The sequence below is a fragment of the Falsihalocynthiibacter sp. CO-5D18 genome, assembly GCF_041205445.1.
GTDB lineage: Bacteria > Pseudomonadota > Alphaproteobacteria > Rhodobacterales > Rhodobacteraceae > Falsihalocynthiibacter > Falsihalocynthiibacter arcticus.
The window spans coordinates 1-54,566 of sequence record NZ_JBGFCF010000002.1 but is presented as its reverse complement, the minus strand read 5'-3'; the positions used below and the strand labels follow the sequence as shown (position 1 = coordinate 54,566).

Genomic DNA, 54,566 nt, shown 5'->3' with positions numbered 1-54,566 from the left:
TAACTTGTTTGGCCGCGCGTCCCTGTGGGCATCACCACCTAGAGCCAGTTGGAAATGGCAATGGGTACCCAACAGGCAACGCGATCAAGGCTGTTTTTTACTAAGGATTGCAACGTCGAGTACGGGTGAAAGCGAAAGTACGTGTGAAACCAAACCTACAAGGAAAGCGGTGCTAATCCCAAACGTGAGCAAGCCCGTAACTGCCGCAAACGCTGCAAAAACGCGATGCTCCGGCCCTAAGGTGATATCCCCATAGCCAAGGGTTGTAAAAGTCACGAGGGAAAAATAGACCGAGGTTGGCCAGTCGGAAAAGGCACCGATATAGATAAAGCTGATCGCCCAAATCCACACCTGAAGCGTGAGGGAAAAGACCACCATTACAAAGGTTACGCCAACAAAAATTGGTAACCGCCAAGAGTAACTCAAGTTCTCAATGCGTTTGGAAAAATGCGGGATTGCATCAACACTTTTTGACACAAGGACAACATGTAGAATTGCACAGAGGCTCAGTAGCCCAGTGCCCGAAAGTATTTGTCCCGTAAGTTCCATTGTAGTCCCACATTATTGAAGCCAAACATTATGGCGTAATTCTCTGGGTCGCAATCCTGTTCCCGCTACTGCCTAGCACGTTAAAACCGCCCTTTGCACATCAAAAAGGCCTGTGGCCGATTAAAAGCAGTTGGGTATTTGCCATGTGGTCAATGCCCCTTTACGCCTCAGACGACTTCGCCTTTACGCACTGCGGCTTCGACAGATGCGATATCTTCAGCGCATAAGTTATAATCTTTGGTTGCGGTTTCATTCGAGATGTACCCAAGGGCGAGGTCGCGCATCACTTGGGCTTTTGACCGCTCGTCGGGGTTTCCGTACCCCGCGCCACCGGGGAAGGCCATCATCACTTTGCGCCCATGCGGTACAAACTGCTTGCCTTTGCCTTTCATCTTGCTCCCATCATCTTGGCCAATGGTTGTCGCAGCCCCCGAGCCGCCACCGCGGCGGCCGCGCGCCGGATGATCGACCCGATCCAGCATGGCTTGGAAATCAAACTCATAGCCTTCCTGCGCGCCCACGACCATGTATTGCCCCAATCCGCCCCGTTGTTTCCCTGCGCCACCGGAGTCCGGACGCAATTCTTTGCGCCAAATAATCACCGGCCCCGCGTGTTCAGTAGCCTCTACAGGCATCGTCATCACGCCCGACGGAAAAGCTGTGGCATTGAGGCCATCATGTCCGGGCCGCGCGCCAGACCCACCAGAGTTGAAGGTAAGCACTTCGGAACGGACCGCGCCAGCCGGAGCAGGCGCGTCCATGCGTGGACGCAGCGAAACTTGGAAATTGCACAAACAGCCCGCCCCCTCCGCGGGGACAACGTTGGGCAAAATTTTGTCCAACGCGTTGTAAACCGTATCTGGTACAAAATGCCCAACGATATGCCGCAAGGCCACTGGCGCAGGATGTAGCGCGTTGACGATGCAGTTCTCCGGCGCTTTGATTTCGAACGGGGCAAGAGAAGCCGCGTTGTTCGGAATTTCTGGTGCAATCGCACATTTCAGCGCGTAGCACGCATAGGCCTTGGCATAGACCAACGGACAGTTGATGCCTTTGCGGTCCAACCCAGAGGTGCCCTCAAAGTCAGAAATAATGCGGTCCGCTTCAATCGTGAGTTTGACCTTGAGAGTGATCGGATCGCTAAACCCGTCCACGGTCATTTCGCCCGTAGCCGACTGTCGCGGCAGGGCTGAAATCCGTTCAATCGTTGCGCGACGTGAATTCTCAAGGATAAAGGTTGCAATACCGTCAAGGTCGCTCAGTTCGAATTCCGTCATCATGTCGATCAGGCGGCGGTGGCCAATTTCATTGCAAGCGGCCAAAGCATAGACGTCGCCAATAATCTGATCGGGTTCGCGCACATTGCCGCGAATAATCGACACAAGCGTTTTGTCCACTTCACCCGCAGCCGCGAATTTCATGATCGGAATATAGAGACCTTCCTCATAGACAGATGCAGCATCTGCGCCGAGCCCGCGTCCGCCGATATCAACGACGTGCGCTGTACAAGCAAAGAAACCGACCAACAGCCCGTTGCAAAAGGAGGGCGTGACCATCGTGATGTCATGCAGGTGGCCCGTGCCTTGCCAAGGGTCGTTGGTAAGGTAGATATCGCCTTCGAAAATGTTCTGGCGTCCGATTTTGCGGATGAAATGTGCAACGGCGTCGGCCATTGCATTTACGTGACCGGGTGTGCCGGTAACCGCCTGCGCAAGCATCTGTCCATGTGTGTCATAAACGCCCGCTGACAGGTCGCCCGCTTCTCGCACCGAAGTTGAGAACGCCGTCCGAACCAATGCTTGCGCCTGCTCTTCCACGATGGAAATCATGCGGTTCCACATGACTTGGTAGGCGACGTTGGAGTGTTGTTTTGCCATGGGTTTAGCCTTTCACGATAACGTCGATACAGCCATCAGGCTGGCGAATTGCGCGGCGGGACGCCGGAACAATAATGGTGGTTTCATCCTCGGTAATGGCTGCGGGGCCTTGGGCCTCCTGCCCCTCTCCCATATCACTCCGCATAACGACGGCGCTGTCGATAAATGCAGCTTGTGCGGGATCAAATATGCGCCGTCGGCCAGCGATGGGCGCGTCCCCTTTACGCGAGGCCGTGGCCACACGCGCGACCTGTTCAGGGGGAGTCGTCGCGTTGACCGACCACACCGTGATTTCGACATCCAAACCTTCGACTGTGCGGCCAAACAGTTTAGTATAATCTTCCTCAAACAAACGTTCAAACGTGGCCATATCTGGATTGGCTGCTTGTTCCGCCGTCAACATGATTGGGATTTCCCAGCCCTGCCCTGTATAGCGCATATAGGCTTTGAACTCGGGCAAGATCGTCGCGTCGGCATCGCAGTTGCGCACAAAACCTGTAGCTTCAGATTGCAACTCCTCAAGCAGGGATTTGATCCGCCCTCCATCGAAATTCGACAATTTCATATAGACGGAGCGGTTCGCTTCAAAACTAAAGGGTGCGCGCAGAAATCCAATGGCAGATCCAACACCCGCACCAGGTGGCACCAAAAGGCGCTCAACGCCCAGCTTTTCACACAGGCGCCCCGCGTGAAGTGGCGCGGCGCCGCCAAAAGCAATCATCGTATATTCGCTCGGGTCTTCGCCATTTTCAACCGCATGTACCCGCGCGGCATTGGCCATGTTTTCATCGACAACTTCGGCAAGGCCAAAAGCGGCGGTGGCGGCATCCATATCGAGCACAGAACCCAATACTTCCATCAAGGCGCCCTCGGAGCCATTGACGTCGAGCTTAAACGATCCGCCGGCAAAGTTGTTTGGGTCCAGCTTGCCCAACACAAGGTCGGCATCCGTTACCGCAGGCTTGGCTCCCCCGCGACCATAGCAAGCAGGTCCGGGTTCTGATCCAGCGCTTTCAGGCCCCACGCGGATTTGGCGCATGCTGTCCACATGAGCGAGCGACCCCCCCCCCGCGCCAATTTCGACCATATCAATCACTGGAATCGAAATCGGCATACCCGATCCCTTTTTGAACCGATAAGTTCGCGCAACTTCAAAAACGCGCGAGGTCTTGGGCGTTTGATTTTTGATGAGACAGATTTTGGCCGTTGTGCCGCCCATATCGAACGACAACACCTTATCCAGACCGTATCCCGCCGCAATATGCGCGGCAAAAACGGCCCCACCCGCAGGGCCAGATTCGACCAATCGCACAGGGAAGTCAGCCGCATTTTCAATGGAAATAATCCCACCGCCCGAGTGCATCAGGAAGATGTTGCAATCCACCCCTTCGCTGCGCAAACGCCCCTCGAGGCGCCCCAAATAGGACTTCATGAGCGGCTTAATATAGGCGTTCGCCACAACGGTATTGAACCGCTCATATTCACGCATTTGCGGGGACACTTCGGACGAGATCGACACCATGACATGCGGCATCTTCTCAACCAACACATCGCGCACCATCTTCTCGTGAGCGTCATTTAAATACGAATGCATCAAGCCAACCGCAACGCTTTCGTACCCTGCCTCAATAATCTGGTCGACAAGGGCTTCAACTTCGGATCGATCAAGCGGGATCAACACCTCGCCACGGGCGTCCACGCGCTCCTCAACCGTATAGCGCATTTGGCGCGGCAGGAGAGGCTCGGGTAGGCACAGATTCAGATCATATTGTTCAAACCGAGACTCGGTGCGCATTTCGATGACGTCGCGAAAGCCCTGTGTCGTAATCAGCGCAGTCTTGGCACCCCGTCGTTCAATCAGCGCATTGGTGGCCAGCGTGGTGCCGTGAATGATTTGCCCAATATCAGCGGGGGCAATGCCCGCCTTTTTGCACACTTGATGCAACCCGTCGATAATCGCGTTTTCGGGGGCAGTATAGGTTGTCAAAACCTTGGCCGAAAACTGTTGCCCAGCCTTCTCAAGAACGACATCCGTGAACGTACCGCCAATATCGACGCCCATCCGGTTTGATGATTTTAGCATACTATGACCCCATATATTTTATGGGAGGATATGACCCAACAATAGATAGTTGCAAATTATTTAATTCTATACAGGTGATAGATTTTATTTATCCTAGGCCGCCTTTTGGCGACCATGTCATCCCCTCTGGAATTTCGCAGCACATTCTGCCGCTATTTCGGCGGCATGCCGCACAAACCGCGTGGCTTTCTCGGCATGGAATCGCGCTGCAAACTTCAACGGGCTAGGACGCCAAGAATAGTGGATTTCCACCAGCGTTTCCTCCGCTAACTGTGCTGCCACCACAGACCTCGGCAAAACTGCAATCCCCATACCGTCCAATGCCATGTGCACCGCCGCCGCCATACTGTTTGATGGCGCGAGCCGCATCGCATCGCCCGCGGATTTACCGAATCTTTCCGTCAACTCAAGATAGGCTTGCGTTTGGCGTGTATGTGTCAAAATCGGGTGCTTCATTAAGGCTTTTCGAGAAATATCACCCGCTCCGATTTGGCGCGCGACATCGACATTTGCAACCCAGACGTACTCATAACTTCCCAATTCAATAGTCCCACTCACCGGCGCCGCGAAGGGTTCCGACTGAATGGCAAGATCAAGCGATCCAGCGGACAATTCCTTGTCCAATTGCCACGATAGATCGACCGTAAGCTCAACCGAGACATTGGGATAGGCTTCCTTCATACGCACCATATAGGGGCGCAACCACGTCGCTGCGATAAGCTCCGTCACCCCAAGCCGCAACCGGTTGTTAACCAAATCGGGACGCGATGCGATATCGACTAACTTTTCCGATTCACGCAAAATTTCACGTGCCTGCTTTAGGAAAACCGCCCCCTTTGCAGTCATTCGAACTGAGCCGGCATCCCGCAACATCAAACTGATTCCAAAAGACTGCTCAAGACCGGCAATACGAGAAGAAATATTCGGTTGCGTGGTATTCAAATGATGTGCTGCCTTTCGAAAACTACCCAGATCGGCAACCCAAACCAAGGCTTCGAGTTGTTTGAGATTAAGAATATTTCCGATCATGTTCATCGCCGCAAATTATGTGAATTTTTATGTGTATCAGTGTGCGGAGACCAGCCAATGAAGTCAAAGCGCAAAAACAATCGCCTGAATGGATGGTTGATAAAATTGTATCTAAGAACCGGTCCCACACCAGAAACGTTATCTTTTTTTTTAAATTTTGCCGTCAAGGTGACCCAAATTCACATGCAACTTTAAACTACGAGGCAAAAAATGCAGTTCTTTGGGAATATTCCTTTTTCAATTAAGCTCCCTCTAGTTTTCTCGACTTTGGCTCTGATCGGCCTCGCAACCACTGGCATTACAGCCTACTCAGGCGCGCGCGATATTTTGAGTGAACAGGCCCAAGTCCGCCTTTCAGCCACGCTGCAAACACGTGGAAACGGGTTGTTGGACTGGTACGAAGGGGTCGAAAAGGAACTGCTCTCGCAAACGAGTGGGCCAACGACGCAAACGGCAACAAAGGACCTTGTTTTAGCCTTTTCACAGATAGAAGGCAGCCCACAATCTTTCCTTCAGAAAATTTATGTGACGAACAATCCAAAGCCCGCGGATGAACGACATTTATTTGACAAGTCATTTGATGGTTCGTTCTATGCTTTTGCCCATGGGCAATATCATCAGTTTTTTCGCGACTTGATGACCTTAGGTGGGCATCAGGACGTCTATTTGTTGGATACCAACGGAAATGTGATTTATTCAGTCCGCAAGGGTAACGATTTTGCTGAGACATTATCAGGGCCCGTTCTCGCCGACAGTGGTCTCGCTGAAGTTTACACTTCCGCTCTTGGCTTAACGAACATGGCCGATGTAGCTTTTAGCGATATCGGTCCATATGGCGCACGCGAAAACTTGGCTTCGAGCTTTGTTGCCGCGCCGATTATTGACCCAAACGGGTTAAAACTTGGCGTACTCGCTTTTCAACTCTCCACCGAAAGCATCGACACTTTAATGAAGCAGCCCATAGGTCTTGGCGAAACCGGAGAAGTTTTCATCGCTGGTGGCGATGGTTTGCTGCGTAGTAATACCCGTTTTTCCGAAACCCCAGACATTCTAAGTGAAGCGCCCCAAACAGACGCGGTTTCAATGGCTCTTGCGGGAGAGACCGGGCGCATCAACGGTGTTCGTGCAAACGGCTTACCCGTGCACACGGCATTCATGGGATTCACTTACAAAAACATTCAATGGGCACTTGTTGCTGATCAGACGGACTCTGAACTCTTTGCTCCCGCGGCAAGTCTACGCAAGAAGATGATAAGAGATATCTCACTCATTATGACTGGGATCGTCTTGATTTCCATTTTAGTTGCTCGAGGTATTTCGAGGCCGATCATTGCAATTGGGCACTCGATGAAACAAGTAGCAAACCATGACTTATTGAGTGCGATTCCTTTCGCAAATAGGCGCGATGAGATCGGAACAATTGCCCAGAGCCTTGAAAATTTGCGCGAAGACCTCGCGGAGGCAGCGGAAATGCAAGTGGATACGGAATTCAAGGGAGCCGCGTTCTCGGGGTCATCCGTACCAATGATGATGGTTGATCGCGACCTCATCATCACCCACGTGAACCCCGCCATGTACGGCATGATCAACACTCACTTTTCACACCTAGCCAATATTCAAGATCGCGAAGTTTCGAAAAATACTGTTGGCAAAAGCCTGAGCCAGTTTTACCCCGAAGATATAGACATCCTTACTCAAACGGAGGATCCTTCTAGCCTCCCATATGCCATTGAATTCGACATGTTGGATCGGCGAATTGGGATAAAAATGGGTGGCGTTTTTGGAACGGATAACCATTACAATGGCAACGTAGTTGAATGGCAGGATGTCACCGAAATTCGTGGGAATGAGAGCCTGCTGAACGCTATCGATTCCAATCAAATAACAGCAGAGTTTAGTGTCGAAGGAGCCATCATTTCAACAAACGAAAACTTTATGTCGGCGTTTGGAGAAGCGAGTTATCGCGGGCAATCCTTTAAAACGATAATCGAATTCGACGCTAAAACCGCTGCTGAAACCGAGGATTTCTGGAAAACTCTGGCAGAAGGTAAGTCTGTAATTGGATTGTTTAAAGGAAGAACTGCAATCGATAGAGCGCTTTGGTTAGAGGGGTCGTTCAATCCGGTTCTAAATTCCGACGGAATACCTTTTAAAATCAACCTTATCGCCAGCGATGTTTCCGTTGCTCACACCAACTTGCAGAATTCTCTGGTGCAACGTGCAAGGACTCAAAAGGAGCAGGAAGCTGTTGTTCTGGCGCTCAGCGTGGCGCTAGATAGGCTTTCGGAGGGCGACCTCACCACCAAAATTAGTGATGCGTTTTCGGAAGATCACGAAAAACTCCGCAAGAATTTCAACGCTGCCGTAGAAAACCTTTGCGCGGCAATGACCGCCGTTGCGAGCAATACTGCTTCGATCCGCCACGAGGCCCATGACATCAGTTGTGCAGCAGATGATTTGGCCAAACGAACCGAACAGCAAGCCGCAACCCTTGAGGAAACGGCTTCCTCGCTGGACGCCATGACTCAGAGCGTCCAGTCCACTGCCAAAGGTGCGCTCCAAGCGAATATTGTTGTGGATGCTGCAAAAGGCAAGGCGGAAAACAGCGGATTAGTTGTGGAAAAGACGATCTCAGCCATGAGCGCAATTGCCGAATCGTCAGACAGAATTTCAAGAATATCCAGTGTAATTGACGAAATTGCTTTTCAAACAAATCTGTTAGCACTCAATGCTGGTGTTGAAGCCGCAAGGGCTGGCGAGGCGGGGCGGGGCTTTGCTGTCGTCGCATCGGAAGTTCGTGATCTTTCTCTGCGCTCATCAGACGCTGCAAAACAAATCAACGAAATAATTCTGGAAAGCGCAAACCATGTAAAGCTTGGAGAACAACTCGTTGGCGAAACCGGATCGGCTCTTCGTGAAATTGTTTTGTCTGTTAAAGATATTTCCGCGCATATGGTGGAAATTACAAATTCTTCATCGGAGCAATCATCTGGGCTTGCCGAAATAAACAATTCTATCAACCAGTTAGACCAAGTAACCCAAATGAACGCAGCTATGTTCGAAGAAACCACAGCCGCGAGCCACTCTCTGACATCGGAAGCGGAAAAACTTAATCACTTGGTCTCAAAGTTCTCAATCTCCCACACTATAGGGGAAGCACAATCAAAGGCACTGGCTCGGAAGACTGCCGCCTAGACGAATAAAATTCGTCCTGTAGCGTTGATTCTGTGTCAAATTGCGTAGGAACTAGGGCTCAAATGCGCAACTTGGTCTTGTCGCAGTTTAGTTCCGGTCTCTTTCGGGCAATGTTTGCCATCAATAACAGAACAATGCCTGAACGAGATCACAAGTAAGGCCAAGATGACGCCATCAAGCGCAACGGTCCAAGGAACACAACCGACAAAAGCCATTAGGCGGCCGACCAATCCGACGGCGCCTTTATGGCGCTGTGACACTCGAATGCCTGAACGCACGTATTATCAAAACAGACTTGGCAGCTTTCGAGCGCCACTCCCGAAACAACCGTCTAAAAGTTTGGTATTCACTTCGTGCCTTTTGTGATGAAAAGGGCATGATCGAAATTCGCGTGGCACGGTAAGTTTCCCAAAGAAAAGCAGACCAATCAGACGGTTTCACCCCTTGGACCCGAGACAACTTCGCGGCGTTTCGCGAATACTCGTCCACTGGCACTAAACAGCGAATGGCCTTTGAATTTATGTACAGAAAATGCGCCGCCTTTGGTGACGCTTGCAACATGGCCAGTGGACAGGCCAAAAATCAAAAATTGACGCCATCTGCCCCCTTTATGTGGATGGCCCCGATTGGATTGAAGCACCGGACGAACTTACCGCATGTCTGGCAGTAGACTCTCAAACTCTTAACAACAGAGCACGGAAAGTCGCATTCATTAAATGCGGCATTTGTGTGGCTCGCCAAGAATTTCTGCTGTCCGTGACAAAGATGATTGCAGTAGAGTAATTTTGGTAAGAACGGCTATTCACCCCATATATAAAGATCCTTACTATGCTGGTGACCTGCGCCCCAAATTCTCTCCTGTTGACACGGCATCCTTGGGGTTAAATCTGTGACCTTACACGGCCATTTTATCCATCACCTTTCGCTGCAAGAATTCCATTGGTGTCATGTTTCTCATTGCTGAATGTGGCCTGTGCCAGTTGCAACCCTCCTGCCACTTTTCCAACGTTTCACGAGCTTCGGCTACCGTGCCAAACAATGTCTCATTGAGGCATTCGTCCCTCAGCTTGCCGTTGAAGCTTTCGGTAAATCCATTCTGTTGCGGCTTTCCAGGGGCGATGTGGTGCCGATCGATTCCAGTATCCTGGACCAATTTGAGGATCGCCATACTGGTAAACTCGGTTCTGTTATCTGAAACAATTGTTTTCGGCATTCCGCGTTCAGCAATTACCCGATCCAACTCTCGCGTCACTCGCTGGCTCGACAAAGATCTGTCGGCGACAAGCACCAAATTCTCTCGGCTGAAGTCATCAAAAAGCGTCAGGATGCGAAACCTGTGACCCTCCGTCAGTCCATCCGATACGAAATCTAAACTCCAGCGTTGGTTCGGACCATCCGGCTGCACCATTGGCTATCGAGTACCTAAGGCGCGCTTTCTACCGCCTCTGCGGCGCACCAGTAGATTCTCCTCAGTATAAAGGCGCCTCAGCTACTTGTGGTTTATCTCAAAAACCTCCCGCGCGACCATCACGTGGATACGCCCCCTCTCATCGCTGCAAGCAGCGACTGCCGGGCAATGGACGTTTGCTCACCTGATGGACCTCCATCAATTGAGCCACGGCTTTCCGCCTTACTGCGGGTCTCACCATTTTATTGAATTGATATCGCGGAGCATCGAGTTATCCAGCATTGGCTCGGCAAGTAGCTTCTTCAACCTACCGTTCTCATATTCAAGCGCGCGCAGTTGCTTCGCGTCCGAAGGCTCCATACCGCCATACTTTGATTTGTATTTATAGAACGTCACCGAACTGCTTCTCAGTCAATGTTAAGCATTAACCTGCCAGCCAATGGATCCCGTGCCGCCGACATACGTCAATGGTCTTCTCACCAGCTTCCTGTTCCTTTCTCGTCGCAATGATCTGTTCGTCCGTAAATCGTGCCTTCATTTTTCCGTCCTTTTGTTGGGCGGACTCTACACAAATTTGGAGGAAATTCAGGGGCTCAGGTCAATTGGAAATGGCTTTAGCCGCGTGGGTCTGTTGATAGCCATTTATCCTAGTACAAATATTCAAAGCAACGGCAAAGTTGGCCAACAGCGTCTAGGGAGTCTGGCATTACATCCGTAACCTTAACATTGCCCAACATCGCGAGCGCCCCTTGGAATTGAGAAATGTGAGGGGGGACTAATCTCTCTCGCCTAACATTTGGGACCAGCGGGGATAGCCAAATTTACACACGGGCCGTTGAAAGGTAAAAAGTCAGACGCCATTTCCGCCGTGCTGCCGTGAATCCTCTAAAGTAGAGGTATTCAAACATCTTGTTCGTAGAATTCGCGCCAAAACGAAGGATGTTTCCCCAAAACACTTGTTCAAAAATGGCGTCGAAGGCCGCGACCCCGATAGGTGCGCCTATCAAAAGTGTTTAGTAGGGCTAAACAGGGGCTGAAATGCTTCTGCTAGCCCAAGCAATTGAATAATAACTATAGCGAGTTTAAGTGGTGCACCCGAGAGGATTCGAACCTCTGACCCCCTGATTCGTAGTCAGGTACTCTATCCAGCTGAGCTACGGGTGCATTAGGGGTGATTTAGCTGTGCCCGCTAAAGTTTGCAAGGGCTAAACATCAAAAACTTGAGCAAATACTGTAAGTGCATAAAAGCTCCTTCTTTCCTCATCCGAATAAGGCATCCGCTGCACCTCCGACCTTGGGAAGACAAATTAAAAAGCATGTACCCGAAGAATCACTTTGCGCCAATTCAAGCCGACCACCATGGCCGCGGATAAGTTCAGCCGAGATCACAAGCCCAAGCCCAGTCCCACCCTTGCGAATCCCTCCTTGAAAGGCCGTAAATAAATGTTCACGCGCTTTGGGTGGCAGTCCTGGCCCAGTGTCACGAACCTCAATAAGCCAATTTTCTTCGTTCTGGGTAGCCGAGATGGTGACGTTCCCCGCCAGGCCTGTTCCGGCGATGGCCTGTCGGCCGTTCCTTGTTAGGTTCGACAGCACACGATACAACTGTTCCGGATCTGCTCTGACAACAAGGGTTTCTGGCATGTCCGCAGAAATGGAAACCAACGTATCCCCCGAAGCCAACCGCTCGTTTTCGACAACGTCAGTTGCGAGTTGAAATAAGTTCACATCCCGCAAACCCGGAGGCGCTTCTTCGGCCTTCCCGAAGGCAAGTGTTGTTTCACAAAGGTTCACGGCACGCCGAATCGAGTTCAGCAATTTGGGAGCCGCTCGTTTAACTGCAGGATCGTCGGAATCCTCCATACGGTCAGCAAACAGTTGGGCCGTGGTTAAAATATTGCGTAAATCGTGGCTAATCTTGGCCACAGCACTTCCAAGCTGGGCAAGACGCTCTTTTTGTTTCAAGGCCCCCGTAAGCTGGTTTTGCATCGACATCAGAGCCTCTTCGGCTTCACGCAATTCGGTCACGCCTGCGTTGGGTTGGATAATGTGCCGCGGGTCTTCAGGCGCTGCGGCATAGGCCTGCATGTGGCGCACCACACGTTTGATTGGCACCACAAGAAATCCCCGAACCGCGACAAACAAAAGAATTGCGGTGAATACTGAGATTACAGCGGAAAGTAGCAGGATGTTAACGCCATAGGCCAGCATTGCTGCGCGCAAATCTTGTGTATCGGTTGTCAATTCGATCAACAAACCCGCGCCGCGCACGGGTTCACCCATCACACGTATCACCCGATTTTCGCTATCCCAAAGACGTACCATTGCGTCACGGATTAGAGTTACTGGCGATGCATCCCTAAGATCATAGGTTTCGTAAATCGGCGCGGGAATTGGGGAGGACAACATAAGTTGGCGCACCTCGTCCCGCCGTAAAACCACGTTAAAAACTCCAGCATTCGCAAGAAGTTCGCTTTCTAGTTCAGGATCAATCATGTCATCAGCCAACAATGCCAATGACGCAATTTGTGCCTTCTCCAACTTAAGTAAAAGAAAATCTTCTCGGAAGCGCGCGACAGACGGCACAAAGATCATGACTTCTGCCAGCATCACAAAAAGAGCCGTCAAAATCAGAAATCGCCCCGAAAGCGAGTTAAGAACGCTGTTTTTTCTCATTCTTTTTCCCGTTTACCCTAGGGTATAAATCGCTGAATTAGCCGCACAACGCGTTTCACCTTTGAGCTTTCAAAGATCATAGGGCTAAAATAGGCACCCGCCACACGTTTGTTAACCTCCCCCAATGTCGGATAGGGGAGAACTGTGGCCGCAATCGCACCCATTTTGAGGTTATTTGCAATCGCCATCGCCCATGTGCCGATCAACACGCCCGCCTGCGCGCCAACGATCGAGGCCCCAACAGGTCTCGATTTCACAACCATTACTTTAACCAGCCCCTCAGTTTTCGCTTCAGTTATGGCGCGATCATTTTCGCTATAGGGGAATCGAATTACGGTGACACGATCGCCATATTTTTCCCGCGCTTGCGCTTCGGACAGCCCCACTTGCGCCAATTCAGGATCAATATAGGTCGCCCAAGGGAGGTGGTTGTTTTTTGCTTTCGAGGGCAGGCCAAAGAGGGCCGATTTGATCACGACTCCTGCGTGATATCCGGCAACATGGGTAAACTGAAGGCCGCCAGAAACATCGCCAATGGCATAGATTTTTCGGTTGCTGCTTTTTAGTTGCGCGTCGACCGTCACCCCCGATCGCGTGGTTTCAACACCAGCCTTCTCAAGGTTCAAACGCTCAATATTCACCTTGCGACCAACCGCCATTAGCAGGTGGCTGCCCTTAAACACGCGCCCGTCTTTTGCCGTTACTTCAAGCGCGCCGGCCTTTCCGCTCACTTCCGACACGAGTGCGTTTTCTTCAATTATAATCCCCTCGGCCCGCAGGTTCTTCAGGGCGATTTCCGCCAACTCGGGGTCATCCTTACCCAGCGCGTTAGCCCCTTCGATGACGGTTACTTTAGATCCCAATCGCGCATGTGCTTGAGCCATCTCAAGACCGATTGGACCGCCACCAATCACCAGTAAATGCTCAGGTTGATCGCGCAAATCAAAAAGGCTTTCGTTTGTTAAGTACGGCACAGTATCAAGGCCCGGAATCGGCGGCACTAAGGGGGAGGAGCCTGTCGCAATTACAAAACGACGTGCTTTGATAATGGTGTCACCCACCTGCAGTTCCGTCGGCGAAATGAATTCTCCGAATTCCGAAAGTACCGTCACTCCCAAGCCCTCAAAGCGCTCCACAGAATCGTTTGGTTCAATTGTGGAGATAACTGAGTGAACAAAATCCTTAGCCGCCGCATAATTTATTTGTGGTTGGACGGGCGTCACACCAAAGCGCGCGCCCGATGTTTGTGCATGAGCCGCCTTCCCTGCTGCAATCAACGCCTTGGAGGGTACGCATCCGTAATTCAGACAGTCCCCCCCCATTTTATGCCCTTCGACAAGGACAACCCGCGCGCCCATCTGCACAGCCCCAGACGCAACGGAAAGACCCCCTGACCCACCGCCGATAACGCAAATATCTGTTTCTAAACGTTTCATTCAATGAGGTCCTTTTTGAAAATTTTCAATGCAATTGGAAGGAGCGCAAGAGCCGCAAGTCCCAGAATGGGCAGCAAGATATGCGCCTCAAAGATGACACCAAAATCTGGCGTGCCACCCTGCGCTAGAACTTCGCCGACCCCTGCCCCGATCGACGTGTAAACCAATGCCCCAGGAATAATGCCAAGGAAGGTTGAGATGATGAAACGGTAGAGTGGGACCCCCACCGAAGACAGCACCAAGTTAACGAGGAAAAACGGCAAAATCGGTACAAGGCGCACCGCGAAGAGCACAGACCATTGATTTTCGTCGATTCCATCTTTGATTTTTTTTACCGCACCTGAGCTGTTCTCCATTTTCTCGGCCAAGGTTGCGCCAATCCCCCACCGCGCCGCGAGAAAAATGAGCGTGGCGCCAATAGTCGCAGCAGTCATATTCAAAAGAACACCAGGGAATAGCGAAAACAGAAACCCACCCGTGATCGAAGACATACCCGCTCCGGGAAGGGAGAATGTGACGATGAGTGTGTAGATAGTGATAAACCCCAGCATCGTTAGGATAAAATTGTTATCGCGAAAAACAACCAAAGCTTCATGATTCGCGCGCAGCGCCTCAAAGCTCAACTGCTCCCTCAATAGAAAGGCCCCCAAAACGGCCACAATCAAGATCACCACTAAGGGAATCAAACGCAAAAATCGGTGCGTCACCGGAACAGAGTTGTCTACCATCGTTTCGCCTTTATAATCGCCTGTGACGCATAACATGTGGCCAATCGGGTTTGAGCGATAGGGGTATCACGTCTGCTTGATGTTGAGTGATGGGATGGGTACCGTTTGTAACTTATGGGCGCCTCTTTGTAACATTCGTCGGCAAAATCGACCGCCTTGTTGCAAAAACCCTCCCCTCAAGAATTGACTTCTTTGTTGCACACCCCTAAAGAACGGGCTTCGAGATACATTTCTCTTCGATTCCGCTCTTCGGGGCGCCAAGGATTCGCAGGCAACATAACGGAGACGGGCGATGAAACGCACCTTTCAACCATCGAACCTAGTTCGCAAACACCGCCACGGCTTCCGGTCGCGTATGGCAACAAAAGCGGGCCGCAATATTCTGAACGCACGTCGTGCGAAGGGCCGGAAATCCTTGAGCGCATAAGCGTTTAGGCTTTGGCTTGGGCTCGTCATTGGGCCTTTTAGTTCGTTACCGCCGGAACCTTGGGTTCCCGGCGGTTTTCGTTTGTCTATTGCCTCCCCCTTTTCGATCCAGTGAAAACAGCTTATCTGTGGGTCAGTCCTCCTTTTGCGACGACTCGGATTGAGGTCACTATGTTGCTCACTCTAAAAAACCGACCCGACTTCTTAAAAGCCGCCCGCGCGAAGCGTCAGGCAACGGCTGGGTTTATTCTCCAAGCGCGCAAGCGTGACGAGAGTGATGCCGCCGTGAACTCTGAAGACATTAGAATTGGGTATACCTGTTCAAAAAAAGTCGGCAATGCCGTGCTGCGCAACCGTGCTAAGCGTCGGCTGCGTGAAGTAGCGCGCTCAGGCTTGACGTCCGGTGGTCTGCCAGGTTGGGACTATGTCCTGATCGGTCGTCAAGGGGCGACCACAACCCGCACGTTCGCAGCGCTGCAAGAGGATCTGGCATTTGCTCTTCGCAAACTCCACGCGCCAAAGCCTAATTCCTCGGCAGGTCTGTCATGACCCCCATAGCCTTTATCCTCTCCCTCCCCGTGCGCGCCTACCGTGCCGTTTTTTCACCTTGGGTAGGTTTTAACTGTCGCTACCAACCCACGTGTTCTGCCTATGCGCTGGAAGCCTTGGAAAAACATGGAGCCCTCAAGGGAAGCTATTTGGCGGCGAAACGGATTGGCCGCTGCCATCCCTTTGGGAGTGACGGATACGATCCCGTTCCTGAGCCGAAGGCCAAATCAAAAAGAGAATCAGATAATGCTTGATGAGCACGACGAAATTCATCCTCTGTTTTACGGTGCGCCCAAGTCGGCTAGTTTCAAGAAACTACGCAAACGTATTGTGCGCCAGACGCGCGAGGCGATCGAGCAATACGGCATGATCGAACGCGATGCACGGTGGCTTGTCTGTTTGTCTGGTGGCAAAGACAGCTACACGCTGCTCGCGGTTTTGCATGAACTCAAGTGGCGCGGCCTACTGCCAGTCGACCTATTGGCTTGCAACCTTGACCAAGGCCAACCCGGATTTCCCGCGACAGTGCTCCCAGAGTTCCTGAAAAAGATGGGGGTTGAGCATCGAATCGAATATCAAGACACCTACTCAATTGTTATGGATAAAGTGCCGGCCGGACGGACATTCTGCGCCCTTTGTTCGCGTTTAAGGCGCGGCAATCTGTACCGAGTTGCCCGCGAAGAAGGTTGCTCCGCCGTTGTACTTGGGCACCATCGCGACGACATCCTAGAAACCTTTTTCATGAACCTTTTCCACGGGGGGCGCTTGGCAACAATGCCGCCAAAATTGGTCAATGAAGAGGGGGATTTGTTTGTCTATCGCCCCCTTGCGCATGTCTCCGAAGCGGATTGCGAGAAGTTTGCACAAAAGATGGCCTATCCAATCATTCCCTGCGACCTTTGCGGAAGCCAAGACGGGCTACAGCGTCAACAAGTGAAGCAAATTTTAGATGGTTGGGAGAAAAATTCTCCTGGGCGGCGTCAAGTTATGTTCAAGGCCTTAACAAATGCGCGCCCAACCCATTTGTTGGATCCAAACCTCTTCGATTTTGCGGGTCTTGAGCGTAGAAGTGTCGAGCCTAAAGATTCAATTGTAGATAAAAGCAATTCAGTCCCCATTTTACGTTAACCGTCCGCTAAAGGTGACCCGCTAGTTTCCAAATGAACGCACCACAAACGCGGTGCACACCCAATACTGGGTTTCAAAAGGAAACTGTTATGTTGTCTCGGCAAATGATCTACGAAAACGTGAAGTCATTTCGTGGTGCAATCAACGGCCCGCACATCCTAGCCTTCCTTCCAGCGATCACTTTGGGGGCGTTTTGGCTCGGAGGAGAGTCCGCGCTGCTTGTCGTCGCGCTCTTGCTCCCTGCTGCCTTGGGCCTCGTAGGAGGAGCCACCGCGCGTATCCCCCCTCCCGAAGCGCGTGACGGGTTAACCGGCTTACATTTACGCGACGCCGTTGAGGGAGCGCTTGACACATCTTTGGAAAGCCAGCCCAAGAGCGGTCTTTCGACAGCCTGTTTACAAGTGGAACTGGACGATTTTCGGGACTTCACAGATCGATTCGGACGCAAGGCGGCGGAAGACATTTTGGTCCGCGCAAGCGAGCGTATATTGGGCGCATTACGCAGCAATGACGTAATGGCGCGCCTTGATGGTGGTAGTTTCTCGATTGCCGTGGCCCCAATACGTCGCGCTGATTTAGAGAATCTCATACAAATGGGGTCTAGAATTCAATCCACCATCGCCGAGCCCTTTAGTCTCGACGCGACGAATGTGTATCTCACCGCATCAATTGGTTTCTGTCTTTCGACGCGGACGTCTATCCGTTCGGGGTCCGCAATGCTTGAAGCCGCGGAGTGCGCACTCTTCGAAGCAAGGCGACACGGCCCGGGCGGGCTACGAGCTTTTTCACCCGAAATGAAGAAAAAGGCCGAGGACCAGTCCGCGCTTATTGGCGAAGTTGGGGCTGCTTTAGAAGCGGGTCAAATTCAACCATGGTTCCAACCACAGGTATCGACTGACACGGGAGAAATTTCTGGATTTGAAGCTCTTGCACGCTGGAGCCACCCAACCAGAGGTATTGTCTCCCCTGCAGAATTTCTTCCCGCAATTCAACAAGCTGGATTGTCCGAACGCCTTAGTGAAATAATTCTGTTTCACGCCCTGTCTGCCCTTCGCAGCTGGGACCAAACGGGTATTCACATTCCAAGTGTTGGCGTAAACTTCTCATCCGAAGAGCTCCGGAACCCCAAACTTGTAGAAAAAATACGCTGGGAGTTGGATCGTTTTGACATGACCGCTGATCGCCTGTCTGTTGAAATCCTAGAATCTGTCGTCGCTGGTTCGGACGATGATACAATTACCCGCAACATAAGCGGCCTCTCAAAACTTGGATGCGGCATTGACCTCGACGATTTCGGCACCGGTCACGCTTCCATTGCAAATATTCGCCGTTTTGCAATCAACCGCATAAAAATAGACAGATCTTTTGTAACGAAAGTCGATGTCGACCCTGAACAAAACCGAATGGTCTCCGCCATTCTTACAATGGCCGAGAGACTCGAAATCGAGACCCTCGCTGAAGGCGTAGAAAGTGTCGGAGAACATGCGACACTTTCGCAACTTGGTTGCGGACATGTTCAGGGCTTTGGTATCGGCCGTCCGATGCCCCTTTCTGAAACAGTGCTTTGGATGGAAAAGCATGCGGGAAAACTAACCCAAACGCCTGCCATTGGCCGCAAACAAGGGTAAACATACCCGATCCTCACAAATAACAGGGGTTTCCCCTTGACCTTTTCCGCTCAGACGGGTTGAACCTGACTGTGTTTTTTCCGGAAAATGGCGGGTCCAATGGACGATCAGAATAAGAACCTAATCCTTGCAATCGCTTTAAGCCTCCTTGTGCTTATTGGCTGGTCGTTCATAGCGCCTCAGTCAACACCGCTTGTAGACCCTGAGGCCGGAGCAATCACTGCCAATGATGGGGACTTAATGCCGCCGGCAACTTCACTTGTTCCGGCGACAGAAGTTGTAGCCGAGACCATAGACCAGTCGGTTGAAGAACAAAGGATTCCAATTGAAACAGACCGTGTCGTTGGCTCAATTTCCACACGCGGTGGGCGGATCGATAGTCTTTCCCTAAAAGACTACACCGTTGATCTTGACCCCGATTCAGACCTTGTTCAAGTCCTTCGCCCCGAAGGTGAAGAGCATGCGTATTACGCACTCTATGGCTGGGGGCCCGCTGGCGGAATGGATCCAAAACTCGTGCCTAATCGCGGTACAATTTGGTCACTGTCCGAAGGAAAGATCCTCACTCCAGAAACGCCGATTACGCTCGCTTGGGACAATGGTCAGGGGCTTTTGTTTAAGCAAAAAGTTTCAATCGACAAAGACTTCCTCTTCTCCATCGAACAATCCGTCACCAATAATACAACAACATCCCAGCGCCTCTATCCTTACGGCATGATCGCCCAGCACGGCACGCCTGATCAAATTGGCTTTTTCATCCTACATGAAGGCGCCATTCGCATGTCGGACGGCCATCTGACAAAAAACAAATACAAAAAAATGCCTGACATGGACTATTCGGAGCAAGAGAGAGCGCGAGTAGACAAGCAAGAAGTCGTGGAAAGTGGCTGGATTGGCTTCACAGGTAAGGAATGGATGACAACGCTCATTCCTGAACAGGGCCAACCCTTCACATCTGTTGCAAAATACATTGAGAGCCAAGACGTTTATACGGCCGAGGCGCGCTTTCCAGTTATGGAAGTTTCCCCCGGTGGCACTATCCTGAACGATAGCCGCCTCTTTGCGGGCGCAAAAGAATGGTCGCTGATCAAGCATTACGAACGCGACGAAGCCGTCGAGCGCTTCATCGATTCAATCGATTGGGGCGTGTTCTCTATGATCACCAAACCAATGTTCTGGCTCCTTTACACAATTTACGGATTTATCGGTAACATGGGCTGGTCGATCATCGTTTTGACTTTGATCATCAAGGCAATGCTCTTCCCGCTTGCCTACAAGTCTTACGTTTCCATGGCCAAGATGAAAAAACTTCAGCCAGAAATGGAAATAATCAAAAAGAACGCGGGAGATGATAAACAAAAACTCCAGCAAGAAATGATGGCTCTTTATAAGAAAGAGAAGGCGAATCCCGCCTCAGGCTGTTTGCCAATCTTGCTGCAAATTCCAATTTTCTTTTCGCTCTACAAGGTGATTTTTGTAACCATCCTCCTACGCCACGCGCCTTGGTTTGGTTGGGTCAACGATCTTTCTGAGCCCGATCCCAGTTCAATCCTGAACTTGTTTGGTCTTTTGCCCTACGCGACGCCCGAAGCTGGAAGTATTTTTGCGATTATTTCCCTCGGAATCTTGCCAATTATTCTTGGCATCTCAATGTGGCTTCAACAGAAGCTCAATCCAGCCCCCACCGAGCCAACACAAGCAATGGTCATGGCATGGATGCCGTGGGTCTTCATGTTTATGCTAGGGAATTTTGCAGCCGGACTTGTTATCTACTGGATTGCAAACAACATGATCACCTTTACGCAACAGTATCTCATCATGCGCAGCCAAGGTGTTAAACCGGATGTTTTTGGCAACATCATCTCCGGATTGAAACGCAAGAAGTCGGACGCGAAGTGAACCATTCGGCCCCCTTTGTCGCTCAAATTTGGCGTCATCCAATCAAGGCGCATGGGGCCGAACATCTAAAGTGTGTTGATCTCTTGGCAGGAAAGACTCTGCCGTGGGATCGTGTTTGGGCTGTACCGCATAGCGCAGCCAAGACGGATGGCGGAAAATGGGTGTCGTGCCGAAACTTTACGCGTGGTGCTGGCTATCCAAGCCTTATGGCCATTGATGCCCAGTTTGATAGCAATTCCGAAGAGATCACGCTTTCGCATCCTGACCGCGAAAATATTCAGTTCCGACCCGACAATAACCCTGTCGCATTTTTGGAATGGGTTACCCCTTTGCTTCCACCTGAACGCCCCTCGCCAACAGGCCTTTTGCGGGCCACAGCTCAGGGTATGACGGATCAATCCAAACCATGGGTTTCGATTCTAAATCTTGCCTCTTTGCGCGCGCTGTCTGATAAGTTAGGAACAACATTGGACCCGCGGCGCTTTCGCGGGAATTTTTGGATCGATGGATTGCCCGCTTGGGCGGAGCGCGAATGGATCGGTCAAAAGGTATCTTCCGGTTCAGTTGAGTTTGACGTTACGCAACACATTACGCGATGTCGGGCAACTGAGGTAGATCCAGAGACGGGCCTGCGCGATGTCGATACGCTCGGGGCTTTGCACGAAAACTGGGATCACCGGGATTTCGGCGTTTTTGCCCAAGTGTCCACCGGCGGCACTGTTACCATCGGCGACAATGTGGAGATCGCAATATGACACAAACGTTTTCAATCGTAGAAACCCCTGATGCTGAATCCGCCGAAAAAGGGCGCATGCTTTTTGCGGGCGAGACCGAGTTCCTAAAAGGCGTTGTCGAGATGGAAGGTATGCCTCCCGGTGACCTTCTGGAAGTTTGTTTCGCGGGCCGTTCCAACGTCGGGAAGTCTAGCCTTATCAACGCTGTAACGGGTCGAAAGGCCCTTGCACGTGCGTCAAACACCCCCGGCCGGACACAGGAAATTAACTTTTTCACCGCGGCAGACAGCCATTATCTCGTCGATTTACCCGGATATGGCTACGCCAACGCACCCGTCGCCATCGTCGCAAAATGGCAGCGCCTTCTTAAGGCATATCTTTCAGGTCGCGCCAATCTGCGCCGCGCTTTTGTGCTGGTTGACGCGCGACATGGCGTCAAGGTTGTCGACGAAGAAATCATGTCTCTTCTTGATCGCTCTGCTGTCACGTTTCAATGTGTTTTGACCAAAATTGATAAACCCAGCAAGGCGGATCTGGACAAAGTTATTGAGCAAGTTCGTGGCGCACTAGCCAAACATCCCGCGGCCTTCCCCGAGATTGTCCTAACGAGTTCGGAAAAAGGTCATGGAATCTCTGAGTTGCGGTCTATCATTGCAACGCTCATCTAAACATTGCCCATTTTCCAACCTTGGATAACCCGCGTTCACCCACTACCAATAGGGGTGAACCTTAGGATGAGCTCATGAAGAAACAAGATGCGATGAACAAAGACTGGATTGCTACCGCCCGTACACTTTCTCAAGCCCTGCCTTTTTTACAGCGGTATGATGGCGCGACGGTTGTCATCAAGTTCGGTGGACATGCAATGGGCAGCGACGAGGCGATGGACAGCTTTGCGCGCGACGTCGTTTTGATGCAGCAAGTTGGCGTGAACCCTGTCGTCGTGCACGGTGGCGGTCCGATGATCAACGAAATGCTTAGCAAACTCGACATTCAATCCGAGTTCGTCGGCGGCAAACGTGTAACGGATGCGGCGACAGTTGAAGTTGTCGAAATGGTGCTTTCTGGTCGGGTAAACAAGCGAATCGTTCAGGCGATCAATGCGCAAGGGGGCCGCGCTGTCGGACTTTCAGGCAAAGACGCCAACTTGATGATTTGTGAGCAGACGGATGCGAAACTTGGATTCGTCGGTACGCCTGTCGAAATGAACCCAGCCGTCCTTAAAACCTTGTTTGAGGCGGATATGATTCCCGTGATTGCGCCGCTTGGTATGGGCCGTACTGGCGAGACTTACAATGTGAACGGCGACACGGCGGCGGGGGCAATCGCTGGCGCGTTGAAAGCCGATAGGCTCCTTCTCCTTACCGATGTCGCGGGTGTAAAAGACGCATCGGGCGAGGTTGTGACAGAGCTAACGGCCGCCCATGTTCATGAGTTGACTGAACTTGGCATTATTGCGGGCGGGATGATTCCGAAAACTGAAACTGCGCTTGCAGCGTTGCAGGCGGGTGTCCGTGCGGCTGTTATTCTGGATGGGCGCGCTCCAAACGCCTGTTTGCTTGAGTTGTTCACCGAACATGGCGCGGGTACAATTATCCGGCAAGGGTAATGTTTTCGTTGAACCGCGCCGAATTTCGGAGCACCATGAAATATGCAAAATGAAACTTTCCTTAGGCTAGGCGTCTTCCTCGGTCTCTTCGTTGTACTGGCACTCGCAGAGGCCATGCTTCCTCGCCGCCCCAGTACACGCATGGGGCGTTGGCCGATCAATTGGGCCATGATTATTCTGGATTCAATAACCCTCAGGATCATGGCAATTGCCGTGCCGCTGTTGGCCGTTGGTGCCGCGCTTGAGGCTTCACATCGTGGCATTGGCCTGTTCAACCACACAACTTTGCCGTCGTGGATCGAAGTCCTTTTGGCCATCATTATCTTGGACTTTTTTATCTGGTTGCAGCATTTGATCACCCATAAGGTACCGTTTTTATGGCGTTTTCATCAAGTTCACCATGCTGACCCTGAAATGGATGTCACAACGGCCATTCGATTTCACCCTGTGGAAATCGCCCTTTCAGCAGGATTTAAAATTGGTCTGGTCTATGTGTTTGGACCATCGGCGGTTGCCGTGATTTTATTCGAGGTTTTGCTAAATGGCACCGCGATGTTTAATCATGCAAACCTTCGTCTACCGATTCCGTTGGATCGCGTTGTACGGCGAGTTTTGGTGACGCCGGATATGCACCGTGTTCATCATTCGGTTTATCGCGAGGAAACCGACAGCAATTACGGGTTTTCGCTGTCGTTATGGGACCGTTTGTTTGGAACGTATATTGCGCAGCCTAAGGATGGTCATACGGGTATGCGCATTGGTCTTTTGGGGGAATACGCGAAACCCAAGGGTTTCATTCATGCACTTATGATGCCGTTTCGAAAGGGACGGTAATGAAACTTATTTTGATGCGGCATATGAAGTCTGATTGGGACGGAATGACGAGCGATCATGCGCGTCCCCTCAATCCGCGCGGCCGTGCCTCTGCATCGAAGATCGGGTTCTGGCTTGAGAACAAAGGGTTTTTACCTGATTTGGCACTGGTTTCAGATTCCCAACGGACCCGCGAAACCTTCGACGGGTTGGCGCCATACCTGTCGCAAAACCTTGTTCTGGTGTTTACCCGCGCGCTCTATCTGGCGGAACCCGCTGCCATACTTGCGGTCCTTGCAGCCCATAAGCCAGCCCCTACAAGCACGGTTCTCCTGCTGGCGCATAATCCCGGGATTGCGGCGCTTGCGGCCACCCTAGTGGAGGAGGAGCCGCGCCATCCGAAGTTCTATGACTATCCCACGGGCGCGACGACGGTACTGGAATTTGATGGGGAAATCGCACCCCATAAAGGTAAACCACTTGGTTTCGTAATTCCGCGTGAATTGTAGAGTTATTTAAAAAACCGGCCCTCAGAAAGAGCCGGTTTTTAAAGTTATTAAAGTTTTCCAAGACGCCGAAATGGATCCTTAGTGCCCCAAAATCTGGGAGAGGAACAATTTCGTGCGCTCGGATTTTGGATTGTTGAAGAACTCCTCAGGCTCGTTTTGCTCCACGATCTGACCGTCGTCCATAAAGATCACACGGTTCGCAACCTGACGGGCAAAACCCATCTCATGGGTCACGCACAGCATGGTCATGCCCTCTTCGGCCAGTTCAATCATGGTGTCGAGAACCTCTTTGATCATCTCTGGGTCAAGAGCTGAGGTTGGCTCGTCAAAGAGCATGATGCGGGGTTTCATACAAAGCGAACGGGCAATCGCCACGCGCTGTTGCTGCCCACCCGAAAGCATGCCGGGGTATTTGTTGGCTTGCTCGGGGATTTTAACCTTCTCAAGGAAGTGCATCGCAATTTCCTCGGCTTCTTTTTTGGGTGTTTTGCGCACCCAGATCGGAGCCAAGGTACAGTTCTCCAAAATCGTCAGATGCGGAAAAAGGTTGAAGTGCTGAAAACACATTCCCACTTCGGAACGGATTTTGTCGATGTTTTTGAGATCGGACGTGAGCTCGGTTCCATCGACAATAATGTCGCCCTTTTGGTGCTCCTCAAGACGGTTGATACAGCGGATGAGCGTCGATTTCCCCGAGCCGGATGGCCCCGCAATAACGATACGCTCGCCCTGATTGACCGTCAGGTTGATGTCGCGCAGCACGTGGAAGCTCCCGTACCACTTGTTCATATTGTTGATTTGGACCGCAACCTCTTCAGAGACCTGCATTTTGGAACGATCAATTTGGCGTTGTGTAGCAAGTTCAGACATATCGTGAACTCCTTATTAATGGCCAGTCTTGAGCTTGCGCTCCAAGAACATGGAATAACGGGACATAGAAAAGCAAACGACGAAGAAAAGCAGCGCGATGAAGGCATAAAGCTCCCACACAATACCGTTCCATTCTTGGTTTGCGCGGATCGCACTGGACAGGCCAACGGGATCCATGAGGCTAATGATCGAAACCAACGTCGTGTCTTTGAACACGCCGATAAAGGTACTCACGATGCCCGGAATGGAAATCTTGAGCGCTTGCGGCATAATGATCAGCCGCTGCGCCTTCCAATAATCAAGTCCCAGAGCATCCGCCGCCTCGTACTGCCCTTTTGGCAAAGCAGCGAGCCCGCCGCGCACAACCTCGGCCATATAGGCCGACGCAAAGAGCGTTACCATGATCATAACCCGCAGGATCACATCAAAGTTCGTACCCGGAGGCATGAAGATATTGAGCAGGTTGTTGGCCACAAACAGGAGGGTAATCAGAGGCACACCGCGAATAAACTCGATGAAACCGATGCAGATCGATTTCACGATCAGCAAGTCAGACTGGCGACCGAGAGCAAGGAGTACCCCAATCGGCAATGACCCGAGGATCGCGACGATCCCAATGGAGATCGACAGAACGAAGCCCCCAAACTGTCGGCTGGAAACGGCTTCCAGAGCCAAACCAGGCGTTAGATTTGCGAGGACACCCGCAACGGGGCCAGCCGCAAATAGCCACCAAAGGATTGGCACCACGGCGGTCAATATGATCCCGACCAAACTGCCGGTATGAGGGCGCACATAGTGGAAAACCAAATACCCGATCACGAAGCCCGCAAAGGCCATAGTCGGCCCCCAAATCGAGCCACCCCACATGAGGAACACGTCCACAAACGGGAAGAGCATCGTCACGATCAATAACTTGCGCGGTGCTTTTTCCGAAAGAACCGGAAGCAGACCAACGAACATCAGCACCAAGGCCAAATTCAAACGCCAGTAGCCAAGGATCATCACAATCGGGGTCGCAACATGTGCACGTGGGTCGGAACTGATAAGCTCAGGATCAACGCCGCTTAAGGACGACAGAAGACCAACGTCTAGGGGATAGAAGCCATAAAGAAGCTGCAACCAACGATCGTTGATCACACCCCAACAGGCACCATGCCCGCCCGCGCCGATGATCTCGCGGCATTCGGTTAGTGACTTGGCGTTCCATGTTGGAGAAACCCCCCAACCAAGAAGGTTGAGGACCGTCCATACAACGGCGAGGAGAAACAGGACCGATATGATCGAATTCCAAATGCCGTTGAACAGATTTTGACGCAACCAACCGATTGGGCCAACCATGGTTGAAGGCGGGACTTGCTGCGAGAGCATTTCTGTGCGGACAAAACTAACTTCTGGCATATTACCGCTCCACCAATTTAACTGAGTTATTATACCAATTCATCACGGCCGAAATGCTGAGGGAAATCGTGAGATAGATCAGCATCAAAAGCAGGATGGACTCAAGCTCGCGCCCCGTTTGGTTCATGGTGATCCCGCCGAGTGTGGCGGTAATATCCATGTACCCAACCGCAATCGCGAGTGAGGAGTTCTTGGTGAGATTCAAGTAGTTAGAGATCATTGGCGGGATAATCACCCGCATCGCCTGTGGCAAAATCACCAGACTCATGGTGCGTCTCGAACTCATGCCAAGGGCCTCAGCGGCCTCACTTTGCCCTTTTGAGACAGACATAATGCCCGAGCGAACGATCTCGGCGATAAAGGCGGCGGTATAGAGCGAGAGGGCAATCCAGAGCGCGAGCAGGGAGTTGCGTAGATGAGTCCCGCCTTGGAAGTTGAAGCCCTTCAGCGCCGGATAGCCAAGATGAAACCCAAGAGCAACAAGCGCGATCGTTACGGGAAGCAGCACCGCTCCCAAACGCAGATACCATGTGGTCGGTCGAATGCCCGTCGCTTCTTGAATGCGATTTGCGCGCTCTTTGATTTTCTTTGAGACAACGATGCCAGCGATCAGAACAGCGGCAATGAGAACGAGGTTCAAACTAATATTCAAGAACCCGAAAACGCTGATGTCGCCCAAACTCCTGCTGAACAGGGGTTCGGGAACGTAAATGCCTCGGTTCGTTATGGCGACGGTGTCGTTCAAAATCATAGACGCGGTCGCGTTGTCGCCTCTGAAATCATTGGGCTGAGGCAATGTCTCGATCATAATCGCCATCGTAAACACGATCCACAGCAGGACGGGGACGTTGCGGAAGGTCTCGACATAGACCGTCATGATTTTGGAAACGATCCAATTGTTTGAGAGGCGCAGGATGCCGACAAAAACACCGATAATCGTCGCTGTAATACAGCCGAGGAACGCAATCAGCAGCGTATTAAGAAGACCCACGCCCGCCGCGCGCCAATGGCTGTCACGAGAGGTATAGTCAATTAACCGTTGGTTGATGTCATACCCTGCGGAGTCGTTCAAATAAGTAAACGACGGTTCTTTTCCGAGATCCGAAAGGTTTTGCGCTGTATTACCGATGAGCCAAGCAAACACTGCCATGAACCCGAGAAGTGCAACAACTTGAATGGTCATTGACCTGTATCGGGTATCGTAAATCAGCATAGATAGCCGAAACGACTCCTTAGGAGGGTCGGTTATTGTTGTCATGAAAATATCCCCGTCGTCGCTAGGCATTCCGGCGCATTATTTGCGCTCATACAACCTAAGACTGTTGTTTAGTTATTGTTCTTATAGATAGTCAAAAGGGCGCGGAATGAACCGCGCCCTTTTATTAGTAAGCCCTAGCGGAAGGGTGGGGAATAAAGCAGACCACCATTTGTCCACTGTGCGTTCAAGCCGCGAGCGATTCCGATTGGTGTGCTTTGACCAATGTTTTGCTCGAAGATTTCGCCGTAGTTGCCACCAGCCATAATGGCCGCTTTGGCCCAACCAGCGTCAAGACCAAGCATTTCGCCGAGGTTACCCTCTTTGCCCAAAAGGCGTGCGATTTCTGGGTTCGTTGTGCTTGCTTCCATCTCTTCGATGTTTGCAGAAGTCACACCGAGTTCTTCAGCGGCGATCAAAGCATTCAAAGACCAACGAACGATGTCTGCCCATTCGTTGTCGCCGTGGCGAACAAGAGGACCGAGTGGCTCTTTGGAGATGATTTCAGGAAGGACGATGTGCTCGCTTGGTGCTTCGAAGGTTGCACGGGTCGCTGCCAACGCGGAAGCGTCCGTTGTGTAAACGTCACAAGCGCCCGCAAGGTACTGTTGTTGACCTTCAGCGTTTGTTTCGATTGGCACAGGCTCATATGAGAGATTGTTGGCGCGGAAGTAGTCGGCCAAGTTCAACTCAGTTGTCGTCCCAGTTTGAATACAAACCGTTGCGCCATCAAGTTCTTTAGCGGAGCTAACACCCAGCGCTGTTGGAATCATGAAGCCTTGACCATCGTAGTAGTTCACACCTGCGAAATCGAACTTTAGGTCCACATCGCGGCTGAATGTCCATGTTGTGTTACGGGCCAACATGTCGATCTCGCCGGAAGCCAACGCGGTAAAACGTGTCTTACCGGTTGTCGGGATAAATTCTACAGCACTGCCATCTCCCAAAACTGCCGCAGCAACGGCGCGACAAACAGCAACATCAAAGCCGGCCCATTCGCCGTTCGCATCTGGAGCACCAAAACCCGGAACGCCGGTGGTAACGCCACAGTTTAGTTTGCCGCGCGCTTTTACGTCATCCAACGTACTTGCTGCGGCAACACCTGCAGCAAGGCTTGCCACGGTCAGTGCACCAAAAAATACGGATTTATTCATTTTAACCTCTTCCTGATTGTCCACCCTTTTTTGGGTGGTTTGGCCAATGGAGTAACATCGGCAGTAGACATGAAGACAGCAATGCTGTCCGCATTACGCGTAGAATGGACAATTTCTGTTGCAGCCGTCAAGGGGGCAACGATACGCCAGTGGTCCGTTCCCTTGGGGACCCCCCGCAAAGGTGGGGAGCTTCCCGTTCGTTATTCGTAATTCACAGGATCAAAGTGCGACTTGCAGGCCTTGATAGAATTCAAATGCCTCAAAAAACGCTTGCCGCTTTTTCGCGGCCAATTCGGTGGCTTCGTCGTCTTGCCCCCATTGGCTTTCCTGCCAATTTTCATCCAGACGGGAGGCCTGCCAAATGTCTTCGGGGGATTTAAAGGCGTGGAGCGCCGCAAGCCCAAGAACAAGGGAACCACTTATCGCCACAAGATCATGGAAAGCGACCAGTTCAAATGTGTTCAAAGCAAACACAGGCGCCCGCAATTTCGCGATACTTGCCGCGGGTTGGGCGACATGCATGATGCCTTCGCCAAGGACGAGCGGCGCGTCGAAAGTCGTTTCAGCCCAAAGTAAAAAGGGTGTCCAAACCGCATGTTGCTTCTCAACAAGTTCAATCGGGAAGGCCGCGCGGTAACACAACAAATCGGTTTCCCCATAGGACGCAAGCATATCGGCAACCGCGTCGAATTGATGGGCGACCTTGTCGATCGCAGAGTTGGCCATGCGGGTAACCGGCATGGTGACCGGATCAATTTTCGTGTCCTGCGACTGCCATTCATGAGCAACTTTTTGGGCAATCTCAAGGGTTGGGATAACCAATGCGGCCTTGGAGGGCGTGCGCAATTTGCGCCCATCCAACAGGACTTCAAAGCCCCCTTCGGTGGCGGCCACTTCGGCATTTTTCCAAAACTTTTTCGTCGCCCAACTCGTCATTTCCCACTCCAGATTTGGTCCAAATAGGGAATCAATTCGTCAAATCCCTGCAAGATCACTTCCGCGCCAGCTTCCGTTAGGTCAACTTGTGAATGATAACCCCAATCGACCCCAATGCGCCCTACCCCCGCAGATTTTGCCATCGCCATGTCAAAACTCGTGTCGCCAATCATCACCGCATTCGCGGCATCAACACCGGATTCCGAAAGCGCCTGAAAGATCATGGAAGGGTGTGGTTTGGAGGGGTGGTCGTCGGCGACCTGCTGGGTGAGGAATACCTTATCCAAGCTGTGCCCGCGCAAAAGGCTGTCCAAACCACGACGACTTTTGCCCGTGGCAATACCAAGGATATGATGGTCCACCGCCTGAAGCGCGCGCAGGACGTCGAGCGCCCCGTCGTAAAAGGGTGACCCAGATTGCGCGCCCAGTTCTTCGCGTTGCGCGTTGAAGGCCCCTTTATAGGCATCCACCATTTTCTCACGTTGGCTTAACGCGCTGTCAGGCATTAGGCGCAAAACAGCCTCAGGGAGGGAGAGCCCAACAATCGACAAAACCGCCTCCCGACTTGGAGGTGCGACCTCCACCGAGGCGCAAGCGGCTGTCATCGCTGCGAGAATATGGTCCTGACTGTCGACAAGCGTTCCATCGACATCAAAGATTATGAGCTTTAGCTCGGTACTCATTGTTCCTCGTCGAAGGGGTCAAGCGGCACATCGCGCACGTCCCACGCAAGAGTATCCCACGTATGCAACATGTGTTTGGGCATCGGCGCCGTAAACGTCATACGGGCTCCTGTGGAAGGGTGTGTCATGGTTAGGCTGCGCGCGTGCAGGTGAAGCTTTTTCGAGATCTCCCCACCTAATTGTGCGCCCCAACCGTCGCCAAGGTTTTCCTGACCCGAGCCGCCATATTTACCGTCGCCGATAATCGGATGCCCAAGTTCGGCCATATGCGCGCGCAACTGGTGTGTGCGGCCCGTGATTGGCACAAGCGCCACCCAAGAGACCCGCCCACCGAGTGCAGAAAGCACGGCGTAATCGGTTGTTGCACGCTTGGCGCCCTCAGTAGAGTCAACTTCGCGCGGGTGAATACAGTGCATTTTTTCAAAGTCGGCACCCGCTTTCACAAGGCCAAAGCGAATGGTCCCCAAACGGGGTTTTGGCTGCCCTGCGACGGCTGCCCAGTAAATTTTGCGCGATTCGCGGTCACGGAAGGTGCGGGTAATTGCAGCGGCCGAAGCGCGTGTGCGCGCAAGAACCAAGACACCGGACGTGTCTTTATCAAGACGGTGCACAAGGCGTGGCTTTTCTTCCAGCCCAAAACGAAGCGCATCCGCCATACCATCGACGTGACGGTGATGATTGGTGCCGCCCTGTGTTGGCAATCCCGGAGGCTTGTTAATTACAATCATATAATCGTCGCGATACAGGACCGTTGCGCGGATCATATCCGCATCTTCGTCCGACATCGGAGCCGCAGGTTTCGCTTTGGCTGTGATCTGGCTGGCGGTTGGCAGCGGTGGCACGCGGACGATTTGCCCAGTGGTCAAACGCGACGCAGGCTTAACCCGCCCCTTGTCGACGCGGATATCGCCTTTGCGGCAGAGCTTTTCGATCCGTGCTTGGCTAACTTGTGGAAACTGGCGGCGAAACCAACGATCGAGTCGTTGATCATTGTCGTCAGGCGTAATCGTAATATGTTGAACACCGCTCATGCGAAGCCCCCTTTTGCACACCATACCCCGAGCGCAACCGCCGAGAGGGACATAACCATTGATAGAGCGACATAGAGTGCCGCCGAGCCGAGTTGCCCAGCTTCAAAGAGCCGTAACGTATCGAGTGAAAACGCCGAAAACGTTGTGAACCCGCCCAAGACACCGATCATTAAGAACGGCGCCATAACCGAGGAGTCACGCCCTGCAAGTAGCACAAAAAGCAGCCCCATTACAAACGACCCAACGACATTCACACTTAAGGTCCCCCATGGGAAACTCATACCCAAAAGTCGCACCGCGTAAGCCTGAGTCAAAAAGCGCATCACGGCGCCTAAAGCACCTCCGAGCGCCACATATAATAGGGTCAAAAACATCGGCCGTGTTTTCCCTCTAGCGCCCGGAATGTCAACCGCTAGCGCGCTTAGATCTCAGTTTAGCAAAGTAATCTTGACGTTTTTTAAGTTCGCGCTCGAATCCGCGCTCAACCGGTAGATAAAACTCGGGGCGCTCCATGGTTTCGGGGAAATAGTTTTGGCCCGAAAATCCATCTTCGGCGTCGTGATCATAGGCATATCCCGCCCCATACCCTTGCTCTTCCATCAAGGAGGTTGGTGCATTGAGAATATGCTTTGGGGGCGGCTCGGAACCGGTTTTTTGCGCCGCAACCATGGCCATTTTGTACCCCGCATAGGCCGCGTTTGATTTGGGGGCGAGGGCCAAATAGGTCACCGCTTGCGCCAAGGCCAATTCGCCTTCGGGACTGCCCAAACGCTCGTAGACTTGCCATGCGTTCAAACAATGGGTTTGGGCATCGGGGTCTGCGAGGCCGATATCCTCAATTGCCATGCGCGTAATGCGGCGCGCCAAGTAACGGGGGTCTTCGCCGCCCTTGAGCATGCGGGCGAGCCAATAGAGGGCTGCGTCAGGGTCTGATCCACGCACGGATTTATGGAGTGCGGAAATCAGATTGTAATGGGAATCGCCGGATTTGTCATAAACCGCCGCGCGTTTCATCAAGCGTTGGCCGAGCCCTTTTGCGTCCAATGGCTCCTTGACCTTCCAAGCTGAGACCTGCTCAACAAGATTGAGCAAAGTGCGGCCATCGCCGTCCGCCATTTCCAAAAGCGCATCTCGGGCGTCTTGGGTAAGAGGAAGCTCGCGGTCTATTTCGCCTTCAGCCCGCGCAAGCAACAGATCCAGGTCTGCGAGGGTAAGCCGCGTGAGCACCATAACCTGTGAGCGACTTAACACCGCCGCATTGAGCTCAAAGCTGGGATTTTCTGTGGTGGCCCCTACCAAAAGGATCGTGCCGTCCTCCATATGGGGAAGGAAGCCATCTTGCTGGGCTTTATTGAATCTATGAATCTCGTCGACAAACAGCAGAGTCCCCTGCCCGTTTTGGCGACGGATTTTAGCGGCTTCAAAAACTTTGCGAAGGTCAGGCATGCCGGTAAAAATCGCGCTTATCTGCACAAAGGTGAGATCAGTTTCATCCGCCAAAAGACGCGCAATTGTGGTTTTACCAACGCCAGGTGGTCCCCAAAAGATGAGCGACCCCAAACTGTTGGACGCAAGCATCGTCCCCAAGGGCGCCTCAGGACCCAAAACTTGTTGCTGCCCGATCACTTCTGACAAAGTCTTGGGGCGCAGACGATCCGCCAAAGGGCGCGGTGCGTTCTGAACTTTGGCCTCGGAGGCACTGGAATCAAACAAATCTGTCATGGGGTGACCCTATGCCTTGTGTGGAACAGGGGGAAGCATCGTTTTGGTGCGATAAAGGGCCCCTCAGGAGGGGGAGGCCCTTTTTCGTTTCGCGGTCGTTTAGTGCAGCTTAGAACTCAGATTGATGGACACACATTGATAGTCACCATCGCCAATAAACATCGGACGCCCAGCAGCTTCGGCATCCAAACCACACCGGCCAAACCAACGTGGCCAATTCGCTGCGGTCAAAGCAACGATCTTTGTTGCACCCAACTCGCGGGCGGACTTGAGCATCGCCATCACCATATAGGCGTGCACGCGCCGACGAATACGCTGTGGCGTGGTATGGGAAACAAACACGCGCGTGCTCTCCCAAATGTTCTCATCAACAGGGGCTTCCTCAAATAGCAGGTCTTGAGGAATGGTCCCGAGCAACCCACGTTGCGCATCACGGATCATGTAACTATAAATCCCACAGCGCGCGACTGTGGGCGTCAGGCGAATGCCTGCGTATACTTCGCCATATTCGTGGATGGCAATCCAACGACTTGCCGGAGTATCATATTGATCATACTCCATTCCAAGGGCTTCAGGCAGGTCCCAGTTTTTTTGCACAATAAAAGACTGCCGCCTAGCGCGAAACAGATTTGCGAATAGCTCGCCATGGTTGTGCATATTTTCGAACGAAAGTGTAGTTGTTTGCATGGTAGATCCCCCAGCTTGTTTAAAAAACAAAGCCCCACGTTCAAACAACGATCAGATCCGGTTAAAGCAGCCTATAATCCTTCGCGCGTTGAATGGCCTCAGCGGTCGTCCGAGCGAGCAGTTTCTGACGGGCCGCTATTAAGCGTGCTTTAAGGGCGCTTTCTGAGATATTCAATTTTGCAGCTGCCGCCGCATGCCGATCGCCGTCTGCGATACACCGCAGGGCTTCAACTTGAGCCTTAGTTAGGCTCTCCGGCGGCTCTGTTAAGTCATGAAGCCGACGAACTACGCGCGAAACTTCTTCCATTTCGCTATCTGTAAACTCGCGATCGCTACGTGCAAAGCTAGCGATTGTGCGAGAGGAAATCGGACCACAGGATACAGTAACCCCAAAATTGAGTCCATATTCCTTTGCCAGTCCCAAAATATTGAATGTGTCGGGAATCCCGAATTCGCTCCAACGACTCGCGCCATCCGTGCTGAAGCCCCAAGCAATTGTCGGGTCGCGCAGTGCGAACCCTTGCTCGGTATAATAATCCGTCCAGCGGTGATCATACGTCTGAAAAGACATAAGAGGCGCGGCGAAGCGAATATGGAGCCCCAAAAAGTAACCCGCAGGCGCAAGCAACGTGAGCTTATGAAGTTCGAGGTCGAGACCTATCTTATTAGACATGTCTTTTTAGACTAGTTGTCAGAATCTTAGTCAACCTTAAAGTGTATGGTACAGAAATAGTAGTGAGTGATGTTACCGTGAAAACAATGGACATAGATTTAAAGACGAAGTTGAACTCCCTTTCAGAGAGCGCACGTGGCGATTTACTGGATTTTTTGAGAAATTCGCCCTCCGGAGAGAACAGTTTAACAGCTTTGCTGGAGCGAATCGAGAACTCCATTCAGCTTCGAATCGCGGCTAAAAAGTCGCATAACTAGACCTATTCCTAACGGAACGATGTACCAAAACAATAAAAGCCCCGCCAAATCTGGCGGGGCTTTCTATTTGAGATCAATGAAGGTCTCTGAATTATTCTGCTGCGGCGTCTTCTGCCAAAACGCGTGCTTTGTCGCCTGCGCCTTTTGCATTCACGTCGCGGTCAACCAATTCGATGATCGCCATTGGCGCCATGTCACCGTAACGGAAACCAGCCTTAAGAACGCGCACATAACCACCTTGGCGATCTTTGTAGCGTGGGCCGAGAACTTCAAACAATTTCGCAACATAAGCGTCTTGCTTAAGGCGAGCACCTGCTTGGCGGCGGGCGTGAAGATCGCCACGTTTACCAAGAGTGATCAGTTTGTCGATGATGCGCTTAAGCTCTTTAGCTTTAGGCAATGTTGTTTTGATTTGCTCGTGCTCGATGAGTGAGCCTGCCATGTTGGCAAAGAGCGCCTTACGGTGCTCGTGAGTACGGTTTAAGCGGCGGTAGCCTCTAGCGTGACGCATGGTGTATCTCCTATAGCGTTGTTTTACTTTGTCCGGCAGCCGATGCGTGTCAGCTACTCTCCTTGGGGCAATTGCCCTGACATTCCCCGGCATTCCGGGCATTTATGAGGTTGGGGCGGACCGTTAAGCCCACCCCAAATTTCTTAGAATTGATCTTCGAATTTCTTCGCAAGATCTTCAATATTGTCCGGTGGCCAATCTTCGACGTCCATACCGAGGTGCAGACCCATGCCCGACAACACTTCTTTGATCTCGTTCAAAGACTTGCGGCCGAAGTTTGGTGTGCGGAGCATTTCTGCTTCGGTTTTTTGGATCAAATCGCCAATGTAAACGATGTTGTCGTTCTTGAGGCAATTTGCGGAACGTACGGAAAGTTCCAATTCGTCCACTTTCTTGAGAAGAAGCGGATTGAATTCGAGGCCATCGTCTTCTTCTTGACGGTTTGCAGACTCTGGCTCGTCAAAGTTAACGAATGTCGCAAGCTGGTCCTGAAGAATACGCGCAGCATAAGCCACGGCGTCTTCTGGAGGGATGGAACCGTCTGTTTCAAGCGTCAACGTGAGCTTGTCATAGTCGAGAACTTGACCTTCACGTGTGGGCTGCACGTCATAAGACACGCGCTTCACAGGGGAAAAGATCGAATCGATCGGAATAAGACCGATAGGTGCGTCCTCAGGACGGTTCTTGTCAGCGGAAACATAGCCTTTGCCAGTTTCAACAGTCAATTCCATGAACAAGTCTGCGCCTTCGTCGAGGTGACAGATAACGTGATCCTTGTTCAGAACCTCGATACCCGCGCTCTCGGAGATGTCGCCAGCGGTTACAACCATCGGGCCTTTGGCCGAGATGGAAACACGCTTTGGACCGTCTACTTCCATACGTATCGCGACGCCTTTGAGGTTCAGAACCACATCGGTTACGTCTTCGCGAACACCAGAAATCGAGGAAAACTCATGCAAAACATTGTCGATTTGAACGCTGGTAATCGCAGCACCCTGTAGCGAGCTCATAAGCACGCGACGCAGAGCATTGCCCAATGTCAAACCAAAACCGCGTTCTAGCGGCTCTGCAACTACAGTTGCTTGACGCGCAGGCTCGTTGCCTGGCTTCACTTCCAACTGTGTTGGTTTAATCAGTTCTTGCCAATTTTTATGGATCATGCTGTCGCCTCCATTCTTGTTTCTGGCCCATGTCCCTAAGCCGGAAACACCCGAGGTAAAAAATAACAATCTCGGGTCTGGCGTACGAATTACAGACCCGAGATCATTTAGTACTACACGCGACGACGCTTTGGAGGGCGACAGCCGTTGTGAGCCATTGGTGTAACGTCACGAATAGATGTGATGTTAAACCCAACTGCGGCCAGAGCGCGCAATGCGCTTTCGCGACCGCCACCCGGGCCTTGCACTTCGACTTCAAGCGTTTTCACGCCGTGCTCTTGTGCTTTTTTACCTGCATCCTCGGCAGCCATTTGAGCTGCGTAGGGTGTAGATTTCCGCGAGCCTTTAAAGCCCATTGTTCCAGCAGAGGACCATGCGATCGCATTGCCTTGAACATCGGAAATCAGAATTTTTGTGTTGTTGAACGAGCTGTTCACATGCGCAACACCAGAGGCAATATTCTTGCGCTCTTTTTTCTTTGCGCGAACTTTTTCACGTGCCATTGATCAAATCCCCCCTATTTCTTCTTACCAGCAATAGCCCGTGCAGGACCTTTGCGAGTGCGAGCGTTCGTGTGTGTACGTTGACCACGAACAGGAAGATTACGACGATGGCGCAAGCCACGGTAGCAACCGAGATCCATCAAACGTTTGATGTTCATTTGTGTTTCACGACGCAAGTCACCTTCGACAGCGTAGTTCGCGTCGATGTACTCACGAATGGAAAGCACTTCACCATCGGAAAGTTCGTTAACACGACGCGCTGCGTCGATGCCTACGGCTTCACAAATTGCTTGTGCGGAAGTTGTACCGATACCGGTAATATAAGTCAGGGCGATCGGGACCCGTTTATGGGTCGGGATATTTACGCCGGCGATACGTGCCACGTTATGTATTCCTTTTTGTTGCGGTTCCGTATTTCCAGAACCTTTTTTCACAACATAAGCCCGTAGAATTATCTCCTGCGGGCTACGCTGAATTTCTGTTCTCGGCCATATACTTGTCCGCAGATTGCGTATCAATGGACAAAAGCCGATTCTCTTACGAGATGGCTGGAATTAAGCCCTTTTTACCACAAGGTCAACCCGCGATATGCCTAATCCAAGATCACACGAATTGCTTTGGCAACTTCGTCGATTTCACCCAAGCCATTTACCGGAGCCAAATCGCCCTTGGCATAATAATAGCCAATCAAAGGGGAGGTATCACGGTAATAGGCCATCAAACGTGTCTTGAGGGAATCCTCATTGTCGTCGGCGCGGTGCACCATATCTGTGCTGCCACAGACATCACAAACACCCTCGACTTTGGGGGCTTTTAGCTCGTCGTGATAGCCTTCGCCGCAGTTGCCACAGGTATAGCGGCCAGAGATGCGTTTGATCAGGATATCGTCCTGGACGCGCATTTCAATAACGGCATCCAGCTTTTGCCCTACGCGGCCAAGAAGTTGACCAAGCGCGTCGGCCTGCGCCAGCGTGCGGGGAAAGCCATCAAAGATGAATCCCCCTTGGCGGTCGGTGCCTTTGAGCTGCTCTTCGATCAATCCAATCACAATGTCATCGGTAACCAATTCGCCCGCATCCATAACTTTTGCGACTTTCTTGCCCATCTCTGTGCCAGAAGTTTTCGCCGCGCGCAGCATATCGCCTGTGGAAAGTTGGACCATGTCACGCTCTTCAACCAGAAGTCGTGCTTGGGTTCCTTTTCCGGCGCCCGGTGGCCCCAAAAGGATTATGTTCATTTTCTCGCTGTCCCTTTTTTACCGCCGCGCTTCTTGCCACGTAGCTGCGACTTTTCGATCAGGCCTTCATACTGGTGTGCCAGCATGTGTGACTGAACTTGTTGAATTGTGTCCATTGTCACGGATACGACAATCAGAACCGAAGTGCCGCCAAAGTAGAAGGGAATCGAGAATTGGTAACGTAAAATTTCAGGAAGGAGACAAACTGCCGCAAGGTAGGCCGAACCGATGACCAAGATGCGGTTCACAACTTTGTCCAAATACTCGGCGGTTTTCTTGCCCGGACGAATTGCGGGAATAAAGCCGCCTTGGTTTTTCAGGTTGTCCGCAACTTCATCAGTCTTAAACGCCACGTTATGCGTATAGAAGAACGCAAAGAACACGATCATAACTGTAAAGAACGCCAGATAGAGCGGTTTTCCCGGCCCAAAATACGCGAGAATAATGGACAGAACGCCGCTGGTGGAGTCGCCCGAGAAGGTGGCAAGCGTGGTTGGCAGCAAGAGAAGCGAGCTGGCAAAAATCGCAGGAATAACGCCAGCAGGGTTCACTTTGATCGGAAGATGGCTTGCGCCGCCTTCATACATCTTCATGCCAACTTGACGGCGCGGGTACTGAATGTGGATCTTGCGGAGCGCCCGCTCCATGAAGACCACGAACCCGACCACAGCGACAACCATAATAAAGACACCGACAACGATCAGGGGATTCGCTCCAGATTCGGAGGATTGTACGAGGAATTGTGTCAGAGCGGCTGGAAGCTCGGCAATAATGCCCACGAAGATGATCAACGAAATACCGTTGCCAATCCCGCGTGCTGTAATCTGCTCACCCAACCACATTAGGAACATTGTGCCGCCAACAAGGGTCACAACGGTCGAAATACGGAAGAACCAGCCCGGATCGGTCACAAGGCTACCTGCCTCAAGACTGACCGCAAGGCCATAGGCTTGGAACGTCGCCAAGAATACCGTGCCATAACGGGTATATTGATTGATCTTCCGGCGACCCGCGTCGCCCTCTTTCTTGAGTTGCTCAAGCGGGGCCCACATGGAGCTTAGAAGCTGGATAATGATCGAGGCCGAGATGTAGGGCATGATGCCGAGCGCAAGAATGCCCATGCGGCTCAGGGCACCACCGGTAAACATCGAAAGAATACCACCGATACCAGCGGCCGCACCCTCCATGAAGTTGCGCAGTTCAGCGCCGTCAATACCCGGGACGGGGATATAGGTCCCCAAACGGTAGACGATCAAAAGACCGATGGTGAAAACAATACGTTGGCGAAGCTCGGTGGCTTTACCAAAAGCCCCCCAGCTCATGTTGGCTGCCATTTGTTCTGCTGCGGATGCCATTCGGCCTCTCCCTGTCACGAAAAGCGCCGCCAGACCATTCTCCGGTCGGCGGCGCTGGAAAACTAATTTGTATGTAAGCGGCCAAGCGACCGCTCACAAGCGCTTATTCAGCTGCGGCCTTAGGTGTTGCTGTAACAGTCAGTTTACCACCGGCTTTTTCAACAGCTTCAACAGCTCCAGCAGAGGCACCCGTTACTTCGATCGTAACTTTGGATGTGATCTCGCCTTTGCCCAAAACGCGGATACCATCGAGTTTGCGACGAACCAAACCGCACGCAATAAGTGCGTCTTCGGTGATCGCTGCTTTTGCGTCGAGTTTTTTGGCGTCGATAAACTTTTGGATCATGCCAAGGTTCAATACAGAGAACTCTTTGCGGTTTGGCTTGGTGAAGCCACGCTTAGGAAGACGTTGGTACAAAGGCATTTGACCGCCTTCAAAACCCTTGATCGCAACACCCGAACGGGATTTTTGACCCTTGATACCACGGCCACCAGTTTTACCGGTACCGGAACCAGCACCGCGACCAACGCGTTTGCGGTTCTTTGTTGCACCTGGGTTGTCGTGCAGTTCATTCAATCTCATGTCGCTACTCCTTCTTGCCGGAACTGTCCCAAGAGCGACCAAAGAGACAAACACGGCGTTACAAATGATTCTGTTCCCACAAGGGGATACCGCGCGTGTCTACACAGATACATCTCATGGATCAAGGGCCGACAGGCCACTTTGTGCCGGAAGATTTCGCAAAACTCACGTTATTGTAAATTCTGCGGGAGTCCGTCCGTGATCTCATAATAATCGCCTTTGTCTGCGACAAATATGTGCAAGTCCATCTTTGTGTGGGTTGGGCCATCAAAAGCCCCCATGGAAATGGCAATCCAATCCAGATGCGGCGGGTCAAAGAACAAAGTTGACCCACAGTGCTGACAAAACCCGCGATTCACTTTGACGGATGAGCTGTACCACGTCACGTTCTCGGCCCCTGTGACAGTCAAATCGGTTTTCTGAACGCCCGTGCTCACAAGGAAATGCCCCGTGTGTTTGCGGCATTTTGTACAGTGACAGGCATTGGGGGCAGCAAGGTCTCCGTCAACGGTAAAACTCACAGCGCCACACAGGCAGGATCCTTTATGCATGATGTCCTCCTTGGTTGTTCCCCCAAACGAAACCACCGAACCCCACCTTAATCAATCCCATTCAGCCATAAAAAAAGCGCCCTCAGTTTCCCGAGAGCGCCTTTTAAGGTCTTTAGAAGAAGGGCTTAGCCTTTTTCTTCGATGATCACCACCATGTGGGGAAGTTTCGCAACCATGCCGCGTACGGCAGGTGTGTCTTCCAACTCACGGGTTTTGTGCATCTTGTTGAGGCCCAAGCCGATCAGCGTTTGACGCTGTTTGGCGGGACGACGGATCGGAGAACCGATCTGTTTTACAACGATAGTTTTAGCCATGATATTTTTCCTATGCGTCTGCGTCTGCAGCTTCTACTTCGGCCGGAGCCTCAGCAGCCGGAGCAGCACCACCACGTTGAAGAATGTCAGCGACTTTTTTGCCACGACGTTGTGCGACCATACGAGGGCTGCTCTCTTTTGTGAGACCATCAATCGTTGCACGGATCATGTTGTACGGGTTTTGCGAACCAATAGATTTCGCAACAACGTCCTGTACACCAAGCATTTCGAACACAGCGCGCATCGGACCACCGGCAATAATACCAGTACCCTGTGGAGCTGTACGCATCACAACTTTACCAGCGCCATGACGGCCCTCGATGTCGTGGTGCAACGTACGGCCTTCACGCAATGGAACGCGCACAAGTTGACGTTTAGCTTGTTCAGTTGCTTTGCGGATAGCTTCGGGAACTTCTTTTGCTTTCCCTTTGCCAAAACCCACGCGGCCTTTTTGATCTCCAACAACCACGAGCGCGGCAAAGCCGAAGCGTTTACCACCTTTCACGGTTTTGGAAACGCGGTTGATCGCTACGAGACGATCCGCAAATTCTGGTGTCTCTTCGCGGTCGCGACGAGGGCCGCGACGGTTGTTATCACGTTCTGCCATGTGGCATTCCTTTCTTCAGGCGCTCTGCGCCATAATCTGTCAATCCGAGTGGGGCCGCTCAGAACGAACAGCCCCCTGGATCATCGGGGTGGCCTAAGAGCCACCCACACTTTTTTAGAACTTCAAACCACCTTCACGAGCAGCCTCGGCCAAAGCCTTGATCTTACCGTGAAAGAGGAAGCCGCCACGATCAAAGTAGCATGCTTCAACACCAGCTTTTTTAGCACGCTCAGCAATAGCTGCGCCTACTTTCGTTGCTGCGGCGATGTTGTTGGTGTTCAAAACGCCCAGATCCTTCTCGAGAGAAGAAGCCGAAGCGATCGTTACGCCGTTCAAATCGTCGATCAACTGTACGCTGATGTTTTTGTTGGAACGATGAACAGACAGGCGCGCACGCCCATTTGCCATCTTCCGAAGTTTGTTCCGAACGCGCAGGCGGCGCTTCAGAAACAGAGTTCTTTTGCTGTTTGCCATTTCCTGGGTCCTTATTTCTTTTTACCGGCTTTGCGGAAGATGTACTCGTCTTTGTACTTGATGCCTTTGCCTTTATAGGGCTCGGGTTTACGCCATTCGCGAATATTCGCCGCGACTTGGCCAACAAGTTGAGAGTCGATACCTTCAACAAAGATGATCGTGTTTTTTGGTGATGTGACGGTTACGCCAGCAGGCACCTCGAAGTTAACTTCGTGAGAAAAACCAAGGCTCAGTTTCAGAGTAGTCCCCTGAACTGTAGCACGATAACCAACACCGTTGATTTCCAGTTCTTTCTTGAAGCCTTCCGTAACACCGGTCACCAAATTTTGGATACAAGTGCGGGACATACCCCATTGTTGACGCGCGCGCTTAGACTTAGAGCGCGGCACAACAGAAACCTCATCATTCGCAACAACGATTGAAATATCATCCGTTGCTGTGAAATTCAAAGTCCCTTTAGGGCCTTTTACTTCGACTGTTTGTCCGGAGACCGCGGCACTAACTCCTGCGGGCAACTTAACAGATTTTTTACCAATTCTTGACATCCGATCCTCCTAGAATACGGTGCAGAGCACTTCGCCGCCAACATTGGCATTGCGTGCAGATGCGTCCGACATCACACCCTGAGGTGTGGAGACCACGGAAATTCCCAAGCCCTGACGGACGACTGGGATGTCTTTAACGCCCATATAAACGCGACGGCCAGGTGTCGAAACACGCTTTAGGTCACGGATAACTGGAGTGCCATCAAGATACTTCAAGCTAATGTCGAGAGCCGGATGGCCATCTTTGCCTGTTGTCGCTTCATAGCCACGGATATAACCTTCAGAAAGAAGAACGTCGAGAACCCAAGCACGAAGCTTAGACGCAGGAGTCTCTACTGTTGATTTGCCGCGCATTTGTGCGTTGCGAATACGGGTGAGCATATCACCGATAGGATCATTCATATCGTCTCTCCCTTACCAGCTGGACTTAACCATGCCGGGGATTTGGCCATTCGAGCCAAGTTCCCGCAGCGCGATGCGGCTGATTTTGAACTTACGGTAGTAAGCATGAGGACGACCCGTCAGCTGGCAACGGTTGTGAAGCCGTGTCGCGGACGAATTGCGAGGAAGTTTAGCAAGCTTCAGGCGAGCAGTGAAACGCTCTTCCATTGTCTTGCTTTCATCGTTTGCGATCTCTTTAAGAGCAGCACGTTTACCGGCGAATTTCTCCACCAAAAGTGCGCGCTTTTTCTCGCGTTCGATCATTGCTTTTTTAGCCATGTCTAACCTTTCCTTCCGCGATCAGCTGTTAAAGGGCATGTTGAAAGCTTTCAACAGCGCCTTTGCTTCCGCGTCGGTTTTTGCGGTGGTGGCGATTACGATATCCATACCCCAGATTTCGTCGACTTTGTCGTACTCAATCTCAGGAAAGACGATGTGTTCTTTCAGACCCATGGCGTAGTTGCCACGACCGTCAAAGCTTTTGCCAGAGATGCCGCGGAAGTCGCGGATACGAGGCATTGCAACGGTGATCAAACGATCCAGAAATTCGTACATCTTTTCGCCACGAAGAGTCACTTTAACACCAAGCGGCATATCTTCACGAACGCGGAAACCAGCGATGGATTTCTTGGCTTTTGTGATGAGAACCTTTTGACCAGCAATCGCAGTGAGGTCAGCCTCAGCGGATTTGATCTTTTTGGTGTCGCGTGTTGTTTCGCCGATACCCATGTTCAAGACAATTTTGTCGAGCTTAGGGATCATCATTTCGTTTTTGTAAGCGAACTCTTCTTTAAGAGCTGCACGAATGACGTCTTTGTAAACAGTCTTCAAACGGGGGGTGTAGTTTGCAGTATCAAGCATTATACGGTCTCCCCTGTTGTCTTCGCGAAACGCACTTTCTTGCCGTCTTCCTCACGGAAGCCAACGCGAGTTGCCTTACCTTTGGAGTCGAGCAGTGCGAGGTTAGAAAGTTGAATTGGCATCGCTTTAGGAACGCGACCGCCTTGGTCAGTTTGCGAAGCACGCACGTGGCGGATCGCAACATTGACACCTTCAACAACAGCTTTGCCGGACTTAGGATCGATAGACGCGATAGCGCCCTCTTTACCTTTGTCTTTACCGGCAAGCACGACGATTTTATCGCCTTTTTTCAATTTAGCAGCCATCTTACAGCACCTCCGGTGCAAGCGAGATGATCTTCATGAAGCTTTTTGCGCGCAATTCACGAACAACTGGGCCGAAGATACGTGTACCTACTGGCTCATTAGCGTTGTTCAGAATAACGGCTGCATTGCGATCAAAACGGATCACTGTGCCATCTTCACGAAATACTTCTTTAGCGGTGCGTACGACGACGGCCTTACGGACGTCCCCTTTTTTAACGCGCCCACGAGGGATGGCTTCTTTAACCGAGACGACGATAACGTCACCTACGGAAGCGTATCTACGCTTAGAGCCACCCAAAACCTTAATGCACTGAACACGGCGAGCGCCGGAGTTGTCAGCAACATCGAGATTTGTCTGCATTTGGATCATGCGATTTCTCCCGACCTATGGGGGCCATCCAATGGCTTGTCCCCAGGGTTTCGTAAATCTGAAAAGTCCCCGCTTAAGCGGAAAGAACTTCCCAGCGTTTCGTTTTCGACTTTGGTGCACATTCTTGAATGCGAACTTGATCACCAACGTTGAAAGCGTTCTGTTCATCGTGCGCCCGATATTTTTTGGACTTACGAATGGTTTTCTTCAAAACAGGGTGCGTGAAGCGACGTTCAACGGAAACAGTTACTGTTTGCGCGTTTTGGTTGCTTGTTACAGTGCCAGTCAAAATACGTTTAGGCATATCGTGGCTCCTATTCGCCAGCCGCTTTTGCGGCCTTTTCGTTAAGAATTGTTTTTACACGAGCGGCTGCACGACGTGCAGTTTTAACTTGTGCGGTGTTTTCGAGTTGCGACGTCGCTTGCTGGAACCGTAGATTGAACGACTCCTTTTTCAGCGCAACCAGCTCGTCTTGAAGCTGGTCTGGTGTCTTATCACGTAGTTCATTGGCGTTCATGCGCCTCTTCCTTTCTCAAAACACCAGCCGGCCCCTGACGTTATTTCAGGGTCACCAAAAGCCTGGTGGATGAATAGCAAAACAAGCGAATCCCAGCGAGCTGGAATCCACGAGATGTGTGTCTATAATTGGGAGTCGCAGGGAGGGCAAGGGAAAGTTTCCCGCGGCCAGTAAATGTTGAGGTTTCCCCACTGGGAGCACCAATTTCGAGGTATTCCAGTATGCGAGTAACAGGCCGCACAATCGCACAAGACATGCCCTCCCCCACCTGATAAACTGCGCTCACGGATTTTCCCACACCAAAGACCACACAGGTATCCCTCAAATGTCACAGATCAATTCCCTCTTTGTTACCCGCCTCTATCGCGCCGCCTTAAATGAGTTCGGGGATGCCATTGATGCGGGTGAACTCGAAACGTCGTGCCTCTCAATCGCCGAAGATGATGAGGCGGGACAGCAATGGTGCGAAGACAATGATTTTCCGGGTTATACCAGCTATGCGTCCCTCACGGATCTGGGCTGGCGGTTTCCCATCTTTGAGGATCTCGTCAAAGCGCTCGACAAACATGTTGCGGCCTTCGTCAAAGACCTCGAATTTGATCTTGATGGCAAGGAAGTTGTTCTCGACAATATTTGGATAAACATCCTGCCCCAAGGCGGCATTCATACCTCCCATATCCATCCCCACAGCATCGTTAGTGGCACGACCTATGTCACCATGCCCGAAGGAGCGAGCGCGATTAAATTCGAGGATCCCCGCTCCCAAATGATGATGGCCGCACCAACCCGCATTGCCAATGCCCGACCAGAAATGCGCAACTTCACCTATATCAAACCAGAAGTGAGTGACGTCCTATTGTGGGAGAGCTGGCTGCGCCACGAAGTACCGATGAATATGACAGAAGAGGAACGCATTAGCGTGAGTTTCAACTACGCTTGGCGCTGAACTCAGCCTATTGCCGTTTCCTGATTTGCGCCGTCACATTGATTTTTATGACGCTCCCCACAAGAGTGTCATATCCCGCGACGTTGAACGCATTTCGATTGATTTGACCGGAAATCCTGATCGTCAAATTGTCTTGTTCATCGGGGTTTGAATCAGGTGCACGATAGAGTTTCGCAAGGAGCGTCATTGGACGCGTGACATCTTTGATCGTCATGTTCCCCCTAATGCGGACACTTTGCCCCACCGTATCAATTTTTGTCGACGTAAACCGAATGATCGGAAACTTCGCCACATCGAGGACCTCGGGCCCGCGCAAAGCGTCTGTGGCGAAGATAATTCCGCCTCTGACGGTGCGCGCATTGAGCGTCACATCGACTGTTGATTTCGAGACGCTGTCGAAATCCAGAATAAGCTTGGTTGAAAAATCCGGAAATGAGCCTGAAAATTCAAGGCCCTTAAGCGAGTAAGAAAACGACACTTTGCTGTGTTGCGTATCCATGTCGTAGGGCAAAGGCGCCGCGCGCACTGGGGCCGCAAGCACAAAGAGTCCCATCACCAGCGTTCGGAAAAACTTATTCATCCACCCATCCTACTTGAGAACCCGTCTTCAGAACAGAAAAACCCCCACCGATTGCTCGGCGGGGGCTTCAATTTTTTCACCATATGCGCGGAGCGCTTGGGGTAGATTTACCAGTCTTCGCGAACAACTGTGCGGGTTTTCACCGGCAGTTTCATCGCTGCAAGGCGAAGAGCCTCACGAGCAGTAACTTCGTCTACACCGTCGATTTCAAAGAGAATCCGACCAGGCTTAACTTTCGCGGCCCAAAAATCGACAGAACCTTTACCTTTACCCATCCGAACTTCGGTTGGCTTGGAGGTGACGGGCAAATCTGGGAAAATCCGGATCCACACACGGCCTTGGCGTTTCATGTGACGTGTCATTGCACGACGCGCGGCTTCGATTTGACGCGCTGTGATGCGTTCTGGTTCAATGGTTTTGAGACCATATGTACCGAACGTTAGCGTCGATCCGCCTTTTGCAAGACCGTGGATACGGCCCTTAAACATTTTGCGGAATTTACTGCGTTTTGGCTGAAGCATCTATCTTCTCCTTAGCGACGACCGCCAGCACCGCGAGGTGTTGGACCGTCTTGGAGTTCCTGTTGCTTACGCTCATGCGCCGAAGGATCGTGTTCCATGATCTCGCCTTTGAAGATCCAGGTTTTAATCCCGATGATGCCATAGGCAGTCATCGCTTCGACATGTGCGTAATCGATATCGGCACGAAGTGTGTGCAAAGGCACGCGACCCTCACGGTACCATTCGGTCCGCGCGATCTCGGCACCGCCAAGACGGCCCGCAACGTTAACACGGATACCAAGGGCACCCATACGCATTGCGTTTTGCACCGCACGTTTCATCGCGCGACGGAAAGAAACCCGACGCTCGAGTTGTTGTGCGATATTCTCACCAACGAGAGCAGCATCCATCTCTGGCTTGCGAACTTCAACGATGTTGAGGTGCAATTCAGATTTGGTGAAAGCTGCGAGCTTCTTGCGAAGACCTTCGATATCGGCGCCTTTTTTACCAATGATCACACCGGGACGGGCTGTGTAAATTGTTACACGGCACTTACGGTGTGGACGCTCGATAATCACCCGGGAGATGCCAGCTTGCTTGCATTCTTCCTTGATGAATTCGCGCATCTTGAGGTCTTCCAGAAGAAGATTCCCAAAATCTTTAGTGTCGGCATACCAGCGGCTATCCCAAGTACGGTTAACCTGAAGGCGCATGCCAATTGGATTTACTTTATTACCCATTATGCTTGCTCCTCATTCTGGCGAACCAAGATAGTTAGTTCCGAGAATGGCTTCAGAATTTTGCCGAACCGGCCACGTGCGCGTGGACGACCACGTTTCAGTGTCAGGTTTTTACCAACATAGGCTTCGGCAACGATCAACGAGTCAACATCCAGATTGTGGTTGTTTTCTGCGTTAGCGATCGCGGACTGGAGACATTTCTTAACGTCAGCAGCAATACGTTTGTTGCTGAAGGTCAGGTCTGTCAAAGCCTTGTCAACTTTCTTGCCACGGATCATCGCCGCAACAAGGTTCAGCTTGATAGGGGAAGTGCGGAGCATTTTGACTTTCGCCATTGCTTCGTTTTCCGCTACGCGGCGTGCGTTTTTTACTTTTGCCATGACTTATTTCCGCTTCGCTTTTTTGTCAGCAGAGTGGCCATAATAAGTACGAGTTGGCGAATACTCACCAAACTTTTGACCAATCATGTCTTCTGTGACGTTTACGGGAATATGTTTATGGCCGTTGTAAACACCGAACGTCAAACCCACAAACTGGGGCAGGATCGTGCTACGGCGGGACCAAATTTTAATAACTTCATTGCGGCCAGATTCACGGCTCTTTTCGGCTTTCTTAAGCACGTAAGAGTCGACAAATGGGCCTTTCCATACAGAACGAGACATGGATTAGCGCCCCTTTTTCTTGGCGTGACGCGAGCGGACAATCAGCTTGCTAGACGCTTTTTTCTTGTTACGTGTACGCGCACCTTTGGTTGGTTTGCCCCATGGCGTCACAGGATGACGACCACCGGATGTCCGACCTTCACCACCACCGTGGGGGTGATCGACCGGGTTCATGGCAACACCACGTACAGAAGGACGGATGCCCTTGTGACGGTTGCGACCAGCTTTACCAATGTTTTGGTTGCTATTATCGGGGTTGGACACGGCACCAACGGTGGCCATGCATTCCTGACGGACCAAGCGCAATTCGCCAGAAGAGAGGCGGATTTGTGCATAGGCACCATCCCGTCCAACAAACTGAGCATATGTCCCAGCAGCACGAGCGATTTGACCGCCCTTACCCTGTTTCAGCTCGATGTTGTGAACGATTGTACCGATAGGCATGCCAGAGAAAGGCATCGCGTTACCAGGTTTGATGTCAGCTTTTGCAGAGGAGATGATTTTATCCCCAATTGCGAGACGCTGAGGCGCGAGAACATAAGTTTGCTCGCCGTCATCATATTTGACCAACGCAATAAACGCCGTCCGGTTCGGGTCATACTCGATCCGCTCTACGGTGGCTGCGATGTCCATTTTGTTGCGTTTGAAATCAACGATACGGTAAAGGCGCTTAGCACCCCCACCAATGCGACGCATTGTGATTCGTCCGGTGTTGTTCCGGCCGCCCGATTTCGTCAAACCCTCTGTGAGGGTCTTGACGGGACGTCCTTTCCAAAGCTCCGAACGGTCAATCAGAACCAGCCCACGCTGGCCTGGCGTCGTCGGTTTATACGACTTTAATGCCATGCTTTCTGTCTTCCGTTTAGCTAAGCGAACCCTGCCCTACTGGCGTGATCCGCGGTGTGAGCCCCCCGAAGGTGGCCAAATTATAGAGCCCCGAAGGTCCCCGATAAAAACAGCAAACAGCCCCAGAACGAATCTGAGGCCGAGAACCATTGGCGGGGAGTACCAGATTAACCTGGGGGGGTCCACACCGGATGGGGATTATTTTCGTGGGATGGCGGGAAAGGGTTTGGGACACTCATAATTAGGCAAAACAAACGTTCGGGTCAATGTCCGCTGTTGTGGAAGGTTATCGAATGAAGAAAGAAAACAAGCACCCGTCGGTCACCGCGAAGCGAACGGTAGCTTGGAGGGCTACAGCCTCAAGTTTAAGGCTCATTCTGTAGCTATTTGATACTGTCCTGCCTGAATCGCCACATATTGAGGACATTCCGAATTTGGTTCTAAGTACCTGACAAAAATGTGAAATATTCGCGAAAAAACATGCTCTTGTTCAGGAAAATCACGAATGCTGAAATTGAGAGAAGCTTTCTGCTCATTTTTACGGCAGACTTTCTCCTAAGAGGGCAATCAGATCCTCAAACGAGTAAAAACAGCAAAAACGGAGGATGGAATGAAACCGAAGATTGTTATTGGACTTGACGGTGCAGAGACGGGAGACCGCGCTTTAGCATTTGCCAAAGACTTGGCATCCAGAATGGATGACTGCGAACTGCTCGCCATTTACGTTATCGAATGGTCCCCGTTCACCTTTCAAACTGCGGAAGAAAACGCGCAACGGCACAAACGCCGTGAGGAAGAGATTGCGCTCGCCACATCGCGGATTGTTGACCCTGCGGTTAAGGCCCTAAAAGAGGCGGGCTTTAATGCCAGCGGTCTCGTGCGACATGGGGATGTTGCCGAAACTTTGAATGAACTCACCGTTCAAAACGGCGGTACGCAGATCATTGTTGGTCGCGCATCATCGCATGGGTTTGCGAAGCGTATTTTTGGTAGCTCAACACAAAACCTTGTGATGCACGCCGATGTGCCTGTCACAGTTGTAGGATAGGGGACACTATGAAAATCACATCAAAAATCTCGCTGGCCTCAATAGCCTTGACCATCGCCGCCAGTCCTCTAATGGCACAAGAGGCGATGGGGATCGATGAAAAGGTCAACCAAATCTTCGCAAAAATAACCGGCCCATTCGTGAGCCTAATTTTCGCACCCTTCCCCGGAACAAGCTTTCCGTGGATCGTGATGTGGCTGGTGATCGCCGCCTCTATTTTTACCGTCTACTTCGGTTTTGTTCAATTTCGATTTCTTCGGCATTCTATCGAACTGGTTAAAGGCGATTATTCCGATCCCAATGACGCGGGCGAGGTTAGTCATTTCCAAGCGCTTGCCACGGCTCTGTCGGGAACTGTCGGCTTAGGAAATATCGCGGGTGTCGCTGTTGCCGTTGGGATTGGTGGGCCGGGGGCTACGTTCTGGATGATCCTTGCCGGTCTGCTTGGCATGGCGTCCAAATTCACCGAATGTACGCTGGGCGTGAAATATCGTAACGAATACCCCGACGGCACTGTTTCGGGGGGCCCAATGTACTACATCTCGAAGGGCTTCAAAGAATTGGGTTTGCCGGGGGGTAAATTCCTCGCGGTTCTTTTCTCGGTCTTTTGTATTCTTGGTGCTCTTGGCGGCGGTAATATGTTCCAAGCCAATCAAGCGCATGCACAGATTTCTGGTATTGTCGGCGAATATCCAGGCTGGATCACAGGGATCATTTTCGCAGTTGTTGTATTCTCGGTTATCGTGGGCGGGATCAAATCCATAGCCAACGTAACAGAAAAAGTCGTGCCATTTATGGGCATCCTGTATGTCGGTGCGGCGTTGATCATTCTGCTGGTAAACTACGACAAAATCGGATGGGCTTTTGGTCAGATTTTCGACGGTGCCTTTACAGGGCTTGGCGTTGCTGGCGGTTTTGTCGGGGCCTTGATCCAAGGTTTCAAACGGGCCGCATTTTCGAATGAGGCTGGTGTTGGGTCTGCGGCGATTGCCCACTCTGCGGTGAAAACCAAAGAGCCTATCACCGAGGGCTTTGTGTCCTTGCTCGAGCCATTGATCGATACTGTCGTGATTTGCACAATGACCGCATTGGTGATCGTGATTTCGCAACAGTTGGTTCTCGACCCGGCAACAGGTAACTACCTTCTGAACGAGGCAGGATCGGCTATTGCAACAGTCGACGGCAACACAGGCGTTGCACTAACATCTGCGGCCTTCGGGTCTAGCATCAGTTGGTTCCCGTATGTCTTGGCCATCGCAGTTGTGCTGTTTGCCTTCTCAACGATGATCTCTTGGTCCTACTACGGCTTGAAAAGCTGGACCTATTTGTTTGGGGAAAGCAAAGCATCAGAACTGACGTTTAAAGTCATCTTCTGTGTGTTCATCGTAATCGGGGCTGCGGCGTCGCTGGGTCCTGTCATCGACTTCTCCGATGCTGCGATCTTTGCCATGGCGGTTGTGAACATCTTCTGCCTCTACTTCTTGATGAAGTTGGTTCGTACTGAACTTGCGTCCTATTCTTCGCGCCTCAAAAGCGGCGAAATCAAAAAGTTCACGCATTAAACAAACATCTCTGGCGCGCTGCAATGTGCGCCAGAGTCTATTTCACTAGGCGTTTAATCGTCTAGGACTGAGGTAAGCATCACGTAAACAGCCGTTGGTCAAATGCTACTGAACGGCACAAAAGTCCGCTTAGCGGTCATCCAACACAAACGCAAAGAGGCCCCCGCATTTCTGCGAGGGCCTCTTTAAAGCTTCAGAAAGCTAATCTTAGAGTCCGGTGGACACGTCGATTGTATTGCCTTCTTCAAGGGTCACATAAGCCTTTTTAACGTCTTTACGCTTGCCTGGGCGGCCGCGGAAACGTTTGGTCTTACCCTTAGTGATCGTGGTGTTTACAGCTTTGACCTTTACGCCAAAGAGCGCTTCAACAGCGTCTTTGATTTGGGGCTTGTTGCTGTCGATCGCGACTTCAAAAACAACGGCACCGTTTTCGGAAACCATAGTTGCTTTTTCAGTAATGATCGGCTTACGGATCACATCATATTGTGCTGCTTTGGTGCTCATTTTAAACGTGCCTCCAATGCTTCGAGACCTGCTTTAGTGATCACAAGAGTGTCACGCTTCAGGATATCGAATACGTTAGCGCCCATCGATGGCAGGATATCCAAGCCTTCGATGTTACGTGCGGCGCGCGCAAAGTTTTCGTTCACGGTGGCACCGTCGATGATCAATGCGCGTTTCCAACCCAGCTCTTTAATAGCTTTCGCCAGAACCGAAGTTTTTACGTCATTGAAATCGATTGAGTCGATAACAACCAATTCACCAGCAACTGCCTTAGCGGACAATGCGTGGCAAAGACCAAGCTTGCGGAATTTCTTCGTCAGCTCGTGGCCGTGGCTACGGGGCGTTGGGCCCTTGTAAACACCACCACCGCGGAAGATCGGCGCAGAACGGGCACCGTGGCGAGCGCCACCGCTGCCTTTTTGGCGAACGATCTTCTTGGTCGAGTAGCTCACTTCTGAGCGTGTCTTAACCTTGTGTGTACCAGCTTGCGCATTGTTGCGCTGCCAGCGAACGACGCGGTGCAGGATGTCAGCACGTGGCTCAAGACCAAACAGGGCCTCGTCCAAATCCAATGTGCCGGCACTGCTACCGTCGAGTTTGATTACATCGGCCTTCATTCTACTGCTCCTTCTGCGGGAGCCGCGACAGCTGCTTCAACAACGGCACTTTTCAGTGCTGCTGGGAAAGGAACGCCGTCAGGCAGTTTCTTTTTCACTGCGTCTTTGACAGTGACCCAACCGCCCTTGGAACCAGGAACAGCGCCTTTAACCATGATCAAGCCACGGTCAGCATCTGTACGCATAACTTCAAGGTTTTGAGTTGTCACACGAGCGGAACCCATGTGTCCGGCCATTTTCTTACCTTTGAAAACTTTGCCGGGGTCTTGACATTGACCAGTAGAGCCGTGCGAGCGGTGGGAAACGGACACACCGTGAGTAGCACGAAGGCCCCCAAAGTTGTGACGCTTCATAGCACCCTGAAAGCCTTTACCGATCGACGTACCAGAGACGTCAACTTTTTGACCTGCAATGTAGTGCTCAGCAGAAATCTCTGCGCCAATGGCGATGAGGTTTGCTTCGGAAACGCGGAATTCCGCAACTTTCCGTTTTGGCGCTACGTTGGCTTTAGCAAAGTGGCCGCGCATCCCTTGGGACGTGCGTTTTGCTTTGGCCGTACCAGCACCAAGCTGAACAGCAGTATAGCCGTCACGATCAGACGTACGCTGATCAACGACTTGCAAGTTTTCGAGTTGGAGAACGGTTACAGGAATCTGTTTGCCGTCTTCCAAGAAAAGGCGGGTCATACCAACCTTTTTTGCGATTACACCAGAGCGCATCAAATACCCTCCTTAAACCTTGATCTCGACGTCAACACCCGCAGCAAGGTCGAGCTTCATCAGCGCGTCTACTGTTTGGGGTGTTGGGTCGACGATATCCAGCAGGCGCTTGTGCGTGCGGATTTCGAACTGATCACGGGATTTCTTGTTCACGTGAGGACTGCGAAGAACTGTGAACTTCTCGATTTTGTTCGGCAGCGGGATAGGTCCACGAACTGTGGCGCCTGTGCGCTTTGCGGTGCTTACGATTTCTTGTGTGCTGGCGTCCAGTACACGGAAATCAAACGCCTTGAGCCGAATGCGAATATTTTGCGACTGCATGTCGTAGCCTTTCGCGGCTTTTAAGAATTGAGAGGTGGGACCGCACGGGATTGTACGACCTACATCGAATTCAGATTCTTTAAGAAGAATTGGCGCCCCAAGTAAGGGACGCCAATCAATTGGTCAAGCAGCTAATGCTTACTCGATGATTTTAGAGACAACACCGGAACCAACAGTGCGGCCGCCTTCGCGGATCGCAAAGCGCAGGCCAGCTTCCATGGCGATTGGCGCGATCAGTTCAACT

64 protein-coding genes, 1 tRNA gene and 1 pseudogene (1 of these 66 running past the window's edge) are annotated in these 54,566 nt (G+C 51.7%); 16 read left to right on the top strand and 50 right to left on the bottom strand.

Features of this window, described 5'->3' with window-relative positions:
- Window positions 1–3: the 3' portion of a DmsC/YnfH family molybdoenzyme membrane anchor subunit gene (locus AB9F27_RS02790; protein ID WP_335586016.1), read on the top strand. Its footprint begins 870 nt before the window's first position; the window shows 3 of its 873 coding nt (coding positions 871–873); the start codon falls outside the window, past its left edge; the stop codon is at window positions 1–3.
- Window positions 4–84: 81 nt separating this feature from the next.
- Here AB9F27_RS02790 and AB9F27_RS02785 read toward each other — a convergent pair whose 3' ends face one another.
- The 4 genes from AB9F27_RS02785 to AB9F27_RS02770 form a co-directional block, all read right to left on the bottom strand.
- Window positions 85–549: a potassium channel family protein gene (locus AB9F27_RS02785; protein WP_335586015.1), complete on the bottom strand. Its 465-nt coding sequence runs from the start codon at window positions 547–549 to the stop codon at window positions 85–87.
- A gap of 167 nt (window positions 550–716) precedes the next feature.
- A complete protein-coding gene (locus AB9F27_RS02780) occupies window positions 717–2,426 on the bottom strand; it encodes a hydantoinase B/oxoprolinase family protein (protein WP_335586014.1) in 1,710 nt (569 codons plus the stop codon).
- Window positions 2,427–2,430: 4 nt separating this feature from the next.
- The gene (locus AB9F27_RS02775; RefSeq protein WP_369757512.1) at window positions 2,431–4,509 is read right to left on the bottom strand and encodes a hydantoinase/oxoprolinase family protein; all 2,079 of its coding nucleotides are present in this window, start codon (window positions 4,507–4,509) and stop codon (window positions 2,431–2,433) included.
- Between the two features lie 117 nt (window positions 4,510–4,626).
- Window positions 4,627–5,538, bottom strand: a complete 912-nt coding sequence (locus tag AB9F27_RS02770) for a LysR family transcriptional regulator (protein WP_335586012.1) — start codon at window positions 5,536–5,538, stop codon at window positions 4,627–4,629.
- A 327-nt stretch (window positions 5,539–5,865) separates the two neighbouring features.
- Between AB9F27_RS02770 and AB9F27_RS02765 the strand changes: the two genes are divergently transcribed.
- Window positions 5,866–8,733 carry a methyl-accepting chemotaxis protein gene (locus tag AB9F27_RS02765; RefSeq protein ID WP_369757511.1) on the top strand — a complete coding sequence of 956 codons (2,868 nt, stop codon included), beginning with the start codon at window positions 5,866–5,868 and terminating at the stop codon, window positions 8,731–8,733.
- An 895-nt stretch (window positions 8,734–9,628) separates the two neighbouring features.
- On the opposite strand, the pseudogene AB9F27_RS02760 reads toward AB9F27_RS02765, so the two are convergent.
- From AB9F27_RS02760 to AB9F27_RS02740, 5 genes and pseudogenes are all read right to left on the bottom strand, one after another.
- Window positions 9,629–10,679: pseudogene (locus tag AB9F27_RS02760) on the bottom strand (IS3 family transposase).
- A gap of 549 nt (window positions 10,680–11,228) precedes the next feature.
- A tRNA-Arg gene (locus tag AB9F27_RS02755) sits at window positions 11,229–11,305 on the bottom strand.
- A gap of 96 nt (window positions 11,306–11,401) precedes the next feature.
- Complete coding sequence (locus tag AB9F27_RS02750) at window positions 11,402–12,817, bottom strand: HAMP domain-containing sensor histidine kinase (RefSeq protein WP_335586010.1); 1,416 nt, start codon at window positions 12,815–12,817, stop codon at window positions 11,402–11,404.
- Window positions 12,818–12,834: 17 nt separating this feature from the next.
- Window positions 12,835–14,253: an FAD-dependent oxidoreductase gene (locus tag AB9F27_RS02745; protein WP_335586009.1), complete on the bottom strand. Its 1,419-nt coding sequence runs from the start codon at window positions 14,251–14,253 to the stop codon at window positions 12,835–12,837.
- Entirely contained in the window at window positions 14,250–14,981 is a 732-nt protein-coding gene (locus tag AB9F27_RS02740) for a VTT domain-containing protein (protein ID WP_335586008.1), read from the bottom strand. The genes AB9F27_RS02745 and AB9F27_RS02740 overlap by 4 nt, the downstream gene beginning before the upstream one ends.
- Window positions 14,982–15,273: 292 nt before the next feature.
- Here AB9F27_RS02740 and rpmH point away from each other — a divergent pair, with 292 nt between their 5' ends.
- The 11 genes from rpmH to AB9F27_RS02685 all read left to right on the top strand — a co-directional run bounded on the left by rpmH (window position 15,274) and on the right by AB9F27_RS02685 (window position 24,276).
- Window positions 15,274–15,408 carry a 50S ribosomal protein L34 gene (gene rpmH, locus AB9F27_RS02735; RefSeq protein WP_039004038.1) on the top strand — a complete coding sequence of 45 codons (135 nt, stop codon included), beginning with the start codon at window positions 15,274–15,276 and terminating at the stop codon, window positions 15,406–15,408.
- A 170-nt stretch (window positions 15,409–15,578) separates the two neighbouring features.
- Window positions 15,579–15,956 carry a ribonuclease P protein component gene (gene rnpA, locus AB9F27_RS02730; RefSeq protein ID WP_039004039.1) on the top strand — a complete coding sequence of 126 codons (378 nt, stop codon included), beginning with the start codon at window positions 15,579–15,581 and terminating at the stop codon, window positions 15,954–15,956.
- Window positions 15,953–16,210, top strand: a complete 258-nt coding sequence (gene yidD / locus AB9F27_RS02725; RefSeq protein WP_039004041.1) for a membrane protein insertion efficiency factor YidD — start codon at window positions 15,953–15,955, stop codon at window positions 16,208–16,210. Before rnpA ends, yidD begins: the two co-directional genes overlap by 4 nt.
- Window positions 16,203–17,084 carry a tRNA 2-thiocytidine(32) synthetase TtcA gene (gene ttcA, locus AB9F27_RS02720; protein ID WP_039004042.1) on the top strand — a complete coding sequence of 294 codons (882 nt, stop codon included), beginning with the start codon at window positions 16,203–16,205 and terminating at the stop codon, window positions 17,082–17,084. Before yidD ends, ttcA begins: the two co-directional genes overlap by 8 nt.
- Window positions 17,085–17,173: 89 nt before the next feature.
- Entirely contained in the window at window positions 17,174–18,712 is a 1,539-nt protein-coding gene (locus tag AB9F27_RS02715) for a bifunctional diguanylate cyclase/phosphodiesterase (protein WP_052275083.1), read from the top strand.
- A gap of 99 nt (window positions 18,713–18,811) precedes the next feature.
- Window positions 18,812–20,611: a membrane protein insertase YidC gene (gene yidC, locus AB9F27_RS02710; protein WP_335586007.1), complete on the top strand. Its 1,800-nt coding sequence runs from the start codon at window positions 18,812–18,814 to the stop codon at window positions 20,609–20,611.
- Window positions 20,608–21,366 (top strand): MOSC domain-containing protein, encoded by a 759-nt coding sequence (locus AB9F27_RS02705; RefSeq protein ID WP_335586006.1) that lies wholly within the window; start codon window positions 20,608–20,610, stop codon window positions 21,364–21,366. The genes yidC and AB9F27_RS02705 overlap by 4 nt, the downstream gene beginning before the upstream one ends.
- Window positions 21,363–22,013, top strand: coding sequence for a ribosome biogenesis GTP-binding protein YihA/YsxC (gene yihA, locus AB9F27_RS02700; protein WP_335586005.1), 651 nt, complete (start codon window positions 21,363–21,365; stop codon window positions 22,011–22,013). The genes AB9F27_RS02705 and yihA overlap by 4 nt, the downstream gene beginning before the upstream one ends.
- Before the next feature lie 74 nt (window positions 22,014–22,087).
- A complete protein-coding gene (gene argB, locus AB9F27_RS02695) occupies window positions 22,088–22,954 on the top strand; it encodes an acetylglutamate kinase (protein ID WP_039004045.1) in 867 nt (288 codons plus the stop codon).
- 42 nt (window positions 22,955–22,996) lie between these two features.
- Window positions 22,997–23,788, top strand: coding sequence for a sterol desaturase family protein (locus AB9F27_RS02690; RefSeq protein WP_335586004.1), 792 nt, complete (start codon window positions 22,997–22,999; stop codon window positions 23,786–23,788).
- A complete protein-coding gene (locus tag AB9F27_RS02685) occupies window positions 23,788–24,276 on the top strand; it encodes a histidine phosphatase family protein (RefSeq protein ID WP_335586003.1) in 489 nt (162 codons plus the stop codon). The genes AB9F27_RS02690 and AB9F27_RS02685 overlap by 1 nt, the downstream gene beginning before the upstream one ends.
- A gap of 78 nt (window positions 24,277–24,354) precedes the next feature.
- Here the strand turns inward: AB9F27_RS02685 and AB9F27_RS02680 are convergent, their stop codons facing one another.
- The 30 genes from AB9F27_RS02680 to rpmC all read right to left on the bottom strand — a co-directional run bounded on the left by AB9F27_RS02680 (window position 24,355) and on the right by rpmC (window position 45,277).
- Window positions 24,355–25,146, bottom strand: a complete 792-nt coding sequence (locus tag AB9F27_RS02680; protein ID WP_039004048.1) for an amino acid ABC transporter ATP-binding protein — start codon at window positions 25,144–25,146, stop codon at window positions 24,355–24,357.
- Between the two features lie 15 nt (window positions 25,147–25,161).
- Window positions 25,162–26,544, bottom strand: a complete 1,383-nt coding sequence (locus AB9F27_RS02675; RefSeq protein ID WP_335586002.1) for an amino acid ABC transporter permease — start codon at window positions 26,542–26,544, stop codon at window positions 25,162–25,164.
- A gap of 1 nt (window position 26,545) precedes the next feature.
- On the bottom strand, window positions 26,546–27,802 hold the full coding sequence (locus AB9F27_RS02670; RefSeq protein WP_335586001.1) for an ABC transporter permease subunit: 1,257 nt from the start codon (window positions 27,800–27,802) through the stop codon (window positions 26,546–26,548).
- 134 nt (window positions 27,803–27,936) lie between these two features.
- Window positions 27,937–28,953 carry an amino acid ABC transporter substrate-binding protein gene (locus tag AB9F27_RS02665; protein ID WP_335586000.1) on the bottom strand — a complete coding sequence of 339 codons (1,017 nt, stop codon included), beginning with the start codon at window positions 28,951–28,953 and terminating at the stop codon, window positions 27,937–27,939.
- Window positions 28,954–29,172: 219 nt separating this feature from the next.
- The gene (locus tag AB9F27_RS02660; protein WP_335585999.1) at window positions 29,173–29,889 is read right to left on the bottom strand and encodes an ATP12 family protein; all 717 of its coding nucleotides are present in this window, start codon (window positions 29,887–29,889) and stop codon (window positions 29,173–29,175) included.
- Entirely contained in the window at window positions 29,886–30,572 is a 687-nt protein-coding gene (locus tag AB9F27_RS02655; RefSeq protein WP_335585998.1) for an HAD-IA family hydrolase, read from the bottom strand. Before AB9F27_RS02655 ends, AB9F27_RS02660 begins: the two co-directional genes overlap by 4 nt.
- On the bottom strand, window positions 30,569–31,603 hold the full coding sequence (locus AB9F27_RS02650; RefSeq protein ID WP_335585997.1) for an RluA family pseudouridine synthase: 1,035 nt from the start codon (window positions 31,601–31,603) through the stop codon (window positions 30,569–30,571). The genes AB9F27_RS02655 and AB9F27_RS02650 overlap by 4 nt, the downstream gene beginning before the upstream one ends.
- Entirely contained in the window at window positions 31,600–31,977 is a 378-nt protein-coding gene (crcB, locus tag AB9F27_RS02645; RefSeq protein ID WP_039004054.1) for a fluoride efflux transporter CrcB, read from the bottom strand. The genes AB9F27_RS02650 and crcB overlap by 4 nt, the downstream gene beginning before the upstream one ends.
- A gap of 31 nt (window positions 31,978–32,008) precedes the next feature.
- On the bottom strand, window positions 32,009–33,325 hold the full coding sequence (locus tag AB9F27_RS02640) for a replication-associated recombination protein A (protein ID WP_369756379.1): 1,317 nt from the start codon (window positions 33,323–33,325) through the stop codon (window positions 32,009–32,011).
- Window positions 33,326–33,424: 99 nt separating this feature from the next.
- Entirely contained in the window at window positions 33,425–34,012 is a 588-nt protein-coding gene (locus AB9F27_RS02635) for an acyl-homoserine-lactone synthase (RefSeq protein ID WP_335586585.1), read from the bottom strand.
- Between the two features lie 61 nt (window positions 34,013–34,073).
- A complete protein-coding gene (locus tag AB9F27_RS02630) occupies window positions 34,074–34,685 on the bottom strand; it encodes an autoinducer binding domain-containing protein (protein ID WP_335586586.1) in 612 nt (203 codons plus the stop codon).
- Between the two features lie 348 nt (window positions 34,686–35,033).
- The gene (gene rplQ / locus AB9F27_RS02625; protein WP_039004058.1) at window positions 35,034–35,453 is read right to left on the bottom strand and encodes a 50S ribosomal protein L17; all 420 of its coding nucleotides are present in this window, start codon (window positions 35,451–35,453) and stop codon (window positions 35,034–35,036) included.
- Window positions 35,454–35,596: 143 nt separating this feature from the next.
- Window positions 35,597–36,613, bottom strand: coding sequence for a DNA-directed RNA polymerase subunit alpha (locus tag AB9F27_RS02620; protein WP_039004059.1), 1,017 nt, complete (start codon window positions 36,611–36,613; stop codon window positions 35,597–35,599).
- Between the two features lie 113 nt (window positions 36,614–36,726).
- Complete coding sequence (rpsK, locus tag AB9F27_RS02615) at window positions 36,727–37,116, bottom strand: 30S ribosomal protein S11 (protein ID WP_039004060.1); 390 nt, start codon at window positions 37,114–37,116, stop codon at window positions 36,727–36,729.
- A gap of 14 nt (window positions 37,117–37,130) precedes the next feature.
- Window positions 37,131–37,499, bottom strand: coding sequence for a 30S ribosomal protein S13 (gene rpsM / locus AB9F27_RS02610; protein WP_039004083.1), 369 nt, complete (start codon window positions 37,497–37,499; stop codon window positions 37,131–37,133).
- A 209-nt stretch (window positions 37,500–37,708) separates the two neighbouring features.
- The gene (locus tag AB9F27_RS02605; protein ID WP_335586587.1) at window positions 37,709–38,353 is read right to left on the bottom strand and encodes an adenylate kinase; all 645 of its coding nucleotides are present in this window, start codon (window positions 38,351–38,353) and stop codon (window positions 37,709–37,711) included.
- Entirely contained in the window at window positions 38,350–39,708 is a 1,359-nt protein-coding gene (secY, locus tag AB9F27_RS02600) for a preprotein translocase subunit SecY (protein WP_039004062.1), read from the bottom strand. Before secY ends, AB9F27_RS02605 begins: the two co-directional genes overlap by 4 nt.
- 103 nt (window positions 39,709–39,811) lie before the next feature.
- Window positions 39,812–40,291: a 50S ribosomal protein L15 gene (gene rplO, locus AB9F27_RS02595; RefSeq protein WP_335586588.1), complete on the bottom strand. Its 480-nt coding sequence runs from the start codon at window positions 40,289–40,291 to the stop codon at window positions 39,812–39,814.
- A 170-nt stretch (window positions 40,292–40,461) separates the two neighbouring features.
- Window positions 40,462–40,842: a GFA family protein gene (locus AB9F27_RS02590; RefSeq protein WP_335586589.1), complete on the bottom strand. Its 381-nt coding sequence runs from the start codon at window positions 40,840–40,842 to the stop codon at window positions 40,462–40,464.
- Window positions 40,843–40,967: 125 nt separating this feature from the next.
- On the bottom strand, window positions 40,968–41,156 hold the full coding sequence (gene rpmD / locus AB9F27_RS02585) for a 50S ribosomal protein L30 (protein WP_039004065.1): 189 nt from the start codon (window positions 41,154–41,156) through the stop codon (window positions 40,968–40,970).
- A gap of 10 nt (window positions 41,157–41,166) precedes the next feature.
- Entirely contained in the window at window positions 41,167–41,763 is a 597-nt protein-coding gene (gene rpsE / locus AB9F27_RS02580) for a 30S ribosomal protein S5 (protein WP_039004066.1), read from the bottom strand.
- Window positions 41,764–41,877: 114 nt separating this feature from the next.
- Window positions 41,878–42,237, bottom strand: a complete 360-nt coding sequence (gene rplR / locus AB9F27_RS02575; RefSeq protein ID WP_039004067.1) for a 50S ribosomal protein L18 — start codon at window positions 42,235–42,237, stop codon at window positions 41,878–41,880.
- Between the two features lie 11 nt (window positions 42,238–42,248).
- Window positions 42,249–42,782: a 50S ribosomal protein L6 gene (gene rplF, locus AB9F27_RS02570; protein WP_039004068.1), complete on the bottom strand. Its 534-nt coding sequence runs from the start codon at window positions 42,780–42,782 to the stop codon at window positions 42,249–42,251.
- Between the two features lie 9 nt (window positions 42,783–42,791).
- Window positions 42,792–43,184 carry a 30S ribosomal protein S8 gene (gene rpsH, locus AB9F27_RS02565; RefSeq protein WP_039004069.1) on the bottom strand — a complete coding sequence of 131 codons (393 nt, stop codon included), beginning with the start codon at window positions 43,182–43,184 and terminating at the stop codon, window positions 42,792–42,794.
- A 12-nt stretch (window positions 43,185–43,196) separates the two neighbouring features.
- Window positions 43,197–43,502, bottom strand: a complete 306-nt coding sequence (rpsN, locus tag AB9F27_RS02560) for a 30S ribosomal protein S14 (protein WP_039004070.1) — start codon at window positions 43,500–43,502, stop codon at window positions 43,197–43,199.
- A gap of 21 nt (window positions 43,503–43,523) precedes the next feature.
- Window positions 43,524–44,084, bottom strand: coding sequence for a 50S ribosomal protein L5 (rplE, locus tag AB9F27_RS02555; RefSeq protein ID WP_039004071.1), 561 nt, complete (start codon window positions 44,082–44,084; stop codon window positions 43,524–43,526).
- Window positions 44,084–44,389 (bottom strand): 50S ribosomal protein L24, encoded by a 306-nt coding sequence (gene rplX, locus AB9F27_RS02550; RefSeq protein ID WP_039004072.1) that lies wholly within the window; start codon window positions 44,387–44,389, stop codon window positions 44,084–44,086. The genes rplE and rplX overlap by 1 nt, the downstream gene beginning before the upstream one ends.
- A gap of 1 nt (window position 44,390) precedes the next feature.
- Window positions 44,391–44,759: a 50S ribosomal protein L14 gene (gene rplN, locus AB9F27_RS02545; RefSeq protein WP_039004073.1), complete on the bottom strand. Its 369-nt coding sequence runs from the start codon at window positions 44,757–44,759 to the stop codon at window positions 44,391–44,393.
- Between the two features lie 73 nt (window positions 44,760–44,832).
- Window positions 44,833–45,063, bottom strand: a complete 231-nt coding sequence (gene rpsQ / locus AB9F27_RS02540; protein WP_039004074.1) for a 30S ribosomal protein S17 — start codon at window positions 45,061–45,063, stop codon at window positions 44,833–44,835.
- Between the two features lie 10 nt (window positions 45,064–45,073).
- Complete coding sequence (gene rpmC, locus AB9F27_RS02535; protein ID WP_039004075.1) at window positions 45,074–45,277, bottom strand: 50S ribosomal protein L29; 204 nt, start codon at window positions 45,275–45,277, stop codon at window positions 45,074–45,076.
- 325 nt (window positions 45,278–45,602) lie between these two features.
- Between rpmC and AB9F27_RS02530 the strand changes: the two genes are divergently transcribed.
- A complete protein-coding gene (locus tag AB9F27_RS02530; RefSeq protein WP_335586590.1) occupies window positions 45,603–46,223 on the top strand; it encodes a 2OG-Fe(II) oxygenase family protein in 621 nt (206 codons plus the stop codon).
- 7 nt (window positions 46,224–46,230) lie between these two features.
- On the opposite strand, the gene AB9F27_RS02525 is transcribed toward AB9F27_RS02530, so the two are convergent.
- The 6 genes from AB9F27_RS02525 to rplB all read right to left on the bottom strand — a co-directional run bounded on the left by AB9F27_RS02525 (window position 46,231) and on the right by rplB (window position 49,551).
- Window positions 46,231–46,803 carry a YceI family protein gene (locus AB9F27_RS02525; protein ID WP_335586591.1) on the bottom strand — a complete coding sequence of 191 codons (573 nt, stop codon included), beginning with the start codon at window positions 46,801–46,803 and terminating at the stop codon, window positions 46,231–46,233.
- A 107-nt stretch (window positions 46,804–46,910) separates the two neighbouring features.
- On the bottom strand, window positions 46,911–47,324 hold the full coding sequence (rplP, locus tag AB9F27_RS02520) for a 50S ribosomal protein L16 (RefSeq protein WP_039001096.1): 414 nt from the start codon (window positions 47,322–47,324) through the stop codon (window positions 46,911–46,913).
- Between the two features lie 11 nt (window positions 47,325–47,335).
- Entirely contained in the window at window positions 47,336–48,043 is a 708-nt protein-coding gene (gene rpsC, locus AB9F27_RS02515; protein ID WP_039001095.1) for a 30S ribosomal protein S3, read from the bottom strand.
- Window positions 48,043–48,423, bottom strand: a complete 381-nt coding sequence (rplV, locus tag AB9F27_RS02510; RefSeq protein ID WP_039001094.1) for a 50S ribosomal protein L22 — start codon at window positions 48,421–48,423, stop codon at window positions 48,043–48,045. Before rplV ends, rpsC begins: the two co-directional genes overlap by 1 nt.
- A 3-nt stretch (window positions 48,424–48,426) precedes the next feature.
- Window positions 48,427–48,705 (bottom strand): 30S ribosomal protein S19, encoded by a 279-nt coding sequence (gene rpsS, locus AB9F27_RS02505; RefSeq protein ID WP_039001093.1) that lies wholly within the window; start codon window positions 48,703–48,705, stop codon window positions 48,427–48,429.
- A 3-nt stretch (window positions 48,706–48,708) separates the two neighbouring features.
- Complete coding sequence (rplB, locus tag AB9F27_RS02500; protein ID WP_039001092.1) at window positions 48,709–49,551, bottom strand: 50S ribosomal protein L2; 843 nt, start codon at window positions 49,549–49,551, stop codon at window positions 48,709–48,711.
- Window positions 49,552–50,161: 610 nt separating this feature from the next.
- Between rplB and AB9F27_RS02495 the strand changes: the two genes are divergently transcribed.
- Both AB9F27_RS02495 and AB9F27_RS02490 read left to right on the top strand, forming a co-directional pair.
- Window positions 50,162–50,599: a universal stress protein gene (locus AB9F27_RS02495; protein WP_335586592.1), complete on the top strand. Its 438-nt coding sequence runs from the start codon at window positions 50,162–50,164 to the stop codon at window positions 50,597–50,599.
- Between the two features lie 8 nt (window positions 50,600–50,607).
- Window positions 50,608–52,161 carry an alanine/glycine:cation symporter family protein gene (locus AB9F27_RS02490; RefSeq protein WP_335586593.1) on the top strand — a complete coding sequence of 518 codons (1,554 nt, stop codon included), beginning with the start codon at window positions 50,608–50,610 and terminating at the stop codon, window positions 52,159–52,161.
- Between the two features lie 207 nt (window positions 52,162–52,368).
- Here the strand turns inward: AB9F27_RS02490 and AB9F27_RS02485 are convergent, their stop codons facing one another.
- The 5 genes from AB9F27_RS02485 to AB9F27_RS02465 all read right to left on the bottom strand — a co-directional run.
- On the bottom strand, window positions 52,369–52,665 hold the full coding sequence (locus AB9F27_RS02485; protein WP_038999799.1) for a 50S ribosomal protein L23: 297 nt from the start codon (window positions 52,663–52,665) through the stop codon (window positions 52,369–52,371).
- Window positions 52,662–53,282, bottom strand: a complete 621-nt coding sequence (gene rplD / locus AB9F27_RS02480; RefSeq protein ID WP_038999800.1) for a 50S ribosomal protein L4 — start codon at window positions 53,280–53,282, stop codon at window positions 52,662–52,664. The genes AB9F27_RS02485 and rplD overlap by 4 nt, the downstream gene beginning before the upstream one ends.
- A complete protein-coding gene (rplC, locus tag AB9F27_RS02475) occupies window positions 53,279–54,001 on the bottom strand; it encodes a 50S ribosomal protein L3 (RefSeq protein ID WP_038999801.1) in 723 nt (240 codons plus the stop codon). Before rplC ends, rplD begins: the two co-directional genes overlap by 4 nt.
- A gap of 12 nt (window positions 54,002–54,013) precedes the next feature.
- A complete protein-coding gene (gene rpsJ, locus AB9F27_RS02470) occupies window positions 54,014–54,322 on the bottom strand; it encodes a 30S ribosomal protein S10 (protein WP_038999803.1) in 309 nt (102 codons plus the stop codon).
- 138 nt (window positions 54,323–54,460) lie between these two features.
- Window positions 54,461–54,566, bottom strand: a 106-nt coding sequence (locus tag AB9F27_RS02465; protein ID WP_369757590.1) for a hypothetical protein, incomplete at its 5' end; no start/stop codon positions are given.

Excerpts from the sequence above, each read along its gene's own strand:
- AB9F27_RS02785 (WP_335586015.1), bottom strand. The coding sequence starts at position 549 with ATGGAACTTACGGGACAAATACTTTCGGGCACTGGGCTACTGAGCCTC.
- AB9F27_RS02780 (WP_335586014.1), bottom strand. The coding sequence starts at position 2,426 with ATGGCAAAACAACACTCCAACGTCGCCTACCAAGTCATGTGGAACCGC.
- AB9F27_RS02775 (WP_369757512.1), bottom strand. The coding sequence starts at position 4,509 with ATGCTAAAATCATCAAACCGGATGGGCGTCGATATTGGCGGTACGTTC.
- AB9F27_RS02770 (WP_335586012.1), bottom strand. The coding sequence starts at position 5,538 with ATGATCGGAAATATTCTTAATCTCAAACAACTCGAAGCCTTGGTTTGG.
- AB9F27_RS02750 (WP_335586010.1), bottom strand. The coding sequence starts at position 12,817 with ATGAGAAAAAACAGCGTTCTTAACTCGCTTTCGGGGCGATTTCTGATT.
- AB9F27_RS02745 (WP_335586009.1), bottom strand. The coding sequence starts at position 14,253 with ATGAAACGTTTAGAAACAGATATTTGCGTTATCGGCGGTGGGTCAGGG.
- AB9F27_RS02740 (WP_335586008.1), bottom strand. The coding sequence starts at position 14,981 with ATGGTAGACAACTCTGTTCCGGTGACGCACCGATTTTTGCGTTTGATT.
- rpmH (WP_039004038.1), top strand. The coding sequence starts at position 15,274 with ATGAAACGCACCTTTCAACCATCGAACCTAGTTCGCAAACACCGCCAC.
- rnpA (WP_039004039.1), top strand. The coding sequence starts at position 15,579 with ATGTTGCTCACTCTAAAAAACCGACCCGACTTCTTAAAAGCCGCCCGC.
- yidD (WP_039004041.1), top strand. The coding sequence starts at position 15,953 with ATGACCCCCATAGCCTTTATCCTCTCCCTCCCCGTGCGCGCCTACCGT.
- ttcA (WP_039004042.1), top strand. The coding sequence starts at position 16,203 with ATGCTTGATGAGCACGACGAAATTCATCCTCTGTTTTACGGTGCGCCC.
- AB9F27_RS02715 (WP_052275083.1), top strand. The coding sequence starts at position 17,174 with ATGTTGTCTCGGCAAATGATCTACGAAAACGTGAAGTCATTTCGTGGT.
- yidC (WP_335586007.1), top strand. The coding sequence starts at position 18,812 with ATGGACGATCAGAATAAGAACCTAATCCTTGCAATCGCTTTAAGCCTC.
- yihA (WP_335586005.1), top strand. The coding sequence starts at position 21,363 with ATGACACAAACGTTTTCAATCGTAGAAACCCCTGATGCTGAATCCGCC.
- argB (WP_039004045.1), top strand. The coding sequence starts at position 22,088 with ATGAAGAAACAAGATGCGATGAACAAAGACTGGATTGCTACCGCCCGT.
- AB9F27_RS02690 (WP_335586004.1), top strand. The coding sequence starts at position 22,997 with ATGCAAAATGAAACTTTCCTTAGGCTAGGCGTCTTCCTCGGTCTCTTC.
- AB9F27_RS02685 (WP_335586003.1), top strand. The coding sequence starts at position 23,788 with ATGAAACTTATTTTGATGCGGCATATGAAGTCTGATTGGGACGGAATG.
- AB9F27_RS02680 (WP_039004048.1), bottom strand. The coding sequence starts at position 25,146 with ATGTCTGAACTTGCTACACAACGCCAAATTGATCGTTCCAAAATGCAG.
- AB9F27_RS02675 (WP_335586002.1), bottom strand. The coding sequence starts at position 26,544 with ATGCCAGAAGTTAGTTTTGTCCGCACAGAAATGCTCTCGCAGCAAGTC.
- AB9F27_RS02670 (WP_335586001.1), bottom strand. The coding sequence starts at position 27,802 with ATGACAACAATAACCGACCCTCCTAAGGAGTCGTTTCGGCTATCTATG.
- AB9F27_RS02665 (WP_335586000.1), bottom strand. The coding sequence starts at position 28,953 with ATGAATAAATCCGTATTTTTTGGTGCACTGACCGTGGCAAGCCTTGCT.
- AB9F27_RS02660 (WP_335585999.1), bottom strand. The coding sequence starts at position 29,889 with ATGACGAGTTGGGCGACGAAAAAGTTTTGGAAAAATGCCGAAGTGGCC.
- AB9F27_RS02655 (WP_335585998.1), bottom strand. The coding sequence starts at position 30,572 with ATGAGTACCGAGCTAAAGCTCATAATCTTTGATGTCGATGGAACGCTT.
- AB9F27_RS02650 (WP_335585997.1), bottom strand. The coding sequence starts at position 31,603 with ATGAGCGGTGTTCAACATATTACGATTACGCCTGACGACAATGATCAA.
- crcB (WP_039004054.1), bottom strand. The coding sequence starts at position 31,977 with ATGTTTTTGACCCTATTATATGTGGCGCTCGGAGGTGCTTTAGGCGCC.
- AB9F27_RS02640 (WP_369756379.1), bottom strand. The coding sequence starts at position 33,325 with ATGACAGATTTGTTTGATTCCAGTGCCTCCGAGGCCAAAGTTCAGAAC.
- AB9F27_RS02635 (WP_335586585.1), bottom strand. The coding sequence starts at position 34,012 with ATGCAAACAACTACACTTTCGTTCGAAAATATGCACAACCATGGCGAG.
- AB9F27_RS02630 (WP_335586586.1), bottom strand. The coding sequence starts at position 34,685 with ATGTCTAATAAGATAGGTCTCGACCTCGAACTTCATAAGCTCACGTTG.
- rplQ (WP_039004058.1), bottom strand. The coding sequence starts at position 35,453 with ATGCGTCACGCTAGAGGCTACCGCCGCTTAAACCGTACTCACGAGCAC.
- AB9F27_RS02620 (WP_039004059.1), bottom strand. The coding sequence starts at position 36,613 with ATGATCCATAAAAATTGGCAAGAACTGATTAAACCAACACAGTTGGAA.
- rpsK (WP_039004060.1), bottom strand. The coding sequence starts at position 37,116 with ATGGCACGTGAAAAAGTTCGCGCAAAGAAAAAAGAGCGCAAGAATATT.
- AB9F27_RS02605 (WP_335586587.1), bottom strand. The coding sequence starts at position 38,353 with ATGAACATAATCCTTTTGGGGCCACCGGGCGCCGGAAAAGGAACCCAA.
- secY (WP_039004062.1), bottom strand. The coding sequence starts at position 39,708 with ATGGCATCCGCAGCAGAACAAATGGCAGCCAACATGAGCTGGGGGGCT.
- rplO (WP_335586588.1), bottom strand. The coding sequence starts at position 40,291 with ATGAGATTGAATGAACTGCACGACAACCCAGGTGCAACAAAGAACCGC.
- AB9F27_RS02590 (WP_335586589.1), bottom strand. The coding sequence starts at position 40,842 with ATGCATAAAGGATCCTGCCTGTGTGGCGCTGTGAGTTTTACCGTTGAC.
- rpmD (WP_039004065.1), bottom strand. The coding sequence starts at position 41,156 with ATGGCTAAAACTATCGTTGTAAAACAGATCGGTTCTCCGATCCGTCGT.
- rpsE (WP_039004066.1), bottom strand. The coding sequence starts at position 41,763 with ATGGCAGAACGTGATAACAACCGTCGCGGCCCTCGTCGCGACCGCGAA.
- rplR (WP_039004067.1), bottom strand. The coding sequence starts at position 42,237 with ATGGCAAACAGCAAAAGAACTCTGTTTCTGAAGCGCCGCCTGCGCGTT.
- rplF (WP_039004068.1), bottom strand. The coding sequence starts at position 42,782 with ATGTCAAGAATTGGTAAAAAATCTGTTAAGTTGCCCGCAGGAGTTAGT.
- rpsH (WP_039004069.1), bottom strand. The coding sequence starts at position 43,184 with ATGAATGATCCTATCGGTGATATGCTCACCCGTATTCGCAACGCACAA.
- rpsN (WP_039004070.1), bottom strand. The coding sequence starts at position 43,502 with ATGGCTAAAAAAGCAATGATCGAACGCGAGAAAAAGCGCGCACTTTTG.
- rplE (WP_039004071.1), bottom strand. The coding sequence starts at position 44,084 with ATGCTTGATACTGCAAACTACACCCCCCGTTTGAAGACTGTTTACAAA.
- rplX (WP_039004072.1), bottom strand. The coding sequence starts at position 44,389 with ATGGCTGCTAAATTGAAAAAAGGCGATAAAATCGTCGTGCTTGCCGGT.
- rplN (WP_039004073.1), bottom strand. The coding sequence starts at position 44,759 with ATGATCCAAATGCAGACAAATCTCGATGTTGCTGACAACTCCGGCGCT.
- rpsQ (WP_039004074.1), bottom strand. The coding sequence starts at position 45,063 with ATGCCTAAACGTATTTTGACTGGCACTGTAACAAGCAACCAAAACGCG.
- rpmC (WP_039004075.1), bottom strand. The coding sequence starts at position 45,277 with ATGAACGCCAATGAACTACGTGATAAGACACCAGACCAGCTTCAAGAC.
- AB9F27_RS02530 (WP_335586590.1), top strand. The coding sequence starts at position 45,603 with ATGTCACAGATCAATTCCCTCTTTGTTACCCGCCTCTATCGCGCCGCC.
- AB9F27_RS02525 (WP_335586591.1), bottom strand. The coding sequence starts at position 46,803 with ATGAATAAGTTTTTCCGAACGCTGGTGATGGGACTCTTTGTGCTTGCG.
- rplP (WP_039001096.1), bottom strand. The coding sequence starts at position 47,324 with ATGCTTCAGCCAAAACGCAGTAAATTCCGCAAAATGTTTAAGGGCCGT.
- rpsC (WP_039001095.1), bottom strand. The coding sequence starts at position 48,043 with ATGGGTAATAAAGTAAATCCAATTGGCATGCGCCTTCAGGTTAACCGT.
- rplV (WP_039001094.1), bottom strand. The coding sequence starts at position 48,423 with ATGGCAAAAGTAAAAAACGCACGCCGCGTAGCGGAAAACGAAGCAATG.
- rpsS (WP_039001093.1), bottom strand. The coding sequence starts at position 48,705 with ATGTCTCGTTCTGTATGGAAAGGCCCATTTGTCGACTCTTACGTGCTT.
- rplB (WP_039001092.1), bottom strand. The coding sequence starts at position 49,551 with ATGGCATTAAAGTCGTATAAACCGACGACGCCAGGCCAGCGTGGGCTG.
- AB9F27_RS02495 (WP_335586592.1), top strand. The coding sequence starts at position 50,162 with ATGAAACCGAAGATTGTTATTGGACTTGACGGTGCAGAGACGGGAGAC.
- AB9F27_RS02490 (WP_335586593.1), top strand. The coding sequence starts at position 50,608 with ATGAAAATCACATCAAAAATCTCGCTGGCCTCAATAGCCTTGACCATC.
- AB9F27_RS02485 (WP_038999799.1), bottom strand. The coding sequence starts at position 52,665 with ATGAGCACCAAAGCAGCACAATATGATGTGATCCGTAAGCCGATCATT.
- rplD (WP_038999800.1), bottom strand. The coding sequence starts at position 53,282 with ATGAAGGCCGATGTAATCAAACTCGACGGTAGCAGTGCCGGCACATTG.
- rplC (WP_038999801.1), bottom strand. The coding sequence starts at position 54,001 with ATGCGCTCTGGTGTAATCGCAAAAAAGGTTGGTATGACCCGCCTTTTC.
- rpsJ (WP_038999803.1), bottom strand. The coding sequence starts at position 54,322 with ATGCAGTCGCAAAATATTCGCATTCGGCTCAAGGCGTTTGATTTCCGT.